General features: G+C 56.2%; 48 protein-coding genes and 1 tRNA gene (1 of these 49 running past the window's edge). 21 read left to right on the top strand and 28 right to left on the bottom strand.

From position 1 onward, the window contains the following. A protein-coding gene (ilvD, locus tag ACR0DX_RS17015; RefSeq protein WP_170353840.1) for a dihydroxy-acid dehydratase crosses the window boundary here: on the top strand, nucleotides 1-1011 show its 3' portion. 822 nt of this gene lie to the left of the window's left edge; the window shows 1011 of its 1833 coding nt (coding positions 823-1833); its start codon lies off the left edge, out of view; its stop codon occupies nucleotides 1009-1011. A 120-nt stretch (nucleotides 1012-1131) separates the two neighbouring features. Here ilvD and ACR0DX_RS17010 read toward each other — a convergent pair whose 3' ends face one another. From ACR0DX_RS17010 to ACR0DX_RS17000, 3 genes are read right to left on the bottom strand one after another with little or no spacing between them, the layout of a single operon-like run. Next, on the bottom strand, nucleotides 1132-1404 hold the full coding sequence (locus ACR0DX_RS17010) for a DUF6525 family protein (RefSeq protein WP_170353842.1): 273 nt from the start codon (nucleotides 1402-1404) through the stop codon (nucleotides 1132-1134). Then, entirely contained in the window at nucleotides 1401-2036 is a 636-nt protein-coding gene (locus tag ACR0DX_RS17005) for a DUF1826 domain-containing protein (RefSeq protein WP_170353843.1), read from the bottom strand. The genes ACR0DX_RS17010 and ACR0DX_RS17005 overlap by 4 nt, the downstream gene beginning before the upstream one ends. Next, a complete protein-coding gene (locus ACR0DX_RS17000; RefSeq protein ID WP_170353845.1) occupies nucleotides 2033-3247 on the bottom strand; it encodes a CobW family GTP-binding protein in 1215 nt (404 codons plus the stop codon). Before ACR0DX_RS17000 ends, ACR0DX_RS17005 begins: the two co-directional genes overlap by 4 nt. Before the next feature lie 104 nt (nucleotides 3248-3351). Here ACR0DX_RS17000 and ACR0DX_RS16995 point away from each other — a divergent pair, with 104 nt between their 5' ends. The 4 genes from ACR0DX_RS16995 (at nucleotide 3352) to ACR0DX_RS16980 (ending at nucleotide 8706) form a co-directional block, all read left to right on the top strand. Then, the gene (locus tag ACR0DX_RS16995; protein ID WP_170353847.1) at nucleotides 3352-3756 is read left to right on the top strand and encodes an RrF2 family transcriptional regulator; all 405 of its coding nucleotides are present in this window, start codon (nucleotides 3352-3354) and stop codon (nucleotides 3754-3756) included. A gap of 507 nt (nucleotides 3757-4263) precedes the next feature. Next, nucleotides 4264-5361 carry an efflux RND transporter periplasmic adaptor subunit gene (locus tag ACR0DX_RS16990; protein WP_170353849.1) on the top strand — a complete coding sequence of 366 codons (1098 nt, stop codon included), beginning with the start codon at nucleotides 4264-4266 and terminating at the stop codon, nucleotides 5359-5361. After that, complete coding sequence (locus ACR0DX_RS16985) at nucleotides 5361-8453, top strand: efflux RND transporter permease subunit (RefSeq protein ID WP_170353850.1); 3093 nt, start codon at nucleotides 5361-5363, stop codon at nucleotides 8451-8453. The genes ACR0DX_RS16990 and ACR0DX_RS16985 overlap by 1 nt, the downstream gene beginning before the upstream one ends. An 82-nt stretch (nucleotides 8454-8535) precedes the next feature. Next, nucleotides 8536-8706, top strand: a complete 171-nt coding sequence (locus ACR0DX_RS16980; RefSeq protein WP_170353852.1) for a hypothetical protein — start codon at nucleotides 8536-8538, stop codon at nucleotides 8704-8706. Nucleotides 8707-9227: 521 nt separating this feature from the next. Here the strand turns inward: ACR0DX_RS16980 and ACR0DX_RS16975 are convergent. Then, complete coding sequence (locus ACR0DX_RS16975; protein WP_170353854.1) at nucleotides 9228-10046, bottom strand: sulfotransferase family protein; 819 nt, start codon at nucleotides 10044-10046, stop codon at nucleotides 9228-9230. A gap of 130 nt (nucleotides 10047-10176) precedes the next feature. On the opposite strand from ACR0DX_RS16975, the gene ACR0DX_RS16970 reads away from it, so the two are divergent. Further along, the gene (locus tag ACR0DX_RS16970; RefSeq protein WP_170353855.1) at nucleotides 10177-11754 is read left to right on the top strand and encodes a DUF5928 domain-containing protein; all 1578 of its coding nucleotides are present in this window, start codon (nucleotides 10177-10179) and stop codon (nucleotides 11752-11754) included. Nucleotides 11755-11790: 36 nt separating this feature from the next. Here ACR0DX_RS16970 and amaB read toward each other — a convergent pair whose 3' ends face one another. From amaB to ACR0DX_RS16920, 10 genes are all read right to left on the bottom strand, one after another. After that, nucleotides 11791-13287 carry an L-piperidine-6-carboxylate dehydrogenase gene (gene amaB / locus ACR0DX_RS16965; RefSeq protein WP_480846880.1) on the bottom strand — a complete coding sequence of 499 codons (1497 nt, stop codon included), beginning with the start codon at nucleotides 13285-13287 and terminating at the stop codon, nucleotides 11791-11793. Between the two features lie 18 nt (nucleotides 13288-13305). Next, a complete protein-coding gene (locus ACR0DX_RS16960) occupies nucleotides 13306-14412 on the bottom strand; it encodes a saccharopine dehydrogenase family protein (protein WP_170353859.1) in 1107 nt (368 codons plus the stop codon). A gap of 89 nt (nucleotides 14413-14501) precedes the next feature. Then, nucleotides 14502-15701: a 2-aminoethylphosphonate--pyruvate transaminase gene (locus ACR0DX_RS16955; protein ID WP_170353860.1), complete on the bottom strand. Its 1200-nt coding sequence runs from the start codon at nucleotides 15699-15701 to the stop codon at nucleotides 14502-14504. 196 nt (nucleotides 15702-15897) lie between these two features. Further along, nucleotides 15898-17607: an ABC transporter ATP-binding protein gene (locus tag ACR0DX_RS16950; RefSeq protein ID WP_170353862.1), complete on the bottom strand. Its 1710-nt coding sequence runs from the start codon at nucleotides 17605-17607 to the stop codon at nucleotides 15898-15900. 4 nt (nucleotides 17608-17611) lie between these two features. Next, entirely contained in the window at nucleotides 17612-18562 is a 951-nt protein-coding gene (locus ACR0DX_RS16945) for an ABC transporter permease (protein ID WP_170353864.1), read from the bottom strand. After that, entirely contained in the window at nucleotides 18559-19536 is a 978-nt protein-coding gene (locus ACR0DX_RS16940; RefSeq protein WP_170353866.1) for an ABC transporter permease, read from the bottom strand. The genes ACR0DX_RS16945 and ACR0DX_RS16940 overlap by 4 nt, the downstream gene beginning before the upstream one ends. Before the next feature lie 48 nt (nucleotides 19537-19584). Then, nucleotides 19585-20532: a glutathione S-transferase family protein gene (locus tag ACR0DX_RS16935; protein WP_480846820.1), complete on the bottom strand. Its 948-nt coding sequence runs from the start codon at nucleotides 20530-20532 to the stop codon at nucleotides 19585-19587. A gap of 4 nt (nucleotides 20533-20536) precedes the next feature. Further along, nucleotides 20537-22102, bottom strand: a complete 1566-nt coding sequence (locus ACR0DX_RS16930; RefSeq protein WP_170527313.1) for an ABC transporter substrate-binding protein — start codon at nucleotides 22100-22102, stop codon at nucleotides 20537-20539. Nucleotides 22103-22229: 127 nt separating this feature from the next. Further along, nucleotides 22230-23810 (bottom strand): ABC transporter substrate-binding protein, encoded by a 1581-nt coding sequence (locus ACR0DX_RS16925; protein WP_170353871.1) that lies wholly within the window; start codon nucleotides 23808-23810, stop codon nucleotides 22230-22232. Between the two features lie 179 nt (nucleotides 23811-23989). Further along, nucleotides 23990-24961 carry an alpha/beta hydrolase gene (locus ACR0DX_RS16920; protein ID WP_170353873.1) on the bottom strand — a complete coding sequence of 324 codons (972 nt, stop codon included), beginning with the start codon at nucleotides 24959-24961 and terminating at the stop codon, nucleotides 23990-23992. 139 nt (nucleotides 24962-25100) lie between these two features. On the opposite strand from ACR0DX_RS16920, the gene ACR0DX_RS16915 reads away from it, so the two are divergent. The 5 genes from ACR0DX_RS16915 to ACR0DX_RS16895 are packed head-to-tail and all read left to right on the top strand — an operon-like array spanning nucleotide 25101 to nucleotide 29307. Further along, nucleotides 25101-26093 (top strand): alpha/beta fold hydrolase, encoded by a 993-nt coding sequence (locus ACR0DX_RS16915; RefSeq protein WP_480846817.1) that lies wholly within the window; start codon nucleotides 25101-25103, stop codon nucleotides 26091-26093. Then, nucleotides 26090-27577, top strand: a complete 1488-nt coding sequence (locus ACR0DX_RS16910) for an FAD-binding protein (protein ID WP_480846815.1) — start codon at nucleotides 26090-26092, stop codon at nucleotides 27575-27577. The genes ACR0DX_RS16915 and ACR0DX_RS16910 overlap by 4 nt, the downstream gene beginning before the upstream one ends. Further along, nucleotides 27574-27984, top strand: a complete 411-nt coding sequence (locus tag ACR0DX_RS16905) for a DUF4383 domain-containing protein (RefSeq protein ID WP_170353879.1) — start codon at nucleotides 27574-27576, stop codon at nucleotides 27982-27984. Before ACR0DX_RS16910 ends, ACR0DX_RS16905 begins: the two co-directional genes overlap by 4 nt. After that, complete coding sequence (locus ACR0DX_RS16900; RefSeq protein WP_170353881.1) at nucleotides 27981-29027, top strand: hypothetical protein; 1047 nt, start codon at nucleotides 27981-27983, stop codon at nucleotides 29025-29027. Before ACR0DX_RS16905 ends, ACR0DX_RS16900 begins: the two co-directional genes overlap by 4 nt. Further along, entirely contained in the window at nucleotides 29017-29307 is a 291-nt protein-coding gene (locus ACR0DX_RS16895; protein ID WP_170353882.1) for a hypothetical protein, read from the top strand. The genes ACR0DX_RS16900 and ACR0DX_RS16895 overlap by 11 nt, the downstream gene beginning before the upstream one ends. 3 nt (nucleotides 29308-29310) lie before the next feature. Here the strand turns inward: ACR0DX_RS16895 and ACR0DX_RS16890 are convergent, their stop codons facing one another. Genes ACR0DX_RS16890 through ACR0DX_RS16870 form a run of 5 tightly spaced genes read right to left on the bottom strand, consistent with a single transcriptional unit; the run spans nucleotide 29311 to nucleotide 35158 of the window. Beyond that, on the bottom strand, nucleotides 29311-30597 hold the full coding sequence (locus ACR0DX_RS16890; protein ID WP_170353884.1) for an amidohydrolase family protein: 1287 nt from the start codon (nucleotides 30595-30597) through the stop codon (nucleotides 29311-29313). Nucleotides 30598-30599: 2 nt separating this feature from the next. Continuing rightward, a complete protein-coding gene (locus tag ACR0DX_RS16885; protein WP_170353988.1) occupies nucleotides 30600-31541 on the bottom strand; it encodes an ABC transporter permease in 942 nt (313 codons plus the stop codon). Continuing rightward, nucleotides 31541-32611 (bottom strand): ABC transporter permease, encoded by a 1071-nt coding sequence (locus ACR0DX_RS16880; protein ID WP_480497998.1) that lies wholly within the window; start codon nucleotides 32609-32611, stop codon nucleotides 31541-31543. Before ACR0DX_RS16880 ends, ACR0DX_RS16885 begins: the two co-directional genes overlap by 1 nt. Continuing rightward, complete coding sequence (locus ACR0DX_RS16875; RefSeq protein WP_480846812.1) at nucleotides 32611-34128, bottom strand: ABC transporter ATP-binding protein; 1518 nt, start codon at nucleotides 34126-34128, stop codon at nucleotides 32611-32613. Before ACR0DX_RS16875 ends, ACR0DX_RS16880 begins: the two co-directional genes overlap by 1 nt. 40 nt (nucleotides 34129-34168) lie before the next feature. Continuing rightward, nucleotides 34169-35158: a BMP family protein gene (locus ACR0DX_RS16870; RefSeq protein WP_170353890.1), complete on the bottom strand. Its 990-nt coding sequence runs from the start codon at nucleotides 35156-35158 to the stop codon at nucleotides 34169-34171. Between the two features lie 347 nt (nucleotides 35159-35505). Between ACR0DX_RS16870 and ACR0DX_RS16865 the strand changes: the two genes are divergently transcribed. From ACR0DX_RS16865 to ACR0DX_RS16845, 5 genes are read left to right on the top strand one after another with little or no spacing between them, the layout of a single operon-like run. Beyond that, entirely contained in the window at nucleotides 35506-36939 is a 1434-nt protein-coding gene (locus ACR0DX_RS16865; protein ID WP_170353892.1) for a mannose-1-phosphate guanylyltransferase/mannose-6-phosphate isomerase, read from the top strand. 59 nt (nucleotides 36940-36998) lie between these two features. Continuing rightward, the gene (locus tag ACR0DX_RS16860; protein WP_480846810.1) at nucleotides 36999-38177 is read left to right on the top strand and encodes a glycosyltransferase; all 1179 of its coding nucleotides are present in this window, start codon (nucleotides 36999-37001) and stop codon (nucleotides 38175-38177) included. Continuing rightward, on the top strand, nucleotides 38177-39520 hold the full coding sequence (locus tag ACR0DX_RS16855; RefSeq protein ID WP_170353895.1) for a lipopolysaccharide biosynthesis protein: 1344 nt from the start codon (nucleotides 38177-38179) through the stop codon (nucleotides 39518-39520). The genes ACR0DX_RS16860 and ACR0DX_RS16855 overlap by 1 nt, the downstream gene beginning before the upstream one ends. Further along, complete coding sequence (locus tag ACR0DX_RS16850) at nucleotides 39517-40350, top strand: sulfotransferase (protein ID WP_170353897.1); 834 nt, start codon at nucleotides 39517-39519, stop codon at nucleotides 40348-40350. The genes ACR0DX_RS16855 and ACR0DX_RS16850 overlap by 4 nt, the downstream gene beginning before the upstream one ends. Continuing rightward, the gene (locus tag ACR0DX_RS16845) at nucleotides 40347-41528 is read left to right on the top strand and encodes a polysaccharide pyruvyl transferase family protein (protein ID WP_170353899.1); all 1182 of its coding nucleotides are present in this window, start codon (nucleotides 40347-40349) and stop codon (nucleotides 41526-41528) included. The genes ACR0DX_RS16850 and ACR0DX_RS16845 overlap by 4 nt, the downstream gene beginning before the upstream one ends. A 45-nt stretch (nucleotides 41529-41573) precedes the next feature. Here ACR0DX_RS16845 and ACR0DX_RS16840 read toward each other — a convergent pair whose 3' ends face one another. Next, complete coding sequence (locus ACR0DX_RS16840) at nucleotides 41574-42572, bottom strand: hypothetical protein (RefSeq protein WP_170353901.1); 999 nt, start codon at nucleotides 42570-42572, stop codon at nucleotides 41574-41576. 255 nt (nucleotides 42573-42827) lie between these two features. Further along, complete coding sequence (locus ACR0DX_RS16835) at nucleotides 42828-43571, bottom strand: hypothetical protein (RefSeq protein ID WP_170353903.1); 744 nt, start codon at nucleotides 43569-43571, stop codon at nucleotides 42828-42830. A 455-nt stretch (nucleotides 43572-44026) separates the two neighbouring features. Here ACR0DX_RS16835 and ACR0DX_RS16830 point away from each other — a divergent pair, with 455 nt between their 5' ends. Together ACR0DX_RS16830 and ACR0DX_RS16825 are read left to right on the top strand one after the other, a co-directional pair. After that, on the top strand, nucleotides 44027-44713 hold the full coding sequence (locus ACR0DX_RS16830) for a sugar transferase (RefSeq protein WP_170353905.1): 687 nt from the start codon (nucleotides 44027-44029) through the stop codon (nucleotides 44711-44713). Between the two features lie 81 nt (nucleotides 44714-44794). Then, a complete protein-coding gene (locus ACR0DX_RS16825) occupies nucleotides 44795-46921 on the top strand; it encodes a polysaccharide biosynthesis tyrosine autokinase (RefSeq protein ID WP_480846807.1) in 2127 nt (708 codons plus the stop codon). Nucleotides 46922-46999: 78 nt separating this feature from the next. Here the strand turns inward: ACR0DX_RS16825 and ACR0DX_RS16820 are convergent, their stop codons facing one another. Beyond that, the gene (locus tag ACR0DX_RS16820; RefSeq protein WP_170353907.1) at nucleotides 47000-47266 is read right to left on the bottom strand and encodes a hypothetical protein; all 267 of its coding nucleotides are present in this window, start codon (nucleotides 47264-47266) and stop codon (nucleotides 47000-47002) included. 377 nt (nucleotides 47267-47643) lie between these two features. Here ACR0DX_RS16820 and ACR0DX_RS16815 point away from each other — a divergent pair, with 377 nt between their 5' ends. From ACR0DX_RS16815 to ACR0DX_RS16805, 3 genes are read left to right on the top strand one after another with little or no spacing between them, the layout of a single operon-like run. Further along, nucleotides 47644-49683 (top strand): YjbH domain-containing protein, encoded by a 2040-nt coding sequence (locus tag ACR0DX_RS16815; protein WP_170353908.1) that lies wholly within the window; start codon nucleotides 47644-47646, stop codon nucleotides 49681-49683. Then, nucleotides 49680-50321: a YjbF family lipoprotein gene (locus tag ACR0DX_RS16810; protein ID WP_170353909.1), complete on the top strand. Its 642-nt coding sequence runs from the start codon at nucleotides 49680-49682 to the stop codon at nucleotides 50319-50321. The genes ACR0DX_RS16815 and ACR0DX_RS16810 overlap by 4 nt, the downstream gene beginning before the upstream one ends. A gap of 25 nt (nucleotides 50322-50346) precedes the next feature. After that, entirely contained in the window at nucleotides 50347-51726 is a 1380-nt protein-coding gene (locus ACR0DX_RS16805) for a polysaccharide biosynthesis/export family protein (RefSeq protein ID WP_170353910.1), read from the top strand. 77 nt (nucleotides 51727-51803) lie between these two features. Here ACR0DX_RS16805 and ACR0DX_RS16800 read toward each other — a convergent pair whose 3' ends face one another. From ACR0DX_RS16800 to ACR0DX_RS16775, 6 genes are all read right to left on the bottom strand, one after another. Further along, nucleotides 51804-52073 (bottom strand): spike base protein, RCAP_Rcc01079 family, encoded by a 270-nt coding sequence (locus ACR0DX_RS16800; RefSeq protein WP_170353911.1) that lies wholly within the window; start codon nucleotides 52071-52073, stop codon nucleotides 51804-51806. 97 nt (nucleotides 52074-52170) lie between these two features. Further along, nucleotides 52171-52842 (bottom strand): metallophosphoesterase family protein, encoded by a 672-nt coding sequence (locus ACR0DX_RS16795; protein ID WP_480846804.1) that lies wholly within the window; start codon nucleotides 52840-52842, stop codon nucleotides 52171-52173. 843 nt (nucleotides 52843-53685) lie between these two features. Beyond that, on the bottom strand, nucleotides 53686-54324 hold the full coding sequence (locus ACR0DX_RS16790) for a hypothetical protein (protein WP_170353912.1): 639 nt from the start codon (nucleotides 54322-54324) through the stop codon (nucleotides 53686-53688). 1 nt (nucleotide 54325) lies between these two features. Beyond that, nucleotides 54326-54937 carry a TadE family protein gene (locus ACR0DX_RS16785; protein ID WP_170353914.1) on the bottom strand — a complete coding sequence of 204 codons (612 nt, stop codon included), beginning with the start codon at nucleotides 54935-54937 and terminating at the stop codon, nucleotides 54326-54328. 21 nt (nucleotides 54938-54958) lie between these two features. Then, nucleotides 54959-56524, bottom strand: a complete 1566-nt coding sequence (locus tag ACR0DX_RS16780; protein WP_480846801.1) for a TadE/TadG family type IV pilus assembly protein — start codon at nucleotides 56522-56524, stop codon at nucleotides 54959-54961. 1056 nt (nucleotides 56525-57580) lie between these two features. Further along, nucleotides 57581-57657, bottom strand: a tRNA-Met gene (locus ACR0DX_RS16775). Nucleotides 57658-57671: the final 14 nt, after the last annotated feature.

The raw sequence follows: 57671 nt of genomic DNA, 5'->3' as shown, positions 1-57671 counted from the left end.
GCCATGGGTGGCTCGACCAACACCGTGCTGCACCTGTTGGCCATCGCGCATGAGGGCGGCGTGGATTTCGACATGTCCGACATGGATCGGCTCAGCCGGAAAGTGCCGTGTCTGTGCAAAGTCGCACCCAATACCGAGAATGTGCATATGGAAGACGTTCACCGCGCCGGTGGCATCTTCTCAATCCTCGGCGAACTCAGCCGCGCCGGTTTGCTGCACGAGGGCTGCAGCACTGTACATTCCGGCACCATGGGTGAAGCGATTGCCAATTGGGACATCAAGGTTGCCAATAACCCCAAGGCGCAAGACCTGTTCAAAGCGGCCCCCGGTGGAGTGCGCACAACGCAGGCATTCAGCCAGTCCAACCGGTACAAAGAATTGGACACCGACCGCGAAGGCGGCGTGATCCGGTCCAAGGAACACGCGTTCAGTCAAGATGGCGGTCTGGCCGTTCTGTTCGGCAATATCGCGCGCGACGGCTGTATTGTGAAAACCGCCGGTGTGGACCCGGCCAGCCTGACCTTCACCGGCTCGGCCTATGTCTGCGAAAGCCAAGATCAGGCGGTGAACGACATCCTGACCGGCAAGGTGAAAGAGGGCGACGTGGTCGTCATCCGCTACGAAGGTCCGCGCGGTGGTCCGGGGATGCAGGAAATGCTGTACCCGACCTCATACCTGAAATCCAAAGGTTTGGGCAAAGCCTGCGCGCTGCTGACCGATGGGCGGTTCTCGGGCGGTACTTCGGGTCTGTCGATTGGCCACGTCTCGCCTGAGGCGGCCGAGGGCGGTGTTATCGGTCTGGTGCGCCAGGGTGACAAGATCGAGATCGACATCCCCAAACGCTCGATCCATCTGGCGGTCTCGGACGAAGAACTGGCTACCCGCCGCGCCGAGCAGGATGAAAAAGGCTGGGAACCTGCCGCTCCGCGCAAACGCAAAGTCTCCACGGCGCTGAAAGCCTATGCCAAACTGACCACAAGCGCCGCCAAAGGGGCTGTGCGCCAGGTTTGAGTTAGACACCGCTCAAGAAAAAAGCGGCCCACCTTTAGGGTGGGCCGTTTTTGTTATTTCATGCGGACAAAACCGCGCTTTCGCTGCGGCTTCACCAATGGCAATTCTTCGTAAAACTTTTCAGTTCTGCGTGTTGAAATCAAAGAGTGTCGAATGCCGATCTCGGGCAAGCGTTTTAGCCTCGGCCACGTTCAACGACGCCTGCGTTTCTTCTTCTGTCAGGCCCTTGGCGCACGATTTCGACCACAAACGGCGTGCAGATACGGGAGACCAGGGTAAGGCAGCCTCTGACAACCACAGTCTCAGAGGCGCTGGCAGGCCATCAAAGGCTGACATGGGATCACCAGTCCGACGTTTGCGGCGGAGGCTACTTTGTTCAAGATTGCCGCTCATATTTCATCTTCCTGATCGGTCACGGGGTCGAGAACGAGGACGAGCCGGGTTTCGCCTGTTCCCTCAATGGGCGGCGATCGATGTAGCAAACCCGAAGGTGTCTCGGCAGGCCAAAGCGTTCCACGCAAGAGGATGGGTGAGCCGGTTTGAACCGTGAACACACGTTTCGGTTCGGTACCGTCGGTCGATATTCCGTATTGCGTTCCGGTGCCTCGATAGGTGCACACAAGCCGTGCAGTGATGGCGTCGATGTGAAACCTGCGACAGGCGTTGGTTGTTACGACGTCCAACCGCAGTCGCAGGAAACTGGCGGTCATCAAGTCTGAGAACATGTCGGCCAGCCCAGCGATATCCGCCTGAAGCCAGTCGCGTTCCGCCCCGGCGGGCAAATTAGCCATGTCAAAGAGGTGCTGGACCGTTTCACCGACTGCATGCGCCGGAAGGATAACCCGAGCGCGAGGCAGAGTTTCGACGTCAACGCCATCCAACCAGGATTGCACCTCTGGCGGCGTTTGCCGACGCCAGATCGCAGCGGCACAGCCGGGCTTCAGGAACGTACTCAAGGCCGTTGGATCATCTGCGATACCGACACCAATGGCGGCATCCTTGATGTTCTTCCGGGCAAAATTCATGCTGCATCCTCAACGCGACGCCACCCCGGAAACGGATCGGGCAGGTCAAGCGGCAAGGCGTCTGGTCCGCTTGCCACGACAGTCGGAACAAGGCAGGCATCCAGTTTTGCCTTCAGAGCGGTCCAGTTAATGCCCGCACCGATGAAAACCAGTTCCTGCCGCCGGTCTCCCCAAGGCTCTGCCCAATGTTGTTTCATGTAGCCAGATGCCGCGACATGTTCGGGCCAGCGATCTTTGGGCACGCTCGCCCACCAGGTTCCAATGGGCTTGATGCTCGACAACGATCCAGCCAGCGAAAATTCCGCCACCCATTCTGGTCGGGTTGCGATCCAGAAATGACCTTTAGCCCGGATGACGCCCGGCATGTCATCGTTCAAGGCTGCAAGAATTTTTTCAGGGATAAACGGAGCCTTTGCACGGTAAACGTAGGAGGCCACACCATATTCTTCTGTCTCAGGCACATGGTCAGCAAAACCATACAGCTCCTTTGCCCACATCGGATGTTCATGTGCCTGCTCGAAATCGAAAAGACCCGTATCGAGGATCTTTTCAGCTGCAACCTGCGATTGGTTGGTTTCGATGATTTCCGCATCGGCATTGAGGCTTCGGATTATCTTGCGCGCCGCGTCGACCTTTTCGGGGCCTGCATCATTGACCTTGTTCAAGATGACAACATCGGCAAACTCAATCTGATCTGTCAGCAGATGCACGAGGGTGCGTTCGTCCTCTTCGCCCATGGTTTCGCCGCGATCGCTCAGGAAATCGTGGCTGCCGTAGTCGTTCAGAAGGTTCACGGCATCAACCACCGTGACCATGGTATCGAGCCGAGCCACATCTGACAGGCTCTCCCCGAATTCATCTCTGAAATCGAAAGTGGCGGCGACGGGCAGTGGTTCGGATATCCCGGTGGATTCGATCAGAAGATAGTCAAAGCGCCCCTCTGTGGCCAAGCGGCGCACTTCGTCAAGCAGGTCATCACGCAGGGTGCAGCAAATGCAACCGTTTGACATCTCCACCAGCGTCTCGTCCGTTCGACTAAGCTCGGTATCGGCCCGGACCAGGTCCGCATCAATGTTCACCTCCGACATATCGTTGACGATAACCGCGACTTTTTTTCCGTCCCGATTATTGAGAACCCGGTTGAGAAGAGTTGTTTTTCCCGCACCCAAAAAGCCGGAAAGCACCGTGACCGGAAGACGTTCATCTGACATAAACCGCTCCAAAGCTGATGTAATATTTCTCGCAACTTACGCAGTTACTAGACCAATGCAACTACAAAAGTTACATGTATGATCCGTTTGGAGAAAAACCGCACATGAAACGAAACTCTCGCCTGTCGCTTGCTCTGCATACACTCAGCCATATGGCCGGAGAGCCGGACCGTGTGCGGACGTCGTCCGACATCGCAGATCACGCGGGCACCAATCCTGTTGTGGTCCGCCGTGTGCTAGGAAGGCTGCGAGAGGCGGGTCTGCTGACCTCGGAGAAGGGTCACGCAGGCGGTTGGCGCCTGGCCCGCAAACCGCAAGAAATTTCCCTGGCCGATGTATACCTTGCCCTTGATGAACGTTTGGTCGCTTCTGACGAGATCAGCGAAGCCCCTGCATGTTCCGTCGAGCACGCGTTGCAAAAACGCGTATCCGGTGTCCTTGAGGAAATCGAACAGAGCCTTATCCAGAAGCTTAGCGAAACATCGATTTCCGAAGTGCGGGATGCCTGATCTGGCATAGATGCGCACAGAGCAACCGTTTGGTCAGCGTGCAGCATCGTTTGGTTTAGGCTCGGAGCAGACATTTGCCGCGCCTGGGCTGAATGACGGTTCTGCAGACAAAGCTGCCATTACCTAATAAGTAAGCAATGGCAGCGGTTCGCGAGAAAGCGGACATTTCCGCTCCACACGTTGGTCCGAACGACCGCCTTGGCTTTGCTCATTCACAGTGTAACCTCCGCGCGTTTACCTTTTAACGCAGCTAAACTAACTCGAAAAACGGCCTTCTGAGCTGCCGATAAGACAAACAGCAGCACCGAGACGACGACGTATTGCGAAGTTGTCTATTCAGTTTGACAAGAAGTGCTCGGGTTTCTCTTCGCCTCACTTTAACTAATTCGTATTTTTGACTTTGTTTGGTAAGCGCGTACAATTGTAACAGCTTTAGGCGCAAAATCCGCAAGTTAGGCCACCTTCACAGCGACGAAGTAAGGAACGCGGAAGGCACGGGAGAGGGATATGAAGAGAATTTTTGGTTGGCTATTTGCCTTCGTGTTGCTTACCGGCTGCTGGGAGAAGGAAGAAGATGCGACCCAAACACTTATTCGACCTGTCAGAGCCATCGAGATTTCCGACCTCTCCAGTTTGCATGACCGATATTTTGTCGGAACAGCCAGGGCCGCGCGCGAAGTCTCATTGGCCTTTCGCGTACCGGGCAATGTTGTTGGCGTCGATGTTCAGGTTGGCGACCTTGTAACGAAGGGTGCCATTATGGCAGCCTTGGATCCAGCCCCATACCAGGCCGAAGTAGACCGGCTTACCGCCGAACTAGCAAGCGCACAGGCAACGTTTGAGAACGCCAAGTTGCAAACAGATCGGCAACGATCGCTGGTCGAAAAGGACGTTGCAGCTCAGGCGACACTTGACCGATTTATCGCTGGCGAGACATCCGCTCAGGCGGCCATCAATTCTGTTCAAGGCGCTCTGGACAGAGCCACTCTGGATTTAACCTATACGAGTTTGGCAGCACCGTTCGATGGCCGTGTTGTCGGCAAATACATTGAAGATTTCGAAGAAGTCGCCGCTCAGACTCCGGTGCTGCGCATTTTGGATGCCGAACGCATCGAAGTGGTGATCGATATCCCCGAACGATACATCGCCCTGATCCCCCACATTGAAGACATCACCGTTACTTTTGATGCTCTGGGGGATGTGGTTCTACCGGCGGAAATCAGCGAGATTGGATCAGAGGCTTCGGCGACGACCCGAACCTTCCCTGTCACGTTGATTATGGAGCAACCGGAAGACGCAATTGTTCTTCCGGGTATGGCAGGGCGCGTCCGTGGCCAGCCAAAGGAAGGGCACGAACCATTCGATGCGATCATGGTTCCTGCCAGCGCGGTTTTCGTGCCTGAAGGGGAAACAGATCCGCATGTCTGGGTATTCGATGCCAGCTCAGAAACCGTAACGGCAAGGAAGGTTTCGCTTGGCACGCCCCGGTCGCAAGGGGTGGCCGTTAGTGAAGGTCTGGAATTTGGTGATGTGGTCGTCACTGCCGGAGCGAACTCTTTGCGAGAAGGCCAAAAAGTTTCACGACTTTCCGAGGATACAGAGTAATGGGTCTCGCGGCGTTCTCCATCCGCAACGCCAAATTCGTTTGGTTCACGGTAGTCATGCTTACGTTGGGCGGCATTTCGGCTTTCTTTAGTCTGGGGCAGCTAGAAGACCCCGAGTTCACTATCAAAACTGCGGTTGTGACCACCCTCTATCCCGGCGCCAGCCCTGAAGAAGTTGAGCAAGAGATCACAGAACGGATCGAGCTGAAACTCCAGGAAATTAAGGAGATTGATTACATCTCGAGCGAAAGCAGGGCGGGTGTGTCGACGATTAAAGTCGAAATTCGCCCGAACTATTGGTCGGACCAGCTACCGCAAATCTGGGACACACTACGTCGGAAAGTCAGAGACGTGGAAACAGACCTGCCCCCTGGCGCGGGTCGCCCTGCCATAAACGATGATTTCGGTGATGTCTTCGGTCTACTGCTGGCGATGACGTCCGATGGGTTCTCCGCTCAGGAGCTTGATGGGTATGCCGAAGATTTCAAACGAGAGCTCTCGTTAATCGACGGTGTCGGCCGCGTCGATCTTTGGGGCGAACGCGACAGGGTGATTTATCTGGAAACACGGGAAGAAGCCTTGGCCGCATTGGGAGTCTCGGCTCAGACAATTCTCAACACGTTACAGACCCAGAATGCGATCGTGGATGCAGGGCGGGTAAACGTCGGTGACTACCGCATGCGCATAGCGCCCAGCGGAACCTTCACAAGCCCAACTGACATCGCAGATCTAGTCGTCCGACCGAGTGGTCTGGATCAGGCTCAAAGCGGTCAACGTCGTGGGCCAGAGTTGCTAAGGCTGGGCGACATCGTTGAGGTTAAAGAAGGCTACATTGACCCACCGATAACTATGATGCGCTATAATGGCCTTCCATCTATTGGGTTGGCCATATCCTTCCAGTCTGGGGTCAACGTTGTCAGTGTTGGTGAGGCGGTAGATGCGAGAGTATCAGAACTGATCGCAAGCCTGCCGATGGGCATCGAGGTTGAACGGGTTCATTGGCAATCCGATGACGTAAACCTTGCGGTCAGCAGTTTTCTTGTGAGCCTTGCCCAAGCCGTCGCAATCGTCCTGGTCGTTTTAACTTTGGCGATGGGTGTTCGGATGGGGATCATCATCGGCAGCGGGCTGATTCTAACAATCCTTGCCACCTTCATACCCTTGGCAGCACTTGGCATAGATCTTCAGCGCATGTCCTTGGGTGCATTGATCATTGCGCTCGGCATGATGGTAGACAACTCGATCGTCGTAGCGGACGGCGCGATGGTACGGATGTCGCAAGGAATGGACCGAGCAAAGGCCGCGATTGAAGCCGCAACGCGTCCCGCCATGTCGTTGCTTGGGGCCACGTTTGTCGCGGTCATGGCTTTCTACCCGATCTTTGCATCTGTCGAGAGCGCAGGGGAGTACTGCCGAACACTCTTCTCAGTTGTCGGGATCGCGCTGCTGGTCAGTTGGTTGCTGTCGATGACGGTTACGCCACTGCAATGCGTTGCCATGCTACCGGAGCCAAAAGGTGGAGCAAGCGAGACCTTTGACACCGGTTTCTATGCGATTTACCGCCGCTTTCTGGCTGCGGCGATCCGCGTGCGTTATCTGACGATCGGGGTGGCTTTGGGTGCTTTGGTCATTGCCGGGGTTGGTTTTGGCTCTGTCACGCAGCTGTTCTTCCCGACCTCGTCGATGACCAAATACATGATCGACTATTACGCGCCCGAGGGAACTCGGATTGAAGCCGTGTTAGAAGCGATCTCACGGATCGAAGAAAAGGTTGAAATGGACGATCGTGTGACCGGCATCGCCAGCTTTATCGGAGCTGGCCCGCCGCGTTTCTACCTGCCGGTCGACCCCGAGGGAACCAACCCGTCCTACGCGCAAGTCATTGTGAATGTCGAGGATTACCGCGACATTCCCGAGATGACCAAAGAGATATCGCTTTGGATATCAGCCAACATGCCTGAGGCGACCTCTTTCACACGTCAATTCGGTGTGGGCCCCAGCAACACCTGGGCATTCGAGAACCGCATCATCGGCCCATCGGATGCTGATCCTGAGACTCTGCGCGAAATTGGTGACAGAGCAGTTGCGATACTGGATCAGCATCAATGGACGAAAGTGGCGCGCACCGATTGGCGCAACCGTGTCCTGAAAACTGTCCCAGACTATGACCAGGACCGAGCACGGTGGACCGGTATCACCTATGAAGATCTTGGAAACACAACAAAACGTGCATTTGACGGGCGTTCGGTCGGCCTCTACCGCGAAGGTGACGAGTTGCTGCCAATCATCGTTCGGCCTGGCGCAGAAGATGTGGCAGCCGTCGACAACTTTGAACTGTTGCAACTTCAGTCTCCGTTTTCTGTTGAGCCTGTCCCATTGGCACAGGTTGTACGCGGCGTGAATATTCAGCCCGAAGATCCAGCGATCAATCGTCGCGACCGGCGCCGTGTTCTGACTGTGCAAGCCAATCCAATCGATAGCGTAACTCTGCCAAGTTATCGCGCCGCAGTTCTTGCCGAATTCGAAGCTTTGGAGGCTGACTTGCCACCGGGCTACAGCATGGAATGGGGTGGAGAGTACGAGGACACAGTGTCCGCGCAAGCGTCTTTGATTCCGGGTATGATCCCCGCGTTTTCGATCATGGCACTGATTGTCGTTGGGCTATTTAACTCATACCGCAGACCGTTGGTCATTTTCCTGACTGTACCTTTTGTGCTGATAGGTATTGTTCCGAGCCTACTTCTGACAAATACACCGTTTGGGTTCGTTGCATTGCTCGGGGGCATGAGCCTGGCGGGAATGATGATCAAAAATGCAATCGTTCTGATTGATCAGATCAACGATAACTTGGCCGAAGGTCAGCCGGGCTATGACGCCGTTTTGAATGCCGGGGCCTCAAGACTTCGCCCCGTCGTACTGGCCGCCGCCACTACCGTTTTGGGTGTGATACCGCTACTGCCTGACGTGTTTTGGGTCGGTCTTGCTGTCACGATCATGGGCGGTTTGACGGTGGGTACGATGCTCACAATGATTCTGGTCCCGGTCTTGTTCGCCACGCTGAGCGGCATTCGACAGTCACCGAAAGAGGTTTGACGTCACCTTTTTTAGCGGTCTTTGGATCGTTTTTTGTGGAGCATGTAGTTGTTGAGTTTAGACAACTCATTCGGGGGTAAAGATGGACAATACGGTACTCTACTTTCTGGTCGGCATCTTCGTGGTTGGCTTAGTTTCATTGGGATATTTTGCCAAAGGTAGCGGGGCACTGCTTGTGATCGTGATACTGGTTGGTGTGTTGTTGGCAATGAGCGCATATTTTGGAGGTTTCTTTGGCGAAACACCGAAGTGAGCTTGCAATGGCGTTATTGAAGACGCGTCGCTAATTGCACGAAAACGTTAGTTTATCCGAGAACGAGGCTTACTGGATTCTTTGTCTTTTTGCTGCTCCGAGAAAAAGATGGATTTCCTGTGCTAGTTGCCGGTTTTCACCAGCGTCTCCTGAGAATGTTGCCACTGCGAAAGCGCCTGTCAAACTTGAGTCCAACAAACGAAACCTCACGCATAGCAGCCTAGACGCGACTAGAAGCAGGTGTACTCTCCTCCTTGCGGTCAACAAGTCGCAATTAGCGATACCAGTTAGCAGCTTTCCATAAATGTAAGCGCAATCTGTTTCGCCTGCTGTGGTTGCTTTTCAGACCTTTACCAATGCCCGAATGACTATCCGCACGGGGGTATTCGCCTAACTGCGAGAAGTCCGCTTTCTGCGCATTGACTCCGCTTGTGCAATGCACAGCGTAGATCAAAGTGGGCACTCATGTGCAAATCATGCCCTAGACAGATGCATCTCTGCCCGGGGGCGCCTACGGCCCCTCAATCGCCCAGTTTGGCGTGGACCTCGTCCAGATCAATCTCGCCGATTGGCATTTTGTTCGCAGGGTTCTTGAAATCATATTTGAACAGCTCGAAATCCTGTTTGTAGATTTCATAGACCAGATGCATCGACAGATCGTCAAAGTAATCCTCGACCGGATGGGCGCGCTTGGGGCCGTGGCCTTCGGATTCGTTGAAGCGCGGGATCTGGGACAGGTCCACACCGTGCGGCGTATCCAGATGGTTCAGAACGTCCTGCATTCCGTCATTAAACGCTTCGGTCCAGAAAATTCGGTCGTATCGCCCGCCGTTGACGATAAAGGTCGAGACATGACCTGACATAGCCGACCAGTGAATATCGGGGTCCATCGGCCTGCGCCAACGGATCGTATCACGCGCAAACAGCAGAAACCGGCGGAAACTGGCGATCTGGTCGAACTCACCCTTTCCGTCATCACCGCCAACCTCGATTCCGTAATTGTAGATCAGCGTCGGTACCAGGTTCCCTCGATACCGTTTTCCGTTGCGCTGAATCCCGCAGATCTTGTCAAAAAACGAACTTAGAATCCGGGTGTATGGATTGCGCACGCATGTGAACGCATAAGACGCATGCGACCTGACATTGTCCGAGATCGGCCCCTGACTGCCGTCAAAAGCCCATTTGTGCATCCCATCCTTGGCGTCATGGATGTCACCTTCAAAAAACTGACCGTGATCCGAATAGTACATGATCTGCCCGATGGTCGAGCAGGCGCATTTCGGTACCACACGGTACACCATGCTTTCACTCTCGGTCATCCATGTTCCGGGAAAACCCATCTGCAAGCCTCCTATGCGGTTTGCCGCACTCGCATTTCATTGCAAAAAACCAAAAATATTCTGTTTATTCAATCGTTCATCCTCAGTATCACGGGTGGCACCGGGCGAAAATGGGAAACAATGAACCAACATGGCGCGCATTGCCTATATCCTTCTGTGTCATAAAGATCCGGACGCAATCATAGCGCAGGCCGAACAGCTGACTGCGGCCGGTGACTGTATGTCTATACACTTTGATGCCCGCGCCGATGCGGTGGCGTTTCAACGCATACAGGATGCGCTGAAAGACAATCCGAATGTGACCTTTGCCGGCAAGCGGATCAAGTGCGGTTGGGGGGAATGGTCCCTGGTTCAAGCGACACTGTACGCTTTGCAGGCTGCGGTGCATGCGTTTCCTCGGGCCACGCATTTCTACATGCTGTCCGGCGATTGCATGGCCATCAAGACTGCGGAATACACGCATCGTTTTCTGGCCGAGCAGGACATGGATATCGTGGAATGCCACGATTTCTTCGAAAGCAATTGGATCAAAACCGGGATGAAGGAAGACCGGCTGATCTATCGCCATTTCTTCAACGAACGCACGCAAAGCTGGCCCTTCTATACCTCATACGAATTGCAGAAACGCTTTGGCCTGACCCGCGAGGTTCCGGCGGATATTCAGGTGATGATCGGCAGCCAATGGTGGTGTCTGCGCCGACGCACGATCGAGATGATCCTGGATTTCCTGCGCCAGAGGCCGGACGTGAAACGTTTTTTCTCAACCACCTGGATTCCGGACGAGACGTTTTTTCAAACGCTTGTGCGCCATCTTGTGCCAAAAGAAGAGATCGACAACCGCACCCCCACTTTCCTGATGTTCTCGGACTACGGGATGCCCGTGACGTTTTACAACGATCACTATGACATGTTGTTGGGTCAGGATTACCTGTTCGCCCGCAAAATCAGCCCCGAGGCTCACGAGTTGAAAGAACGTTTGGGCCGACTTTATGCAACCAAGGGCGTTGATTTCCCGATCTCGAACGAAGGGCGCAACCTCTACAGCTTTCTGACAGGACGTGGCCGCGTTGGGCGCCGACATGGGAAACGCTTCTGGGAAGCCAGCAATACTCTGGGGTCCGAGCGCGAGCTGTTCGTGGTCGTGTGCAAAAAATGGCATGTCGCCAAGCGCCTTGTCGACCAAATCGCCACGGAAACGGATGTTCCTTGCGTCGAATACCTGTTCAACGAAGATGATACCCAATTACCCGACTTGGGCGGTATAGAAACAACATTGTTGAAACGGTCGCGCCACCGGCGTGCCGTCGTGCGGACGCTGTTTGAAAGCTTTGAAAGTGATGCTCTGGTCTTGTGCGTCGATCCGGCCAACCTGGACATCATCGAGGATTTCTGCGCCGATCAAGCCAAAACCCATGTGTTAGAGATAGAATGTCAGTATTCTGACGACTACCTGATCGGTCATGCCCGACGTGTCGGATTGGCCGGGGTGGATAGTCCTGCGGACACTGTTGCGCCATTGGTGCCAACGCTGCGCAATGCCTTGGCCTATGAATCTGAATTGATCAGAAACGCCGCACTTGATGAATACACACGCTTGCGCGAGACAAATTCGCGGGCCGAGAACGAGGCTGCGGTTGCCCGGTTTCTGCGTGTATCGAAAGAAAAGGCGCAAGCGATCATGCAGCTGGATTACCTTTTCGCGGATTGATCCGGCGGCGCTGTTTTGCGCCGCCGGGCTGCTTGTTCAGATGTCGAACTTCACGCCCTGTGCCAGAGGCAATTCAGCCGAGTAATTCACCGTATTGGTCTGCCGCCGCATATAGGCCTTCCACGCGTCCGATCCGCTTTCGCGCCCGCCGCCGGTTTCTTTCTCGCCGCCAAAGGCTCCGCCGATCTCGGCCCCAGACGGACCGATATTGACGTTGGCGATACCGCAATCCGATCCGGCTGCGGTCAGGAACTGTTCCGCTTCGCGCATGTTCAGGGTGAATACGCAGGACGACAGACCTTGTGGCACGTCGTTCTGAATCTCGATGGCGTTATCGAAATCATCATAGCCCATCACATAGAGGATCGGCGCAAAGGTCTCGGTCTTTACGGTGGCCGTCTGGCCCGGCATCTCGACAATAGCGGGCTGCATATAGACGCCATCCGGCACGCCCTCGGTGACGCGCTGGCCGCCGAACACTGCGCCGCCTTCGGCCTCGGCGGCCTTCAGCGCGGCCGTCATGGCCGCGCCCGAGGCCTCATCGACCAGCGGGCCAATCAGCGTGCCCTCGGTCAGCGGGTTGCCGATGGGCAGACCGGCATAGGCTTTCTTCAGGCGGCCCACCAGTTCCTCGCGGATTGAGTTATGTACGATCAGGCGGCGCAGCGTGGTGCAGCGTTGACCGGCTGTTCCCACGGCTGAGAAGACAATTGCGCGCACCGCCATTTCCAGATCGGCCGAAGGGCCAACGATCATCGCGTTGTTGCCGCCCAGTTCCAGAATGCACTTGCCGAACCGTTGTGCCACCACAGGGGCAACCGCGCGGCCCATGCGGGTCGAGCCTGTGGCCGAGATCACCGGCACATCTTCGCTGGCCACCAGCGCCTCGCCCAGCGCGGCACCGCCGATCAGCGTTTGCAGCAGATGGTCGGGCGCATCGCCGAAACGGGCTAGCGCGCGTTCAAAGATCTTCTGGCAGGCCATCGCGGTCAGTGGTGTTTTTTCGGACGGTTTCCAGATCACCGTATCGCCGCAAACCAGCGCAATCGCCGCGTTCCAAGACCACACCGCAACCGGGAAGTTGAAGGCCGAAATCACGCCGACTGGCCCCGCCGGGTGCCACGTCTCCATCATCCGGTGGCCAGGGCGCTCGGACGCAATCGTCAGACCATAAAGCTGCCGCGACAGACCCACGGCAAAGTCGCAGATGTCGATCATCTCCTGCACTTCGCCCAAACCTTCGGAGGTGATCTTGCCCGCCTCCCAACTGACCAGCGCGCCCAGGTCGTCCTTGGCGGCGCGCAGTTCCTCGCCCAGCAGGCGGATCAGTTCTCCCCGGCGCGGGGCGGGCACGGTGCGCCAGGCTTTGAATGCAGTTTTGGCATTGGCAAACACCGTCTCCATGTCGCCCGCCGGGGTTTCATGCACCTCGGCCAGCAGGCTGCCGTCGATGGGCGAATGCACGGCCAGCGAGCCGCCGGTTAGTTCTGCGACTGTCAGGTCCAGATTGGCTAGGGTTGTTTGCGCAGTCATCACGATGTCTTTCATATCTCAGGCCGCCTTGTTTTGTTGGGTTGCATCGCCAGCGCGGTACAGCTGGCCAAATTCGGTGTTTAGGAAATCGGACAGGACCACTTGTTCCTGCCGGACAAAGCCCTTGGAAGGCAGCGCACCGGTGCGCATCAGATCGACCACACCCAGAACACCGGCGGCGGTGGTGACTTGAATGGCACTCCAAGTCTGGCCGTTGATGGTGCGGGCATAGCTTTTATTGATAAGGGATTTCTCGCGCAGTACCCCGTCGATCTGGCCTTTGGCAGTGCAATAAACCAGCACCACATCCTGATCCGTACGCGGAAGGGCGGTCTCGAAAATATCCTTGAGCAGATCGCGCCGACGTTCCAGCCCCAGATCATTCAGCAACAGTTTCAGGATATCGCAGTGTCCGGGATACCGGATCGAGCGATAGGACACGGCCCGCGCCTTGCCGTCCAGCGTTTCGGGCAGCGTACCTAAACCACCCGAGGTGTTGAAACACTCATACTCCACCCCGTCATGGCCGATCCGCTCGTAATCCTCCAGCGGGGCGGTCTTGACCCGTGCGCCGTTCACGATCGCGTCGCAAGGGTTGCAGTATTCGTTAATCAGCCCGTCGGTGGACCATGTCAGGTTGTATTTCAGCGCGTTGGTCGGGAACAGAGGCAACGCCCCTACCCGCATATGCAGGCTGTCCAGTGTATCGAACTCGGCCGCCAGCGCCGCCCCAGCGATGCCGACAAAACCCGGCGCCAGACCACATTGCGGCATGAAGGCGGTTTCGCTGCCTTCGGCCAGATCACGCACGGCATCGGTGGCGGCGACATCCTCGGTCAGGTCAAAGTAATGCGCACCGGCATCTTTGGCCGCCTTGGCGATCTGCGGCGTCAGAAAGAAAGGCGCGGCCGAGATCACCGCGTCGAACCCATCCAACCCCTTGGTCAGTTGCACCGCATCGGTGACGTCAATCTGCCGTGTGGAAATACCTTGCCGGTTCAATCCCGACAACGCGGCCAGATCGCGGTCGGCCACTGTGACCGAGTAGTTGGATGATGATTTCAGCAGGGCAGCGATCATCTGACCGATCTTGCCTGCTCCGATGACACAAATATTCCAGCTCAAAACGCGCCTCCTCTTTCGTTTTGGGAAAGTATGAAGGCACGGCTGTTCGGTCCGCAGGGGCAATCTTGACGAACTTATCGATTATTCCGTCATTTCGACGGTTTTTCCGTCATTTGTCCGACTTGCGCCATCCGTGATGCGATTGCCGCTGCAGGCGGTGCGGCGCTACGCACCCCCATTTGTTTCAGCGCATGATCCGCTGCCGCCACAACAGCGCGCATGACCTCGGCATCCATGCGGCCAATGCAGCCGATGCGGAAACTGTCCACCTCGGTCAGTTTGCCGGGATAGATGATAAAGCCTTGTTCCTTCATCAGATCATAGAACCGCGTAAATTCGAAACGCGGATCGGCAGGGCAAAAGAATGTCACGATGATGGGCGACAACCACGCATCCGGCAGCAGGGTTTCAAACCCCAGCGCGCGCATCCCCGCGACCATCACATCGCGGTTCTCCGCATAACGCGCGCCGCGCCCGGCCACGCCACCCTCGGCCGCGTGTTCGTTCAATGCTTGCAGAAAGGCGGCAACCACATGAGTCGGTGGGGTAAAGCGCCACTGGCCGGTTTTCTCCATCGCGTCCCATTGCGCGTACAGGTCCAGACTGAGCGAGGGGCAATTCCCCTTGGCCGAGGCCAGCGCCGTTTTGCGGGCCAACACAAAACCAAAACCCGGTACGCCTTCGATACATTTATTGGCCGAGGAAACCATCGCCTCGAACGTATATTCGCTGGGGGACAGCGGGATCGCACCAAAAGCCGACATACTGTCGATCAACAGCTTGCGGCCCGCCGCTTCGGTGGCCTGTGAAATCTCGTGCAGAGGGTTCAGGATGCCTGAGCTGGTCTCGCAATGGATTGCAACCACATGGGTGATCGCCGGATCATCAGCCAGAAATTGTGCCACTTCGACCCCACGCGGCGGCAGATAGTCGCCCTTGTCCAACACAACACAGGCCCGCCCGGCATAGTCCAGCGTCTGCGCCGCCCGTTTGCCATAAGCCCCGTTGGCCAGCACTATCGCCTTGCCATCTTGCGGGATGAAAGAGGTCAGCATCGCCTCGACCGCGAAACTGCCCGAGCCCTGCATCGGAACGCAATTATATGCCTCGTGCCCGTCGCCCAGCAGGCTCAGCAGCCGCGCGCGCAGTTCGGCTGTCATGGCGCGGAAGTCGCTATCCCAGCTACCCCAGTCGCGCAGCATCGCTTGTTTCACGGTATATGACGTCGTCAGAGGACCCGGTGTCAGCAAGTAAGGCTCACCAAGTTGCGGGCGGGGCAAAGAAGTCATCGGGCACGGCCTTTTTGAAAAGCGGTTTGGCCCGGTCACTGTATTGAGATTTACTTCTTTAGAATATGCATCATAGCTTTTTTGTATGACATGCCCGCTGTCAGAAATCTGACATGTGATTTATCGTAACGGCACCTCCCCGCGGCACGACAAACCCTTCAGGGTCTGATGTACCGGGCGGGTCGGATTGTGGTGTTCATGCCTCGGGGCTCAGCCCTTCGGTGGACAGATCGTCCAGTTTGGGCATCAGCCGAAGTAGTTCGCTTGCATATTCAGTCTGCGGATTGGCAAACAGATCGTTGGTCTCTTGCAGTTCTACCACCTTGCCCTGTTTCATCACGGCAACTCGGTCGCACATCTGGCGCACGACCGGCAGGTCATGACTGATGAACAGCAGGGTCAGACCCAGATGCTCCTGCAAATCCTTCAGAATGTTCAGGATTTGGGCCTGAATAGACACGTCCAGCGCGCTGGTTGGTTCGTCACAGATCAGGAAGCGCGGCTGCGTGGCAAGCGCGCGTGCAATGGAAATCCGCTGACGCTGACCGCCCGAGAATTCATGCGGATACTTCAGCCCAGCCTCATGACCCAGCCCAACCTGATCCAGCAACTCATCCACACGGCGCTTGATGTCAGCACCGTCCATCAGTTTGTGATGACGGATCGGCTCTGCCACAATCTCATCCACCCGCATCCGGGGGTTGAGTGAGGAATACGGGTCCTGAAAGATCATCTGGATGTTCTTGCGATAAGCATCCAGCGCGGCCTTGTTGGTCAGATCGCTGACTGTCTGCCCTTCGAATGTAATCGTACCGCCATCGACAGGGTAAAGCCCCGCAATCATCCGCGCGACGGTGGACTTGCCCGAGCCGGATTCACCCACGACCCCGAACACCTCACCGGCGCGGATATCAAAGCTGACATCGTCGACGGCGGTGAAATAGGTGCGGTCCCACGGCAGAAGTCCGCGCTTTTGCAGGAAATTCTTGGTCAGGTTACGGATTTCAAACACCGGCTTGCTGGTGTCATTGTCCACCTTGGGCCAGTGGCGGGCCATGTCTTCGATCGCAAAGCGGGTTTCGCGCCCGCCATAGCTGATCTGCGGAAACCGGTGCAGTTTGAGTGTTGGGCGCGGTACGGCGGCGATCAGGGACTTGGTGTATTCGTGGCTCGGCTGGCCCATGACCTGAGACGTAGGGCCGCTTTCGACCACTTTACCCGCATACATCACCGTCACCTTGTCGGTGGTGTCGGCAATCACGCCCATGTCGTGGGTGATCAGGATGACCCCTACCTGACGTTCGGTCGCCAGTTCCTTGATCAGGTCCAGAATCTGCGCCTGAACCGATACGTCCAGCGCCGTGGTTGGTTCATCCGCGATGATCACGTCCGGCTCGGTACACAACGCCAAAGCAATCACCACACGCTGCCGCATCCCGCCCGAGAACTGGTGCGGATATTGATCCAGCCGCGTGTCAGGGTCGGGAATACCCACGCGGTCGATCAGATCGCGGGCGCGTTTATTGGCCTCGGCGTCCGAGCCACCCAGATGCGCCTGAATGGTCTCGACCAATTGCTCTCGCACGGTGAACAGCGGGTTCAGCGAGGTCAGCGGATCCTGAAAGATCATCGAGATCTTTTTGCCGCGCAGCCCACGCATCGCGTCGGCGTCCAGACCGCTGATCTGATCACCGCTCAGCCGGATGGTGCCGCTGGCAATACGGCCGGGGCGATCCAGCAGGCCCATGATGGCCGCACCGATGGTGGATTTACCGGCCCCGGATTCGCCCACAAGACCGTGGATTTCGCCGGGCTCCACCGACAGGTCCACATGGTCCACGGCAGTGAACAGTTTGCGGCGGGTCGGGAATTCGACCGTCAGGTCATTGATCGTCAGAAGGCTCATGAAATCACCGCAGCTTGGGGTTTAGCGCGTCGCGCAGCCAGTCGCCCAGCAGGTTCACAGACAAGGCCAACGCCAGAAGGGTGCAGGCCGGGAAAAACAGAATCCACCACTCACCCGAGAACAGGAAGCCCTGCCCGATGCGGATCAGTGTCCCCAGAGAAGGCTGGGTCGGTGGGGCGCCCACGCCGAGGAAGCTGAGCGTCGCCTCGGCAATGATCGCCAAAGCCAGCGAGATCGTGGCGATCACAAGAACCGGGCTGAGGACATTGGGCAGGATGTGACGGAACATGATCGGAAAGGATCCGCGCCCGATCAGACGGGCGGCCTGGACGTATTCCTTGTTTTTCTCGACCAACGCCGCACCACGCACAACACGGGCGAACTGGACCCAGTCAGACAGCGCAATGGCGACGATCAGGACGTAGATCGCCATCTCATCGCGGTATTCCGGCGGGGTGACGCCTTTGGCGATACCAAAGATCAACATGGCGACCAGAATGGCCGGGAAAGTCAGCTGCACATCGGCGACCCGCATGATCAGCGTTTCAATCCAGCCGCCGAAATAAGCCGCGACCAGCCCAAGAACGATGCCGATGATCAAGGCCAACAGCACGGCAGATGCGCCCACGAACAGGGAAACGCGCATCCCGTACAGGATGGTCGAGAATACGTCGCGCCCCTGGTCGTCGGTGCCCAGCAGAAAGGTTTCCTGCGTAAAGGCGTTGGGTGTTCCGGGCGGCGTAAACCCGTTCATCAGGTTCAGTGAGGACGGGTCGAACGGATTATAGGGCGCGATCAGCGGCGCAAAGATCGCCGAAAGCACAAGTATGGCGACAACCAGAGTCGCGACAATAGCCACAGGTGAATGCCGAAAGGACCATGCGAAGTCGCCGTCCCAGAACTTGGCGAACCGCGACTTTTCCGGCGCTTTGGGGGTATCGAGAATATCGGTCATGTGGCCCTCGCGTCGACACGCAGGCGCGGGTCAATAGCATAGTAAAGAAGATCGACAATCAGGTTGATCGTAACGAACATGACCGAAATGAGCATCAGATAGGCGGCCATGACGGGGATATCGACGAACTGGATCGCGTTGATGAACAGCAGACCGACGCCCGGCCATTGGAACACCGTCTCGGTGATGATGGCGAACGCAATGATCGATCCCAATTGCAATCCGGTTATGGTGATCACCGGCACCAGTGTGTTCTTCAGCGCGTGGCGGAAGTTGATCACCCGGTCCGACAATCCGCGGGCACGGGCAAAACGAACGTAGTCGGCGCGCAACACTTCCAGCATCTCGGACCGCACAAGCCGCATGATCAGCGTCATCTGATACAGGCCCAGCGTGATCGCAGGCAGGATCAACGCCTTAAGGCCCGACGACGTCAAAAAGCCCGTAGACCAGTTCCCAATCATAACGGTTTCGCCCCTCCCGAAGCTGGGAAGAAGGTCAAGTTCGACCGAGAAGATATAGATCAGCAAAATCCCGATCAGGAAGGTCGGCAACGAAACCCCGATCAAACTGACGGTCATAATCACATTCGCCGCGATCCCTTGTCGTCGGATCGCTGTGAACACGCCCAGAGCAATGCCCATCGTGATGGCCAGGAAACCTGACACAAAGGCCAGTTCCAGCGTCGCGGGTGCACGTTCTGCGATGATGGTCGAAACCGGACGACCCTGGCGATAAGAGACGCCAAAATTGCCCTGAACGGCCCCTTGCAGGAACTTGAAATACTGGACCGGGAAGGGCTTATCCAACCCAAGCTCGCCCCTAAGCCGGTCGATATCGGCCTGGGTGCGCTCTTGCCCCAGCATGTTGTCGATCGGATCGCCGACAAATCGGAACATGGAAAAAGCGACCAGACCCACGACCAAAAGCACGATCACGGATTGGAACATCCTTCGAACGATATATGCGAACATTTAGTTTCCCCGTTGATCTGCCTCTCTACGCACGCCCTGTCCAAATGGTCAAGATGTCGCAGAGGGCAAGCTGACCCGATCCTGTGGTTCAGCCCAGTTTATCTGTGGCCCCAATGGCACGATCCCCAGCGGGTTTCGCAACTCGGAGGGTGAGAAATATCCGGCCTTATAGATCTCGGGTTTCACTGTTCGGGCTATTTCAGGTCGGGCATACAGATCCCGCGCATAACCCCACAGATGCGGATAGTCCACCAGACGCCGCAAATTGCAGCGGAAGGCATAGTGATAGGCCACATCGAACCGCGCCAGTGTCGGGAACAAGCGCAGGTCGGCCTCGGTCAGATCGTCGCCGCACAGGTATCGATTAGTGGCCAGATGCGCCTCGATCTCGTCCAGCATGGCGAAGACGTCGTGAAACCCGGCCTCGTACGCCTCTTGCGTGCGGGCAAAACCGGCGCGATAGACGCCATTGTTCAGGCGCGGATAGATTTTATCGTTCCAGGCGTTGATCTGATCCAACTTGTCTGGCGGGGCCAGATTGGGGCCATAGCCTTCCAACGTGCCAAGCATGCGCACGAGATCCGCGGATTCATTCGACACCGCGAGGTTTTCGGCGCGATCCCACAACAAAGGCACGGTGATGCGCCCAGTATAAGCAGGATCAACCTTTGCATAGGCTTGATGCAACGCGGTGACACCGAACAGAGGATCGGCATAGTCACCATCGGTGTCGTACACCCAACCGTCCGGCGTGCGGCGCGGGCGGGCATAGGCGACGGTGATCAACTCCTCCAATCCCTTAACGGCGCGCGTCAGCAGGACCCGATGCGCCCAAGGGCAATTCCACGCGGCATACAGGTGGAACCGCCCCGGCCCGTACGGACCGTCGGGCAGAGCGTTGCGGATGGACGACGCCTGACGACGGTATGCACCGTCAAGCGAAGTGTCTGGGGCGGGGTCGTCCACGTGGTAGACCCCGGCAATCATAACGCCCATGCGGTCAGTTCACCGTAACCCAGCGCAGGATGAAGAAGTTATCCGGGCGTTGTGTCAGGTCGATATTGCTGCCGGTCCCCCAAACCAGAGGCTGCACATACATCGGCACATAGACATGATCGTCCTGATAGATGGCCGTCACCTCATCCAGCATGGCCTGACGCTTCGTCGCGTCCAGCTCAGATTGGATCATCGGCAACAGTTCATCCACCCGTTCGTTCGAGTAGCCGCCGAAATTCCAGCTGCCCAGCTTCTTTTCCTCGTTCGGCGTGGCTACCAGAAAGCGAACGGGGTGTTCGGCGTCGAATGTGCCGGGGCTCCAGCCCAGCATATACATGTCGTAGTTATCCTCGCGCAGCTCTGGCCAGTAGTTGCGGACGGGCATGGCATCCAGTTCCGCCGTGATCCCAATCTGCGCCAGCATGGTAACGACGGCCTGACAGACCGGTTCGTCATTCAGATAGCGGTCATTGGGGCACTTCAGCCCGAACGAGAACCCATCGCCATAGCCCGCCTCGGCCAGAAGCGCCTTGGCACCTTCGACATCAAAGGCGGGGCGATCTGCATTGGCGGCGGAATAGCCGCTCATAGCCGGGCTTACCAGTTGCGAGGCGGCTTCGGCATTGCCGCGCATGATCGTGGCCAGAATTGCATCCACATTGATCGCCTGCGCCACCGCCTGACGGACCCGCGCATCACGGAACGGGTTCGGTTTGCCCGCGTCATCGGTGTATTTCAACGTTTCGGCTTCATGATCGAAACCCAGCATGATCACGCGCGCCTCGATCCCCTGAATGACGTCCACATCGGCGTTTTCCTTCAGGCGTGCAACGTCTTGGATCGGGACAGGGTTGATCATGTCGACATCACCCGACAGCAGCGCCGCAACGGCAGTCGCTGGGTTCTGGATTGGGTTGAACTCGGCGCGAGTAATGTTGTGTTCAACCTCGCCCCACCAGTCGCCATGCGGCTCTAACACGGTCTTAAGCCCCGGTTCGCGGGCCGTCACCTTGAACGCGCCAGTGCCGTTGGAATTGATCGTGGCGTAGTTGCCGGTCTCCTTGTCAGGCACCACGGCGTCATTCGCCTCGGTCCAGCCTTGATCCATGATCATCCAGTTGGCGATCGAGGACGGGAACAGCGGGTTCGGAGCCGAGGTCATGATATCGACCGTATAGTCATCGACAACGATCACCTCACTAACCGGCGCAAACCAGCTGCGCGTATCCGCCGCCTCACCCGAGGCCCGCTGATAGCTGAACAGCACGTCTTGCGCATCGAACGTGCTGCCGTCGTGAAAGGTCACACCCTCACGCAGCTTGAATCGCCAGCCTTCACCCTCTCCGATCGGCTCCCAACTTACGGCCAGCGCGGGTTCGACTGTCATGTCCTTGCCGCGGCGCACCAGCCCTTCGTAGACATTGTTGAGAAAACCCAGAACCGGGGCCGAGTTGACGGCGTGTGGGTCCATAGTCTGCGGATCGGTGGTCGAGGCCCATTTGAACTCGGCCGCCTGAACGCTGCTCGCAACCAGCAGGGCCAGGCCAATGGCACTGTTTCTAAGGATCATTTTTGTCTCTCCGTGTTCTCTGCGTTCAAGTTTTCTTGGTTTTTTTCGCCTGCGCAAGGAAATCTCAGGTCGAAACAAAAAACAGGGCGCGAAAACCGCGCCCTGCCTTGTTCGCAATCGAACCGATTTAGTTCATGGTGAAGTATTTGACCTTCGGCTGGTCTTCCGCATCCACTTCGATACCCACGCCATCAGCCATACCCCAGTTCAGAACCTGGTGGTGGATCGGGATGTACAGCGCTTCGTCCTGCACCACGCGCCAGATGTCGGCGATGTCGGCGTTCCGCGCGTCCAGATCGGTGTTCGAGGCCAGCGACTTGATCTTCGCATCCAGCGCATCGTCCTGATAGCCGGTGCCGTTCCACGTGCCGATATCGTCTTCGCGACCATGGACCAGGAAGTTGAAGATGTATTCCGAGTCATATGTCGGCACACCCCAACCCAGCATGTAGAAGTCGGTCTTGCTGTCGGTGATCAGCGGGAAGTGCTGCGCCTTCGGCTTGGCGTCCAGATTCACAGTCACGCCGATCTGACCCAGCATACCGACGGCCGCCTGACAGATCGCCTCATCATTGATGTAGCGGTCGTTCGGGCAGTCCAGCCGCAGCGAGAATCCGTCGCCATAGCCTGCCTCGGCCATCAGGGCCTTGGCCTTTTCCAGATCGGTCGAGGATTCGCCGTCCATATCAGCGGTCCAACCGTTCACGAAGGGCGGTGCGATCATGCCCGCAGGCTGCGACTGGCCGCGCATCACGACCTGTTTGATCGCATCACGGTTGATCGCCATCGACATGGCCTGACGCACACGAACATCGGCCAGAGGGTTCTTGCCGTCCACGTTGTCCGCTTCGATGTCATCCGAGCCCTGGTTCATACCAAAGAAGATCACACGGTTCTGCGGCGCTTGCTTGACCATCAGGCCATCCGCACCGTTGACGCGCTCGATATCCTGCACGGGCATATCCTGAAGGAAGTTCACCTCGCCCGACAGCATCGCTGCCACACGCGTCGCAGCGTTCTGGATCGGAGTATAGATGATCTCGGTCACTTCCATCGGGAACTGGTCGATGCCCCAATAGTCGTCGTTGCGCACCATCACGGTTTTCACGTCAGGCTCGCGGCTTTGCAGTTTATACGGCCCCGTGCCGTTGGCGTTGGTGGTGGCATAGGTGATCTCGCCACCCTCAAAATCCTGCACATTGACGGTGTCATTGGCCTCGGCCCAGCCTTTGTCCAGAATGAACAGGTTGGTCAGGTTCGACGGCAGGATCGGGTTCGGACCATCGGTAACGATCTCGACGGTGTAGTCGTCAACCGCGCGCACTTCGGTGATCGAGCCGATCAGCTCTTTCATGTCCGAGTTCGGCTGCTTGGCGCGCTCAAAGCTGAACACCACGTCTTCGGCGTTGAAATCAGCACCGTCGTGGAACTTTACACCTTCGCGCAGCTTGAAAACCCAGACATTCGGATCATCGGCCTTGGGCCCCCACTCGGTCGCCAGCGCGGGCTCAAACGCGCCGGTTACGTCGCGGATGATCAGCGGCTCGTACATCTGGTGCCGAATGGTGTGCGACGGACCTTCGTTCTGCGAATGCGGGTCCAGCGTCAGCGCGTCACCAGCGCGCGCCCAGCGCAGGGTTTCAGCCGAAGCACCCGTGGCCATCAGCGCGGTGGCGCTGGCAGCCAACATCAAGTTTCTCAGGATCATTTTGATCTCCCCGTTTATTGTTAGCGCCGCCATTCCAGGCGGCAGGCCAATTCCGTGGCCTTGGTGGTCCTGATCATCCAGATCATTTTCACAGTTGCAACACCAGATTGTGATCAAAACGGATAGATAGCCATGAAATTCATCCATAGACCTTATTAGGGTCTACTCATCGTCTAGGGTTAAGGCAGAATAACGGACCTTCGATATTCCTCATGGGGGAAGACACGTCCGGATTGAATACAGTCAAAGATATGCTTGAACACCTGTCCGGGCTCACCGCCCGGCGTGACCGGCCCAAAATAATTGTGACCTGTCGGGCTATCATAGCGCGTGTTGACGTCATCGCAATCGACCTGAAACACGTTGCGTGGCGTTCGATCGATGTTTTCGGGGCCTGTGTGCCCCAACCGCCGCGAGGCCACTTTATTCTTGAGGTTCGCCGCCTTACTGGCCCGCAGCGCCAGATCGTCTGACGCGAAATAAACCACCACATTGCGCGACGCATGGCTGACCAGAACTCCCGGTTCGTCTTCGTGCACCGTTTCATTCACCACATCAGCCGCAACCATAAACGTGTTACGAAACAATAGCGGCACGCCCGAGGCCAGATCATAGCGGTCCCATTCGATCAGCGTTTGCCTCAACACGCGGTTGCCCATTGAATGCGCCAGCAGGTTGATCCGCTTTAGACACGGGGCCACGTCAGGTTCATTCTCGGCGCTGTTGCGCCATTCCAGAAACCGCTCTAACACTCGCGCAAAGGAATACCCGCTTTGGTCTGCGGATTTCTGGTCGTCCCAGTATTTCTGAACGATCCCATGCTCGTTGTCACTGGGCCAGATAAGTGGCAGCACCATCACTTCGCCCGGATCGGCCAAATCACACAGGCGTTGCAGCTCGGCTGTGGTGCGAAAGACATCGTCAGGCAGGTTGTTGAACCCATGCAGGTATAGCAGAATCTGGCGGCAATCGCTGTCACGGACCCGCCGCAACAATTCGGCACTTGTGATTTCGGTATGGTGTTCGTCTTCACCCTTTTCGCAATAGAACACCGAATTGGACGGCGCATTGTTGTTGAGGTCAAAAGTGAACCGGCGCCCGCGTCGGGTACGAATGCTTTGGGTCGGGAATCTGTTGGTTATGAAAAGCATGCAAAAAAACTCCGATTAAAAGTAAAACTACCCTAGCAAGCTGCCGGAGATCTGTCAGCTTTTGCCAAAATCACACGCTTTGGAATGGTAAGGTTTTCCTCGGTTGCATTAAAACTTCAAGCGCCCAACTATAAATTCAATGCGTGTGTTTTTTAGATTTGTTTTTACGGGTTTGGTCCTTGTGGCGATGGTTCTGATCGGGCTGCGCCTTGTTGCAAACAAACGCGAAACCATCGCTTTGGGGCAGGAACTGCCATTGGGCGGCCAGTTGATCGAGACAGCCGAAGGTGCCGTTTTTGAGCTGGAACGTGGCCCTGACACTGGCGTTCCAGTCCTGTTTGCGCACGGTACGGCGGCCTGGTCCGGCCTGTGGCTTCCTACGCTCGATTCCGTCGCGGACGCAGGCTTTCACGCAATCGCGTTTGATATGCCCCCGTTTGGATGGTCACAACACCCTGAGGACAGCGATTACAGCCGCCCCAAACAAGCCGATCGTGTGATCGCCCTGCTTGAGGCGTTGGACAACCAGCCAATAGCCGTCGCGCATTCTATTGGGGCAGGCCCCGTTGTCGAAGCCGTGATGCGCCGCCCTGATCTGGTGTCGGGTCTTGTTGTAGTGAATGGAGCGATAGCCCTTGGCAGGCATGATCCACCAACCGAGACCCCGATTTACCTGCAAAGCGACACTGTGCGCCTGTTTATCGCCTCGGCCACGGTTTCGAACCCGATTTTGACCAAAGCTTTCCTGCGCAGCTTCCTGCACATCAAGTCCGCAGCGACAGATGATGTCACTGCGCTCTTGCAAGAACCCATGGCCCGCATCGGATATACTGACGCGGTGGCAGACTGGTTGCCCCAGTTGCTGGTTCCGCCCCAAAATGCGCTCAGCACCCGAGCTGAGAACTGGCAGGCGCTGCAATTGCCGGTCGGTCTGATCTGGGGCGTCGAAGATACCGTGACGCCGTTGGAACAGGCCGAAGAATTGCTGACCTTGATCCCCGATGCGCAGTACAGGGCGCTTTCGGGCGTGGGACATATCCCTCAGCTTGAAGACCCACAGGCGTTTCAGGCCGCGCTGATCGAGATATTGCAAACCTTTTCAAACGCACGACCTGACGAGGCCGATTCATGAGCACATTCACCAGAAGAGCCGCCTTGTTTGCCGCCGGAGGGGTGGCCGGTTGGGGCCTGTCGCGCTGGCTTGGTGCCGATTTGCCAAGTTATAACGGAACGCACCGCACCTTTGCGCCCCAAGACGCGAAGATCATGAACGATGCCAGCGGCCTGTCACCGACCCCGATCCACAAACATCTGGTCATGACCGAGGATGCCGGCGACGCGCTTGTGACCGCAATTCGAAATGAGTTGACGCGGGCCCAGGCAGATGGGCGACCGGTCAATGTGGGCGCGGCCCGACACTCGATGGGCGGTCAGGCCATTCCACGCAACGGCACGGCGCTGACTTTCGATAATGGCTCTGTTCAGATGGACAGTACCGCGCAGACCTATCTGGCGCATGCGGGCGCGCGGTGGTCTCAGGTGATCTCGGCGCTGGACCCTGCAGGATTTTCGCCAAAGGTCATGCAGTCAAACCATGATTTCGGCGTTGCTGCGACCTATTCGGTCAATGCACACGGATGGCCGGTGCCCTTCGGTCCTATGGGATCTACGGTGCGATCATTGCGCATGGTGTTGCCATCCGGACAGCTTGTCACCTGTTCACCCACCGAAAATGCCGATCTGTTCAACCTCGGCATGGGTGGCTACGGGCTGATCGGCATAATCGTGGACCTTGAGGTCGAGATGGTCCCGAATACCCGACTGACACCGTCTTTTGACGTGATGGAGGCGACCGCTTTTGCCGACAGCTTCAAAGCGGCTGTCGAAGATCCAGCTGTCACGATGGCCTATGGTCGCCTGAATGTTGAACGCGAGACGTTCTTCGAACACGCCCTGCTGATCACCTATCGCGAAACGGATGATCAGTCGGACCTGCCCCCTGCGGCAGGATCGGGCTGGATGTCACATGCAGCCAGCCGTCTTTATCGGGCGCAACTGGGCAGCGAGGCATTCAAGACCTTCCGTTGGTGGAACGAAACCAAGCTGGGCCCGGCCCTGAGCGGCGGCGAGGCGACACGGAACTCGTTGATCAACGAACCCGTCGTCACGCTGGATGACCGTAACCCGGATCGCACGGATATCCTGCACGAATACTTCGTGGGCTTCGACGCCTTTGATGATTTCCTGACTGCTTGCCGCCAAGTGATACCGGCCTCGTATCAGGAATTCCTGAATGTCACACTGCGCTATGTTGCACAGGATGATCAGGCAGTGCTGTCGTTTGCCTCGGAACCCCGGATCGCCGCTGTTATGTCTTTCAGCCAGGAAATGACGCAACGGGGCGAGGCTGACATGGCCCGCATGACTCGCGCTCTGATTGACCGAATTGTCGAGATCGGAGGGGCCTATTACCTGCCCTACCGCCCGCATGCCACGCTGGATCAACTGACAGCCGCTTATCCGCGCGCAGCAGAATTCGCGCGGGTCAAACGTACGCTTGACCCGCAACTGGTGCTGCGAAACAACCTTTGGGACAGCTATCTGGGGCAAGTATGACGAACCTTCAAAAGCTATGTATCGCTTATTTCGTCGCGCTGATGATTGCGGCGTCGTTGAACTATGTGCCCGGCCTGACCGATGAAAACGGGCTGGCCTTCGGTATTTTCGCGCTGGATATCTATGACGACGCGCTACACGTGGCCTCGGCATTGTGGGCGTTGATCGCGGGGCTCATGTCGCACAAAGCGGCGCGCACGTTCCTGATCCTGTTCGGGCTGGCCTATCTGGGCGATGGCGTCTTCGGCTTTTTCACCGGCTACGGCTATCTGGACATGGGCATCTTCACCAATCCGTCGGCCGGGATAGACCTGTCGCTGGGGCGTATCTTTGCCAATCTTCCGCATCTGGCATTGGGCGGCATCGCCGCCTGGGCCGGACTGCGTGACGCAAGGAGATCATCGTGAGGTTTCTTCTGCGCTGGCTTCGGCGCCTGGTTCTGCTCATTGTTGTGGTCGTGATCGCACTGGCCGCACCCATCATCTATGTCGAAACAAGCTGCAAAGGCACCGCACAGCCGCAATCATACGCTTCGCTTCTGCCCCCGGATCATCACCGCCCGGAAACGCGGACGCTAATGACCTATCCCGAATGGCATATCGTTCATGCCTATGATGACTATGCCAAGGTTATCAGCACGGGAGACCCGCATGATTACGGCTTCTGGCAGGGGATCACCGGATTCTGGACATCGCTCTGTGCCCTGACTGAAAACGCCTCGGCCCATGGTGAGATTGATTGGCCCACCAAACAGATGGTCTACGTTATCGGCACCAGCTTTACCGCCGAATTGGCCATGAAAGCTGCCTATGAAGAAACTCTGGGCCGCCTGTTTGCCGCACTGCGCGAACCTGATCGAGCACCACTTGACGATCTTTCTGCGCGACAAGCCTCTGCATATGCAGAATTTCTGCAGCAGGTTCCATGGTACAAATGGCCATTTACCGAAGACGCACAAGCCCTGTTGGAACAATCCACCGGATCTTTGCGTGACAGCGAACGGGCCATTGCGCTGGGGTTGGAGTATACGGCGAAAGACGCCTATGCTGGCGTAATTGAACAAGCCGTGGCGCAGGTGGGCACCGATGAACTGACCCTGCGAATGATCCTGACCGCAGATGAGGACATCACTGGCTATACGGATGTTAAGGTCATCGCCATTCGACCAGAAGGGACTGAAGTTGAAACTCCCCGCTACCGTACCCTGACCAATCTGTTGGCTCAGATGGCCCGCGACGGGCTGGAAGTGGTCGAGATCGCGGGTAATGACGACATAATGTTCACCGCTATTTCGGATCAACCAACCACAGCAGGTTCCGTATTCAGTACCCCTCGTCAGGGATATGGGGATTATCGGCATCTGATCGTGGTAAAGGTTCCGGCTCTTCTCGAAACCCTGCGCCAGCTAGAGAGCTCGGGTCTGACGCTGGAACACGTATATGACTATTAAGTCGATCCTAACCACCTTGCCCATGGTGTTGCTGGGCTGGATAGCGACGCTTGTAATCGTTGCCCTGCTGACGGACGAAGCTCCGGCCTATGTCGTGGTGCTACCGCAGGACGGGTTACTTCGGAACCTTCCTGACGACACAGCGGTGCTGACGGCCTCGCGGTTTAGTGTGACAGTGGCCTCGGACATGTCGGGGTTCGCCAAATCGCTCTACGCCAGCGGAGCAAGGCTGGTTTTGCCGGCGCGCCTGCCGGGATGTTTGCCGCTGCCGAAGGTTTGATAACTATCCTTCAAATGGAACACGAGCCTCGTCCAGCGTTCTTTTTCCGGACGGCAGGCTCAAATCATGCGTCACCGGGACCGACCGAGAGATCACCCGCCCCTTACGCACCACAGCCAGCCGGTGCGCGCGCAGGCGGATCGCCTCAATCGGATCTGCCGCTTGCAACAGCACGAAATTCGCATCACAGCCTTTGGCCACACCGTATCCGTCCAACCCCATGATGCGGGCGGAATTCATAGTTACTGCTTCGAAACACCACGTCATGTCTGCGCGGCTGGATAACTGCCCCACATGCAACCCCATAAAGGCCACGTCCAGCATGTCGGCCTTGCCCAGCGAATACCAGGGATCCATCACACAGTCAGAGCCAAACCCGACCGTGATCCCCGCATCGCGCAACTCTCGTACGCGGGTCTGGCCCCGTCGCTTGGGATAGCTGTCATGGCGGCCTTGCAGCATGATGTTGATCAGAGGATTCGGGATCGCATGCACCCCGGCCTCGACCATCAGCGGGATCAGTTTCGAAACGTAGTAATTGTCCATCGAGTGCATCGACGTCAGATGCGACCCCGCCACCCGGCCATTCAGCCCCAATCGCTGGGTTTCATAAGCAAGCGTCTCGATATGGCGGCTATGGGGATCGTCACTCTCATCACAGTGCATATCGACCATCAAGCCGCGTTCAGCCGCGATTTCACACAGCAGTCGGACGGATTCCGCCCCATCCGACATGGTCCTTTCGAAATGCGGGATACCGCCCACCACATCTACGCCCATATCCAGCGCGCGGAGTGTGTTCTGCATCGCGGTCGGGTCGCGTAACACACCATCCTGCGGGAAGGCCACCAGTTGCAGGTCCAAATAGTCTTTCACCTGCTCGCGTACCTGCAACAGCGCCTGCACGCCCTTCAGTTCATCATCGCAAGTATCCACATGGCTGCGGATCGCGCCGATGCCTTTGGCTACGGCAAGTTCGCAATAGCGCAACGCGCGGGCGACGATGTCATCGACCGATTGCAACGGCTTTAACTCGCCCCACAGCGCGATCCCCTCAAGCAGCGTGCCCGAGACGTTCATGCGTGGATTGCCCAGTGATAGGGTCGCATCCATGTGGAAATGCGGATCGACAAAAGGGGGTGAGACCAGCTGACCCTGGGCGTCGATCACCTCTGCCGCGTCGGCGGTGATTCCGGCCTCGACCGCCGTGATCTTGCCGCCCTGGCAGGCGATATCCATGCCGGTCTGACCGTCCGTTAGGTTGGCGTTTTTGATAAGCAGATCGACCATAGTCAGCGTTGACCTTTAAACCATGGGGTAAGCAATGCTCGTGGATAATCGGCCGAGCGCGCGGCAATCACAAGGGCGATGATCGACAGGACATAGGGTACCATCAGGAAGACCTGACCGGGGACCAACGCACCAACCTCGGTTTGCAAGCGTACCTGTAGCGCGTCGAACGCACCGAATAGCAGCGCGCCCAGCAGCGCCTTGCCCGGCCTCCAGCTGGCGAAAATGACCAGCGCAATACAGACCCAGCCGCGTCCATTGACCATACCGAAAAAGAAAGCGTCAAAGGCGCTCATGGTCAGGAAGGCTCCGCCCAGAGCCATCAGGGCCGAACCCACGACGATGGCACCGATCCGCAGGCCGTAAACCGACAGACCCTGCGCATCGACGCTGTCGGGGTTGTCGCCCACGGCCTTGATCGCCACGCCCAGCGCGGTGCGGTTCAGCACGTACCAGACCACCACAACCAGCAGCAGCGAAAGCCATGTCAGCGCCGTCTGTTGGAACAAAACAGACCCTAAAAAAGGTAAATCTGACAGCACAGGCAGATCCAGCGGCTGAAACGGCTCGATCCTTGGCGGCGAAGAAACGTTCGGCAGCGCCGTGCGATAGGTGTAATAGCTGGCCGAGGTCGCAAATAATGTAATCCCCAGCCCCGAGACGTGTTGCGACAGTCCCAAAGGCACCGTCAGGATCGCGTGAAGCAAGCCGAAGAACCCTCCGGCCAGAGCGGCAACCAAAACACCACCCCACAAGCCAGCACCCAACCAGACGGCCATCCAGCCGCACATGGCGCCGACGACAAAGATGCCCTCGATTCCAAGGTTCAAAACGCCCGCCCGTTCGCAGATCAGCGCGCCCAGCACGCCAAAGATCAGCGGTGTAGCAATACGCAGGGATGCAGCCCAAAAGCTTTCAGAGAGCAGGATGTTAAGGATATCCATCATGACGCAGCCCTCGTGGTGCTGGCCCGGACGATGCGATACCGCGCCACGAACCCGCCGACCAGAACGCAGAGCAACGACATTGAGACGACCAGATCCGCCAGGAACGACGAGACCCCCATGGCCCGGCTCATACTGTCGGCGCCCACGAAGACTGAGGCGATAAACAGCGCAGCAATCACGACCCCCACCGGCGACAGCCCCGCCAGCATGGCGACGACAATGCCCGTGTAGCCAAAGCCCGGCGACAGATCAGCGGTCAGGTATCCTTTCAAACCTGCGACTTCACTGACACCCGCAAGCCCGGCCAGACCACCCGACAGAATGGCCACGCCGAACAGCGATCGGTTCACGTTGATCCCTGCGTGACGCGCGGCGGCGGCGTTCTCTCCGACTGCGCGCAGCCGGAAGCCCCATACAGATCGCGCCAACATGAATTGTGCCAATCCGGCCAGTATTAGAGCCAAAATAAGCCCCGAATGAACGCGCATCCGGTCCAACAACGGAGGCAGCATTCCCTGATCCAAAACCGGAGCAGATTGCGGCCAACCCAACCCCATCGGATCTTTCAATGGCCCTTCCAGCATCATCTGAACGAAGATCAGGATAATGAAGTTCAGCAACAGCGTCGTGACCACCTCATCCGCACCAAAGCGGGTTTTCAAATAAGTGGGGGCGACCATCCCCGCCGCCCCCGCCGCCGCGCCCATAAGAACGATCAGCGGTAACAGAAGGATGCCAGAGATATCCAGCACCCCAGATCCAATAGCCACGGCGGCCATAGCGCCCAGATAAAGCTGTCCCTCGGCCCCGATGTTCCACAGCTTTGCGCGAAAGGCCAACGCGGCGGCGAGGCCGGTAAAGATCAACGGTGTCGCCCGCGTCAGCACTTCAGAGAAGGCAAAGACCGACCCAAAGACGCCACGAAACATCTCGGCATATGCAGTGATCGGATTTGCACCCGCAGCCAACAGGGGAATGGCAGCAAAGCCCAGCGCGATCACGGCGGACAGGATGGGCACACCCAGAGTGAAAGCCCGCGACTGGGTTTGGCGCGGTTCGATGCGGATCATGCCGGTTCTCCTGCCATCATCAGTCCGATCTGCTCGCGGTCGCGACCGGGGGCTTCATGCAATTCGCCGTCACGGATCACAACGATGCGGTCCGCAAGGCTTAGCAATTCATCAAGGTCCTCGGAAATCAGGACCACACCAGCGCCACGCGCCCGTGCGTTCAGCAGACGTTTGCCGACCTCTGCCGCTGCGCCCATGTCCAGACCACGTGTCGGTTGGTTTGCCAGAATAAGGCGTGGGGAGCGATCGAACACACGCGCCAGAATAAGCTTTTGGATATTGCCCCCCGACAACAACCGCGCTGGCGCATCAACACCCGGTCCGCGCACGTCATAGGCTTTGGACAGCCTCTCTGCGTTGTCTTGGATATCTTCCCGCAGCAACAAACCGTAGGACTGAACCTCGGGGTCGTTTAACCGCTCTATCACCATGTTTTCGGCCACGCTCATGGCCCCTACGATCCCCTCGTGATGCCGATCTTCGGGAATCCGACCAACGCCTGCACCCACCATTTTGGCGGGGGTCGGAGAGGTGATTTCGACGCCATCCACCCGAATTAGACCCTGTTCTGGCCGTGTCAGACCCGCAATGACGTTGGCCAGACCGCTTTGCCCGTTGCCCGATACACCGGCAATCCCCAGAATTTCATGAGCACGCACAGTCATGTTCACCCCGGTCAATGTGTCCCGTTTGGACCGCCCTGGAACCGAAACGTCGGACATGGTCAACACGGGATCACCCGGTGTCAGTTCAGACCCGGCCAGCTCGGGCGTGTCGGCACCAACCATCATGCGTGCGATCGATTTCTCGTCGGCATCCGCAGTCAACATCTCGCCGACCTTCTTCCCGTGGCGTAGGACAGCGATACGATCAGAGAAAGACAAAACCTCGCGCAGTTTGTGACTGATGAAAATGACTGACAGCCCCTCGTCCGTCATCTGTCGAATGTTCTGGAACAGCATGTCAGCCTCTTGCGGGGTCAGAACGGCAGTCGGTTCGTCCAGAACCAGAATGCGCGCGTCGCGGTAGAGGGCTTTGAGAATCTCGACACGCTGACGCTCACCCACTGACAAACGCCCGACCGGTGTGTCCAGGTGGGCGGTCAGGCCGCTTTGCGCCATGATCGCCTCGATCTTGCGGCGGGCTTCGCGCCGGTTGCGGCGCAAGGCAAACAAGGGCTCGGACCCAAGTGTAATGTTGTCCAAAGCCGAAATATTCTCGGCCAGCGTGAAATGCTGATGCACCATTCCCACGCCCGAAGCCAGTGCCACCTGCGGATGGCCCAGCGGCAAGGGGTGCAGATGCCCGGCCTCATCCGCCACGTCAATAGAGCCTGAATCGGGCAAATAATGCCCAAACAGCATATTCATCAGCGTGGTCTTGCCCGCGCCGTTTTCGCCCAGCAATGCCAGAACCTCACCCTTGTTCAGGCTCAGGTGGACGTTGTCATTGGCGATGACCGGGCCGAAATGCTTGCTCAACCCGTTGAGTTTCAGAACTGTGGATTTGGTCATTTGGAAAATGGGCCGGTTTCACAGACCGGCCCGAAAGGGATCACTGGTCCGAGACCGGGCGATCGTCATTCACATTCACGCGGAACAGGCCATCAAGGATTTCCGCCTGACGGGCATTGACCGCTTCGACAACATCAGCAGGCACCAGTTCCTCGTCCAGAACCATCGAGCCACCGCCATAGCCCATAAAGCTGTACTGGCCGTAATCCGACGCCTCGAACGTGCCGCTGGAAACGTTGGCGATGGCTTTGTCGATTGTCGGCTCCATATGCCACAAGGCCGATGCCATGATCGTACCCGGATAGTCGCCCGACGTGTCGATGACGTTGCCAACGGCCTTGACGCCGCGCTCAACCGCTGCATCCGATACACCAAAACGTTCGGCATACATGATGTCCGCACCCGCATCCATCATGGCGATCGCGCTTTCCTTGGCTTTAGGCGGGTCGTACCAGCTGTCGATAAAGGTCACGAGGAATTTGACATCCGGGTTCACCTCGCGTGCGCCGTCCATGAAGGCGTTCATCAGGCGGTTCACCTCGGGGATGGCGTAACCGCCGACCATACCGATCACGTTCGATTCAGTCGCGGCACCGGCAACCATGCCTGTCAGATAGGAAGGTTCGTGAATCCAGTTGTCAAAGACCGAGAAATTCGGCCCCACAGGACCGAAGGACGATCCCATCAGGAATGCCGTGTCAGGATAATCCTTGGCCACTTTGCGCGCCGCACGTTCCAGACCAAACACCTCGCCCACGATCAGTTGCGAACCCTGTTCAGCATATTCGCGCATCACCCGCTCGTAATCCGTGTTGGCCACGTTCTCCGAGAATACGTATTCGATATCGCCGCGCTCGGCGGCAGCGTTCAGCGCTTTGTGGATGCGGCTGATCCATTGTTGTTCCACCGGCAGAGTGTAGATTGCGGCCACCTTGACCGTCTCAGCCGCCGCCAGACCGGCAGAGTACAAAGTGGACGCCGCTGCAACGGCAGCAAGCAATAACCTTCGCGATAATTTATGATCAGCCATGACACTCTCCTGTTTTTTGAGATGCGAGCATTTTTTTACTGTTCAGTCAAATTGTTCATCTGGCGTAGCGGGTTGGTTGCACGGTTTTTTGACTCTGGCGATCATTTTTTAATCATCGCCCGCGAACTCTTTTCGGCGTTTAGAAACAAACGCTTAGTGCCGTCCAAACGGCGATAGGGTAGTCTCGGGCACATGAGCTTCACCTTTTAGGTAGGGGGGTGAGTCAAAAATGTACGAACTCAATCAAAAATGTGAATTCTACATCGCAAACATGCCCCTTAGCTTGTCAAAGGAAAGGCCATTCTCTAGGACCAAAGACAACCTAGGTTTGATTGAGTGAAACCATCATGCAGATTACTCCCGTTCTTTTGTGCGGAGGCTCTGGAACCCGCTTGTGGCCGCTTTCCCGCAAAAGCTATCCAAAGCAATTCGTGTCGCTGATCGGGGATAACACCCTGTTTCAAAGCTCGGCGCTGCGATTGTCCGCTGACAACGATCAGCTGCAATGCACCGCACCAATGGTTCTGACCAACTCGGACTTTCGCTTTATCGTGACCGAGCAATTGCAGGCCGTTGGCATCGACCCCGGTGCCATCCTGATCGAGCCCGAGGGCCGCAACACCGCCCCAGCCGTTCTGGCTGCCGCCCTTCATGCATATGCTGAAAACAAAGACGCAGTGCTGTTGGTTGCGCCATCCGACCACGTCGTTCCTGATGTCGCAGCATTTCACGCTGCTGTGGCACAGGGTCTGGATGCGGTGGCGCAGGGGCAACTGGTGACATTTGGTATAACGCCGACACATGCGGAAACGGCTTATGGATACCTGGAACTGGCTGAACAACCCGGCACAGACGGCGCCACTGTTCCCTTGAAGCAATTCGTGGAAAAGCCCGATGCCGAGCGGGCGGCTCAGATGTTGGCGGCTGGGAATTTCAAGTGGAACGCCGGTATCTTTCTGTTCCGCGCGACCGATATCATTGCAGCTTTCGAAAAACATGCGCCAACGCTGCTGGAGCCGGTGCAAAAAGCGCTGGACGTTGCCAAACCTGACCTGGGCTTTCTGCGTCTTGCGGCTGAACCATGGTCGAAGGCCGAGGATATCTCGATCGACTATGCAGTCATGGAAAAGGCGGACAACCTAGCCGTGGTTCCGTTTGATGCAGCCTGGTCGGATCTGGGCGGCTGGGACGCGGTATGGCGCGAAAGCGGGCCAGATGCCGACGGAGTCGTGACCACCGGAGATGCCACCGCCATCGACTGTCACGACACCCTGCTACGGTCGGACAGCGACAGGCTTGAGGTCGTGGGGATCGGGTTGAACAATATCATGGCCGTCGCGATGAATGATGCGGTGCTGGTGGCAGACAAGTCCCGCGCGCAGGATGTCAAGAAAGCCGTTTCCGCGCTTAAGGCCAAGGGGTCGGCGCAAGCCACCCAATTCCCCAAGGACCATCGGCCTTGGGGGTGGTTTGAGAGCCTGGTTGTGGGCGACCGCTTTCAGGTCAAGCGGATACTTGTCCATCCCGGCGCGTCATTGTCGCTGCAAAGCCATGTCCACCGGTCTGAGCATTGGATCGTGGTCGAAGGCACCGCAAAAGTGACAATCGACGACGAAGTAAAACTGGTGACCGAGAACCAGAGCGTTTACGTACCGCTCGGCTCGGTCCACCGGATGGAGAATCCGGGCAAAGTGCCCATGGTACTGATCGAAGTTCAGACCGGGGCCTATGTCGGCGAAGATGACATCATTCGATACGAAGACGTTTATGCGCGGGACTGATCGCATCAACTTGACGGCAGCGCGGTATTGAAGCGCTGTCAGTTTCACAGGTTTTTTGAATGACAGATTTTAAAGCGCTTCCAACCGAGCATTCCGAGAGGAATTCGGCCGATTTGGCGGGGCTTCGGGTGGCAATTGTTCACTATTGGCTTTTGGGCATGCGTGGAGGCGAAAAAGTTGTCGAAAGCCTTCTGGAGCTGTTTCCGAACGCGGTCATAATCACCCATGTCTACGACCCCGCTCAGGTCAGTGACAGGATCAGACAGCACGAAGTTCGGGAAACCTTTATCTCGAAGCTGCCCGGCGCGCGAAAGCACTATCAGAAATACCTGCCCCTGATGCCAATGGCGCTTGAGCTTATGGATATGACCGAGTTCGACGTGATCCTGTCCAGCGAAAGTGGCCCGGCCAAAGGTGTAATCCCCCGACCCGACGCGGTGCATCTGTGCTACTGCCATTCACCCATGCGCTATATCTGGGACCATTATCACATCTATCGCGCCTCTGCCGGTCGCTTCGCCCGTGTGGCAATGCCGTTAGTGGCGCACAAGCTGCGGATATGGGATGTCACCAGCGCCGCCCGGGTGGACCGTTTCATGGCAAATTCGGGCTTCGTCGCCCAGCGCATAAACAAGTATTACAGGCGCGAAGCAGATGTCATTTTCCCGCCCGTCGAAATCGATGACTTCAGCATCTCGGACGACGTCGGCGATCACTATCTTCTGGCGGGGGAAATGGTGTCTTATAAACGGGCCGATCTGGCCATTGATGCCTTTAACGCTTCGGGGCGTAAACTGGTTGTCATCGGCGATGGCGAACTGCGCGAAGAGCTGACGAAAAAAGCCAAAGACAACATCACGTTTCTTGGGCGTGTGCCCTTTAGAGAGCTGAAACGCCAATTTGCAACCTGCAAAGCGCTGGTCTTCCCCGGGGAAGAAGATTTCGGGATCATCCCGGTCGAGGTGATGGCCTCGGGGCGCCCAGTGGTGGCCTATGGGCGCGGCGGAGCATTGGATACAGTGCTGCCGGGTGTTTCAGGAGTGCATTTTCACGACCAGACAGTGACAGCGTTGAATTCCGCGATTGATGCGCTTGAGGGCGACGTGGCGCTAACCAATGCACCTTCGAAAATACGCGCGCATGCGGCCCGGTTCGATCAACGGGTCTTCAAGGCTAAAATCGCGGACCTGGTGAGGCAAGAACTGCACCTGACCGCCCCGGACTTGCGCCGCGCATAATGCTCCAAAGCGACACTAACACGGGCACAAAGACCTCGGGCAGAAGGTTTGCCCTTAGAAGCCTAGCCGCCCTGTGTATAAAATGCGGAGCGGCGGGGCTTTCATTTCTGATGTTCGTCGCCTTGTCACGCAGCCTTGGCGACGTGGGATTTGGACAGTTCAGCTTTGCGTTTTCATTGGCGACTATATTGGCGATTGTCGGGTCGATCGGGCAACGCAGTGTCATTCTGCGCTTTGCTTCGTTCTATTTGCACGAACAAGAGGACGCCAAAGCCCGGGGCGTTTTGCGGTTCAGCTATGCCATTGTCCTAAGCGGTTCGATCATAGCGGCATTGGGCTTGGCTTTGATGGCATACAGCCTGCCGTCCTTTGCAAACCAGCAGGGTTTGTTGTGGTCTGCGGCCCTGTTGACGGTTGCGCTGGCTCTGGCCGAGTTTCAGCCCAATCCACAAAGGGCTGCGGGTTCGGTCTGGATCGCACTTGTTCCAAGGGACATCCTGTTCCGCCTGATCGTGATCTCGGTGGCCGCTCTGGCGGTATCCGGATGGTTGCCTGGTTTGAATGCAGTGACCACAGTGTTGATCATGTCGGGCCTTTTGATCGTGCTGACATTGGCGCAGTCCTTTCTGCTCCCCCTGACGAACCCGTTGCGATTGTTGCGCGGGCCTGCCGATTTCAGTGAGAAACGCAAATGGCTGTCGGCCTCATGGGGGATGTGGGGAAACTCGGTTGTCAACGCGGCTGGGCGCAACGTGGCGATTGTCATCCTTGGCGGGCTGCTTCCTGCCGCTATGGTCGGTGCCGTTTTTGCCGCCCTGCGCACGGCCATGGTGCTTGAACTGTTCCTGATGGCGATCAACATCGTCGCAGCCCCCTTGCTGGCGGCCCAGTTTGGCAGGAACGATCACAATGGCGCGGAAACCACCTGTCGCCGGATTAGCCTGATGCTGGGCCTGCCCACTTTAGCCAGCTTTCTGATATTCGTTCTGTGGGGCGACCACATATTAGAGCTGTTTGGCCCCGGATATGCAGTGGTTCACCCCGAGTTGATCGTGATCAGCTTTGGCTATCTTGTCAGCGCCTTTTCAGGGCCGACGACCCAGATCATGGAGATGTCGGGACATGAGCGGGTGCACTTTGTCATGCTGTCCGTCACAACAGGTCTGTCCTTGGCGGCCTTGCCCTTTTCCGTTTCGGCTTGGGGGACCATGGGCGCTGCGTTTTGCATAAGCCTGAACCTGATTGCTCTGAACTGTGCTGCCTATTTTTATATTTTCCGGAAAACAGGGATCTCTTCCGGACTGGTAAACCTGTCCTTCCTTGCAAAGGAGCCACGGGCATGAGCGATCAAAAAAGCCCCGTGAACTTTTTGTATCTGGGGGGCGACAAATGCGGCTCGACCTGGATTTGGCATATTTTGAACCAGCATCCCGATGTCGCTCTGGCCACCGCGAAAGAGATTTTCTATTTCGACCGCTTTTACGACAAAGGTCCGGACTGGTACCGCCGTCAATTTCCCGACGAAACCAACGCCACACGCATCGGTGAGATCTGCCACGATTATCTTTATTCCGAGGTGGCGTTGCAAAGGGTTGCGCATGATCTGCCGCAAGACAGCCGGTTTCTGGTGACGGTACGCGACCCGGTTTCGCGCTGCGTCTCTCATTGGAAATACCTGCGAAAGATTGGCCGGACGACGGCTAGTTTCGAAGACGCCTTACACCAGCAGCCGCAGATCATCGAACACTCGTTGTTCGGCAAGCACGTTCAGAACGCCATGCGCCACCTTGGAAAAGATCGCGTGCATGTTCTGGATTTTGGGCAACTCAGATCAGATCCACATGGGTTTGGTCGCGCCATGAGCGAGGCACTGGGCATTCGTTTCATGGACACCCTGTCCTATGACGACCGGATCCTCGAAGCACAGGCCGCTCGAAGTCCGATGCTTGTCGGCCTATTGCGCAATAGCGGTTGGGCGGTCCGCCGTCTTGGGTTGCCCGGCGTCGTATCCAGGGTCAAAAGCAATTCGCTGGTTTCGAAAATCCTGTTCACCTCTGATGCCGGATCAAACCCTGCCGCGCCCAAGGCGCAGACTCTGGAAGACCTGCAAAACCGGTTCGGACCGGATCAGGCGCTGTTGGCAAACATTTTGGTATCAAAGGGAACGGGATGAAGATCGTATTGGCCGCAGTCATGCATAGCCCCAATCTCGGGGACGGTTTGATCGCCGATTGTCTGACAACTGAGTTGCGTCGCCAAAACGAAGGTCTTGATATGTGTTGGTTGGACCTGGCGGGGCGTCAGACGTTTGCCAAACCACCAAAGGGTGCCCGGACCTTGCTATTGTCCCTGCTAAACCGGTTGCCCCAAGGCATCTCTCAACACCTTGCGACCCGACTTGTCAGGCGACAAATCCGCAAACGGCTTGAACCCTTGATCCCTGATCGCTTTGGCGACGCCGCGGCCGTCGTGATTGGCGGAGGTCAGTTGCTGAGCGATGCCAACCTGAATTTCCCCCTCAAGATATCCCGTGTCGTGCATGAAGCAGAGCGGCGCGACCTGCCCATCGCCCTACATTCCGTTGGCGTCGCAAAAACCTGGTCACCCCGCGGTCTTGCGGTTTTCGCCGATCTATTGAGCTCGACCAAATTGTGCTTTGTGTCTGTTCGCGATCAGGGGTCGGCGGACAATCTTCGTCAGCACTACGAAACACTAGGGTTGAACACACCAGAGATTCACGTTGTTCCTGATCCGGCCCTCATCGCGGACAATTTGGACTTGCCTCCACCGCCAGCCGATGTTGCGGGAACCATCGGATTGGGTGTCGCACACCCGGCGGCCATCAAAACCCATACCGATCAAGACGCGCTTGGCTTCCGACAGTCCCTATCTCAGTACCAGTCGATTCTGGCCGAGCTCCAAACCCGACAAGAGCCCGTCACGCTGTTCACAAACGGGGCGGGCGAAGATGAAGAGATGCTGGACCAACTGTGGACGTCCCTTTCATCCAAGCAAAATCTGTTCCGGATGCCGCGACCGCAAAAACCGCGAGAGCTTGTCGCCGCCATAAAGGCCATGGATACGGTCGTGTCTCACCGTTTGCACGCATGCATCACCGCACATGCGGTCGCGACTCCCGCTATCGGGTTTCGCTGGGATGCCAAGCTTGACGCGTATTTCGCCCGTGTCGGAGAAAGCGGTAATCTTTTGAACTTTGACGATAAGGCACAGACTATTACTGAGCATGCCGTTGCCTTGAAACGGGCGAAAAAACCAGCCGCCATTGAAACGCAAATTCCGCTGGTCCAATCAGGGGCGCAATTGCTTTTGGAGAGCTTGTCCAAGCCCTGACCGGACCACGAATTCACTCGATTGCTGGACGCATCTGCGCTTGGGTCAGAGAAACTCCATACTTCGGCAAAGGACGTGAAAGAACCCCAACAAAGCCAAACCAGGAAACAGTTTGGTAGGGATCAGTGTTGCCAGAACCGGAATGAAAAAGAAGAAATAGCGTGCATTCTGGAACGCATAGGTCACGTGCGTATAGAAAAAATACACCGAGAAAAAACACAAAACCAACCACAGATGCTGTCTGAGGTTGGTTCGGAACTCGGCCGAGCAATACAAATATATGACGATAATCACAGAAAACAGCGCGTCTATCCAATAGGCTCCGGTGTGCAGGCTGAAAAAATGGAAGCTTGCGAAGAAAACTGACAGGCTTTCAAACGGTGTATAATCGGGATTAGCGACGCTTCTGGTCCAGTCAAATCGCTGAATCAGACCTCCTATCCACGGAAACGCGTAAGCGGCGCCCGTTTTCATTGCGGCGTCCAGAAAAACAGCCAGACCGACAATCCCAAGCGGAACCGATTTCTCAAAACCCGAGCGTTGCAGAAACAAAGCGGCTCGGAACGTCAGAAGAGCGCCCAGATTTGCCTCTCCGGTCGTGTATAACAGTACGGCCAGAAGTCCCATCACAATGCCTTCTTTTCGGGCGGACAAGTCCGGACGTATCAGGCAGAACGGGAAGTAGAAAAACTCCCAGTAAATCTTCGAGAATAGAAAGATCGACAAAGGCCAAATTGCTGCCAGCACAGCTGTCTTTCTGTTCACCAGCCCTGTGTAAACAAGCGTCAAGGTCACCAATATGTTGAATGCAAACAGAACCAGACGCATCCAGATTTCAGCAGCCGGAACCGGACTGGATCCATGTTCGCCAGGCAGGAGGATTTCTATAAAGCGGGCAACTGCTTTGACTTCATCCGGCCGCCGTTCAAAGGTGAATACCACAGCTTGAATTGCAAATTGGAACAGCAGAAACAGAACAACTGCGCCAAGTGCGATATAGGTGCTTTTGTCGCTGTCTCGACGATCAACAAAAACATCGACCATAATGTGCGTCGGTCCTCGTTCTGCGTGCCGCAGTATTTGAAATGTTCAGTGAGTTGAATCTGATTTGACGTATTCTACCCAGGGTTTTTCTAGCCTGATTTGACGAGAATTGCGAGCGGAGTTTTTCCATCGCGGCTTACTTCAAATCGGGGGGCGCTTGTTCAGGCACAATCAGAAACCGAGGTGGCGGTGCTGATGGTCCGCCGCCTCTTGTGCCAAATCGCTAAAGCGTATTCTGTGATAACGCACGAACGATTATGCGACCCCACCAGATTGTGCCGCATAGAACGCCCGAACCAAGGCCAACTCATCTTCACTGGGAACCCGATTCATATGGACGCCGCCATAATCCCGAATATTCGCGGCATTTGGGCCATAGACCTGATATTGGGCCGCGCTTGAATCTGTCAGGGCGGCGCCGCTGCCCGAAACGACGATACCATTCACGTTTGCAACCCGCGTCGCTAGATCATTCCTCCCGGTGACAACGACATCCACACCAATAAGCGATGCCGAGGTGTTAACGTTGATCGGAGAGCTTCCAAAAGCAACTGTCACCCGGTTCGGTTGGGATTGCGGTGTCGAGATAAGTGGCTGCCGCGCGCTGCCCTTGTTGCTGACAATATGCGCGAAAGATCGCTGGATACTGATCGTCCGAAATGCGACGGCTTCGAACACAGAGACCGAAAACGGAACCGTTCCCTGAAACTTCAAAACATCATCCACACCGTCACTTTCCAGCCAATGGTGGGTTCCGTCGGTGGCATATATCGGTGCCGCCGCCGGGCTGGGAGCCAGAAAATAACCCCCCAATGCACCTTTGTTGTTCATCCGAAGCACCGGATCGCCAGAAGACGCAACGGGAACCGTACCCGCCGCGTCCTGAAACAGGGACGATCTGTCAGAAGGGTCGCGCCACAAAAGGGGCTTTAAAGACCCAATTCCAATAGATTTGTTGCGGGTCGCCAGCGAAGGGATCGAAAAACTGATATCCATCATGTTGCGGATCCTGTGTAAGGCATGGCATTGAATTTCGACATCCGTTTCGGACAAAGCGAACACGCCCCGTCATAGTCAAGCGCCTGAGGCATTTTCCTGGTCTCCGTTTCAGATTTCATAGTGGCAGACGTCACAACCGGAACAGTCAATTTGTTCCCGTGACCTCAACGCGTCATCGCCAAGATGGTTTATGAACTTTGTTGACTTTGGCTTATGTCACCGCACGGCACTTAAACAACTTGAGGCCACGCCACTATAAGTTGCAAATTTGTACCTGCCTGATTTCCTAGTTTTGACCCATGCCTGTGTGCTGAGCGACGAACGCCAGATTTGGCAAAAACTACTTAAAGTTTATTTATGCTGTTAACCATCTATTAATAGGTGTTTGCGCAAATCCTGACTTATCGCACCCTTTTTATCGAGGGGTATTCGTCCAAGGATCAGGACAGAAAAAAATGTTGGATTTTTCGTCCCTAGCGCCAATACAAAGCGATCCCATTGATCAGCATGACTCGCACGTGGTCGCGCAGGGTCTGTACACCGTCTTTGGGAAACGCGCGTTCGACATCGCATTAGCCCTGGTACTTCTGCCTTTCGTTGCGCCTGTTATTGCTGTCCTTTGGTGCCTTGTCCGCATTGACGGTGGACCCGGCTTCTTTGGCCATACACGCGTCGGACATAACTCTAAGCTCTTCACATGTTGGAAGATTCGGACGATGGTCGTCAACGCGGAAGGCCACCTTCGCGCCTTACTCAAGGCGAACCCAGAAGCCGCTGACGAATGGGAGCGCGACCGGAAACTGACCAATGACCCAAGGATAAACCGGCTTGGTCACATCCTGCGGAAGACCAGCTTGGACGAGCTTCCACAAGTCCTGAACGTCTTGAAGGGCGAGATGAGTTTCGTCGGTCCCCGCCCTGTGGTGGCTGCCGAGTTGATAAAATACGGCAGTGCGGTATCGTCTTATCTGGCTCAGAAACCGGGTATCACTGGCCTGTGGCAAGTCTCTGGCCGGAATGATCTTAGTTATGACGAACGGGTCAAGATGGACGTGGCTTACCTTGCGCACCGCAGCTTTGCGACCGACTTGAAAATACTTTCTCTCACCGCTTCGGCGGTGGTTTTCGGGACAGGGCGCTAGTAGCTTTCATCTTTCCCTGAAAGGCCATAGGACGAATATTCACACACCTTATACGTGCATCAACAGAGCAAAACGCCCGAAATGAAGCAAACTCCGATCCACAAAATACCGTTCCCCGCTAGCGGCACCGTGGAAGAACGCCTCGATAGCGGCGTGACCGACCTCAACGCACTGGCTCAAACCCTGTGGCGTGGCAAGTGGTCAATTTTTCTCGTCACAATTGCGGCAATTTTGGTGGGTGCGTTCTACGCTTATGTTGTGGCCGTCCCTGTATACAGGTCCACAGCGGTTGTGATGTTAGAGACGGATCAAACCAGCGTTGTTGATCTGCAAAGCGTCGTTGGGGGGCTTGGCGGCGAAACTGTCGAGGTCAATTCCGAGCTTGAAGTCCTTAAGTCTCGTGGGCTGATGGGAACAGTGGTCGACCATCTGAACCTTGTCGCCGACCCAGAGTTCAACACTCAGCTTCAGCCAAAAACCGTGTTTGATCGGTTGAAGTTGCTATTGATGCCGTCGACAAACGATGGCCCAGCATTGCCACCATTTTCGGACGAACTGGCAAAACATGTCATGCGGGACGACGTGATCTCGGCCCTGCTTCGGGCAACTGCCATCCGAAATGTTCCGCAAACCCTGGTCTTCGAGGTCACTGTCGAAACAAAAACAGCGCAAAAGTCAGCGCTGATCGCGGATACGATCGTCGAACTTTACGTCCTGAACCAAATCGACGTGAAGTTTCAAGCGACCGAACAAGCCACTGGATGGTTGACCGATCGTTTGGCCGAGCTGCAGGTCGATCTGGAAACGGCCGAAGCGAAAGTAAACGCCTTTAGCTCTGAAACATCTTTGATCTCGCCCGAAGCCCTGCAGCTACAGAAAGTTCAACTGAAAGATCTTCGTGAACGCCGAATAAACGCCGAGATGACGCGCGCTGCGGCGCAGGCTCGGTATGATACCTTGATGGGCGCTCCGGACCGGACCGCCCGCGTCCAGGCTGCTCAGGACCCTCAGCTGGCGCAGCTTTACGCTCAAATTGAAAATTCTGGTACACAGGCGTTTGACGCGGCGTTTCAGCGCTTGATGACCCGAACTGAGCGTGACATTAACCGAGCTGCGCATCAGGTGGAGGCTTTGGCTCGGTCGTCTGAGGACTTGAGCGCGCAGATCGCGCAACGCAGCGCCGACCTGATCTCCCTGCAACAACTGACGCGCGAAGCCGAGGCAGTTCGGTTGTTGTACGAATACTTCCTTGCCCGCTTGAAAGAGACTTCGGCGCAAGAGGGTATTCAGAAGGCCGACAGCCGCCAATTATCTCGCGGCGTGATCCCAAGCGATCCGTCCAAGCCCCAGAAACCTCTAATACTGATCTTGTCTGCGGTTCTGGGCGCAATGCTGGGGATTGCCCTCGTTCTGCTGAACGAAGCCCGGCGCGCGGGTTATCGGTCAGCGCAGGAGGTCGAGCGTCAGACTGGCTATAGTGTTTTGGGTCAAATCCCAGTTTTTCCCGCACGCGGCCGGCGCAAAGTGCTGGAATATCTGGCCGCTAAACCTTCGTCCGCGACCGCCGAGGCGGTTCGAAACCTTCGTACCTCGCTTATGCTGTCAAACGTAGATCGCCCGCCTCAGGTTGTCGTCATGACGTCCTCGTTGCCGAGCGAAGGCAAGACAACCAACGCGTTGGCTTTGGCTCAGAACCTTGTCGGGATCGGTAAGAAAGTGCTTCTGGTCGAGGGAGACATACGGCGGCAGACCATGACCGCACAATTAAAGGGCGCACCCAAAGCCGGCATCGTTTCGGTTCTTTCGGGAATCTTGACCGCGCAAGAAGCGATCTTTCAAGACCCTCTTGTTGGTTGTGACATCCTTGCTGGCGAGAAAACTTCGGAAAATGCTGCAGATCTGTTTGCCTCGGAACGGTTCCGTCAATTTCTGGACAGCATGCGCGCGGTCTACGACATTATACTGATCGATACGCCGCCAACTTTATTGGTATCAGACGCGCGACTGATTGCACGAAATGCAGATGCTGTTCTTTTGACGGTCAAGTGGAACACGACAACCGAACAGGACGTGCAGGAAACATTGCGCCTGTTCCATACGGACAACCAACGTATCACCGGCATTGTTCTGGGCCAGATCAATACCCGTAAAGCAAAACACTATGGCTACTCTTATGGTGGATATGGCAACGCATACTACAGCAACTGAGCTCGGCTTTTCACGTCAAAAAATCGCCGAACCTAAGACAAACACTAATCACTGTACCACCAAATAAAGGCCACGCATTTAATTCGTAGTGCTCACTGTGCTTGTAGTGCTGTTGGTCGACCCTCCGCCACCGCCTGCAGCGGCCAACCCAGCGGCCGCGGCAACCACGCCAAGCGCTGGCGCAACAAGCGGAACAAACCCGGTGACACCTGCTGCTGCCGCAGCCTCTGCTGCGCCGCCCGCGACAGTGCCTCCGTTTTGGGCCGTTGTTGAGGCATCAGACGCCTCTTGTGCGAAAACCCCTGTGGTTGAAATCGCGAAAACAAAAAAGGACGCTCTGATCATCGTCAATCTCCTAAGGATAGTGCTGCTCCGGTTTCATGACGTGACGGGAACGGCAAGAATAGTTTAGACGAAACTACACTCACATCTCTTCCATAAAAATATTAATTTTCAAATAATTATTTCAATTTCGTTAAGACTCCAAAGTCATGAACATCTTTCGCTTTGAAACACTTTTGGCTACGCAACATCTGAGCGATCGCTTGTTTCTTTTGCAAAAAAACAACACGCTATACGTGCATAACGTTTGGCTGCGTTTACACAAGACGTGGCATTTAAAATCCTTTAACCAAAGGCCAATCTACAAGCAAAAAGCAAACGTGATACATCGAGCGGTCTCTTTCAGGCAACGAATTATCCTGGCGTTAATCTATGTATTCATGATGACGAGCGCGCACGCGCAGAGTGTCTCGACCTATGGCACACCGGGCCTGATCGAGATCCCGACCGCTGAAATGTTTGACGATGGGGCATTGGTTTTTACCGCCGCCGGATTCCGTAAAACCGGGCGCGGTACGATGACATTCCAGCTTTTGCCATGGATCCACGGAAGCTTTCGATATTCCGTTCTGGATGACTTCAACATTGATGGGTCTTCCACATTTTACGACCGCAGCTTTGACATCCATTTCCGGCTTCGAGAAGAAACGAAAAACGGGCCAGCCGTTGTCGTAGGTTTGCGCGATTTCGGCGGTACAGGAATTTACGCGGCCGAGTATTTGGTTGCCACAAAAACAGTGCGGGACCGCTTCAAATTGACCGGCGGCATTGGTTGGGGTCGTTTGGCCGGGCGGGGCGCTTTCTCGAACCCATTGGGGGTGTTTTCTGACAGGCTGGACACACGACCCCCTCGTGAAAACGGCGGCATTGGTAGCACGGGACAGCTGGACACAGGAAACTGGTTTCAAGGCGATGCCGCCCTGTTCGGCGGTGCAAGCTGGGCTTTTAATGAGCGCCTCACCTTGATGGCCGAGTATTCTCCTGACCTTTACACCGAAGAACATGAGCGTACCGGGTTTACCGTCAAAACTCCGATCAATCTTGGTGCGCAATATCGGTTTCGAAATGGAACACAACTGACGGCGTCGGTTTTATATGGCACCACATTTGGGCTGACCTACAGCTATTTTGTTGACCCCCGCAAATCCGTGACTCCGGGGGGCCAAGGCGCGTCCCCACCGCCGCTGTTGCCCCCAAGCCAGGTCGCTGACAAAGCCAAGCAGGGCGACATCCGCACCCGGCTGCAGACTGCGCTCAGTCAGGAAGGCTTGCGCCTTGTATACCTGTTAGAGACCCCTGAAACCGTTCGTGTCGGGGTTGAGAACGCCACTTACGGGCAGGCCGCTCAGGCCTTGGGACGCACGGCCCGTGTTCTGGCAAACGAGCAACCGCCTCAAACCCAGCATTTCGACATTGCGCTTATGTCCAATGGAGTGCCACTTAGCGCGGTTCGCGTAAATCGCAGCGATCTTTATGAGCTTGAGAACGACCCCGACAACGCATGGCGCAGTTTTGCCCGGTCTCAGGTCTCAGATACGATACCGTTAGTACAGGGGGGTGTTCTGACAGATGCGTTTCCCCATTTCTCCTACCGGTTCGGTCCATACCTGAACTTTTCGTTCTTTGATCCCGATGAGCCGCTGCGCTACGAGGTCGGCGCGGCACTTGGATTGGATTATACTCTTTCACCCGGGTTCACGCTGTCGACTGAACTGCGTCAACCGATCATTGGAACACTGGATGACAGCACACGTGTGTCGGATTCGACGCTGCCCAGGGTGCGATCGGATTGGGCAATCTATGCGCGCGAATCCGATACCCGCATCGAACACATGACGGCTGAGTACATGTGGCGTCCAGCCGAGAACCTCTTTGCCAGGGCGACGATGGGGTATCTCGAGACCATGTTCGGCGGCGTGTCGACGGAACTGCTGTGGTACCCGGTGAAAAGCCGCCTCGCCCTAGGGATCGAAGCGAATTACGTGGCCCAACGCGACTTTGATGTGCTGTTCGGCTTTCAGGATTACAGCGTCGCCACCGGGCATATCTCGGCCTATTATGACCTGCCGGGCGAGTACCATGCACAAGTCGATGTAGGGCGATATCTGGCAGGTGACTACGGCGCGACGTTTGCACTGGATCGCGAGTTCACCAATGGCTTCAAGGTTGGGGCCTTTTTCACTTTGACAACTGTAGGGTTCAGTGAGTTCGGCGAAGGGTCATTTGACAAAGGTATCCGTCTGGAAGTTCCCGTCAGTTGGCTGACCGGACGTCCATCGCGAAACAAGATCGCTCAGACAATCCGCCCTGTGCTGCGCGATGGCGGTGCGCGGCTGAATGTTCGTAACCGACTGTACGGTGTCACCCGCGAGGCCCGCGCGCAGCGTTTGTCCCGTGGATGGGGGAGGTTCTGGCGATGAAAATACGGCGCTTCTTCATTCTTGGCCTCTTGCTGGTCTCTTGCGGTGAGGCGCAAGAAGATTTCGATCTGCTCAAAGGCGCGCTGCAACCCAACGCGCCACGGTTTCATCCGCGTGCCAACACCTTGGCGACTCTCCGCCCGATTCCGCCCCGGCTTGAAGTTGGATTTCCCTCCCGAGATCTGGCGGGTGTGATGCTGCTTGAGACCGAGCGGGACGGGGTGCAATCCTGGCTGACGGCGGATGGGGCGGCTATAACCTTGGACCACGGCATGCTGACTTCGGCAAAGGGTTTTGGGAGCGGCATGTCCAGCTCTGACGTGCGCCAAAGCGCGGCGCTGATCCTTGAAGGCCAAGAGGGGCAGGCAAAGCGGTTCCACAGTTTTCTCAACGGAAATGATGAAATCGAACTGCACGCCTATGTTTGCCAGATTGCCAATCTAGGCGCCGAAACTGTCCTGCTGAGCGGCAACCCCGTCGCCACGACGAAGCTGCAGGAAAACTGTTTTGGGATCGAGGATACGTTCACCAACACATACTGGGTTCAAAACAGCGCGCAACGGGTCGTTCAATCCTTGCAATGGACCGGCAATTTTCTGGGCAACATGTTCATCAAACTGGTGCCCGATGACACGTAAGACTTTCAATAACAAAGGACACATCATGCCCAAGATACACATTATTCTAAGCGTGCTGACCGTGATCGGTCTGACGGCAGGATGTTCAACGATCTATCGCAGCCCTTCGGTAACGGCTGGCGTTTCGGACAGTGGCAGCGTGCGCGTTGTACCGTTAACACCGGAAACCGTTCTGGTCGCGAACCGCTCGACCTATGCGCCCAAGACACTACCGTCGGTCTTTCAGGCTTCGGCCGGGTCTGGCGCGGGCACCAGCCAACGCGGGGTCGGGCCTCTGCCGGATGCGCCATCAACTCAGGACGGTTCGCGCGCAGGGTTGCGGCTGGATCCTCCACCGCAGGTCAACCCCGGTGCCTATACGATCGGCATCGGCGACGTACTGGTGCTGTCCACCCCATCGACACAGGGCAGCGCAGGCGAGTTGTCCGGCCTTCTGGCGGCGCAGAACAGCCGCAACGGATACACCGTGCAAGATGACGGCTCGATCAACATCCCAGATGTCGGGCGGGTGCGTCTGCTGGGCCTGACCGTGGACGACGCAGAAGCTGTTGTTTTCCAAAGGCTGGTCGAAAACCAGATCGACCCGACATTCAGTCTGGAAATCGCCGAGTTCACCTCGCGCCGCGTGTCGGTTGGCGGTGCGGTCGGAAAACCCGGTGTCCAGCCGATCACGCTTAATCCATTGACTCTGGGCGAGGCGCTGGCCGCCGCTGGTTCGGTCTCGGTCAGTGATATCGACAACAGCTCGGTACGGGTCTACCGGGATGGGCGGATGTACCAGATCCCGCTAGAGGACCTTTACGCTCGTACCGATCTACAGAACTTGAACTTGATCGCGGATGACTCGGTCTTTGTTGACACGGACTACGATCTTGACCGCGCCGAACGGTATTTCGCACAACAAATTCAACTGCGTGAAACGGTTCTGGAGGGACGACGCACATCGTTGCAAGAACTGTCCACCGCCGTCGACCTACGCCGAGACGAGCTGAACGAAAGGCGCGACAGCTTTATCCAATCCGTCGAGCTGGACGCCGTGGATCGCGACTACGTTTACCTGAGTGGAGAAGTACGTACTCAGGGGCGTTATGCCCTGCCGTTCAATCATCGCGCAACTCTGGCCGATGCACTGTTTGACACTGGCGGCGGGGTCGCCAAGGAAACCGGCGACGCGTCCGAGGTTTACGTGCTGCGCACTTCTCAGGATATGCGCGAATTTGGTGCTGTCACCGCCTGGCATCTCGATACGCGCAACGCGGCGCATCTGACTCTGGCTGCCCAGTTCGAACTTCGAAACAACGACGTTATATTCGTCGCCGAAAACCCGGTTACACGGTGGAGCAGAACAATCAGCCAGATCACCCCGTCGCTGATCACGACCCCGATTGTTGCAGCGTCAAATTAGGGATTTTGCAGCCGGGCCCATCGGCAGGCAGGGCTCGGCTCGTTTATCGACGCCTTTGGGCGCGTTCGAACCGCCGCTTACCCCAGCAACATCGCGTGAATACCCGATGCGGTGGTTCCGGTCGCGTGAACCTTGGATACGCCCACAGGCAGGATCGAATAGTCGGCCATTTTCACAGTACGGTTTTCGCCCTGTACCGTCGTCACAACCACAGTACCGCCGGTTTCGACATACAAGCCAATTGCCACGGCCGCCAGATCGGCGCTGTCGGAGGGTATTACGGGTGCAATATCACGGGCAGGACCGGTCAGGCTGGAGGCACGGTTGTTGAAAGGATTCGTTGTCATGGATCAGATCTCGCTGTGTTTGTCAGTTTGCGAGACCCTAAGAACAGGCCGTTAACGAGCTCAAAGCAGTGCGCCCGTTGCCCACCAGGTCACGCAGTCAGCTTTCCAGGAATCTTGGCTCGGTCCCATCCAGGCACACCGCGCTCAGCCGGCCTGTTGCGAAAGCCCCGGTATCTATCGCGATACGCCCGCGTTCTGCCTTCGCTTTTGGGACGATCGTGTGCCCATGAACCACCCACATCCCGTCACGTCTGTCCTTTTTATTGAAATCAGGATGGCCCCAAATCAATGCTTTGTCAGACTGCTCATCAAGCGCGCGGTTCGGATCGGCACCGGCGTGTGTGAGCAGTACAGTCCCAGTTAAAAACCGTTTGTCCAGGCCCACCAACCAGGAACAAAGCGTCTGTCCCATGGCAAATTGCAACCGGTCGCGGCAGTCCTGCAGGTCTTCTCCGCTCATTTCCGGTCGAACACCTGATACGCCGAACGAGGCCAAAGTCTGCAATCCGCCGTACCTAAGCCAGCGGGGACCATGGCTTTTAGGGTCCTTCAGGAACCTCAACAACATCTCTTCGTGATTGCCAATCAAGCACGTAATGTCGGTACGCGCGCTAAGCATCTTTAGCACCTCGGCGCTATGCTCGCCGCGGTCAATATAGTCACCGACCAAAACCAATCGGTGATCGTCTGGAACTTTCGCTAATAGGTGCTCTAACTGCGATATACATCCGTGGACATCACCGATGACGCAGATCGGTTCGGCCGGCATTGGGGTCGCAAATTCAGCGCGCCTGAAACGTCCAATCAGGGATGTCAGAGTTTGCAATGGGCCGCACAAACCAAAGGGGTGAAGATTGGGCATAGTAGTATCGCGGCGACCCAACCGCTACAAGCCGTCCAGTGTTAGGCCGGTCGGCAGCGCGGCACACCCATGCGTATCAGCTCGGCACCTTTGATCTTGTGCACGCCATGAATTCTGTTGCGTCCAGTCTCCATAAACCATGATCGCAAAGGTTCGGGGTAATATGCCGCCATGACTTGGCTAAAGTAGTCAAAATCCTCTTTCGACAACCGGCGCCCCCCACGTGAAGGACCATGGAACCCGAAAACCGTGCGTGGTTCAACGCACGTACCGGGCAAGCCCAGAAACATTGTACAGGTCGAAAAACAGACACGCCCGCGAATTTCGATCTGAACCCCATGTCTTTGAAGATTCTCCAGCTCGACAATGCGATCGTGTAAATATCCACCCCGATCATTACCAACTATGAAGGAGTTAAACGTTTCCGCCAAACTGACCGTTGGCAGACACAGCAAGCCAACCCAAGCAAGACACATGACCAGACCGGCACGGCACCGGTTGGTTTTGCGACCTTCCACCCGTAGTTTCGCTCGGCAGCTCCACATCCCTTTTCTCCAACCCGATGAAACACGGGTTCAGAGCTAGTCGGCAGCAGGACCGTAGAGGTGCACGGCATGTGTTGAAAATGTGTTTTAAATCAAAGATTTATATTTACTTCACTGAAAATTTTAGCGGCCTTGGAGATTACTACAGGACGTCGTTTACGCCGAACGGCCGAGATACAGTCGTCGGTGGCATCCGGGCTTTGAATTAGTTGTTAAAACAATCCCGGATGATCTGGTTACCGTCCGTATCTATGGCGCCCGTATCGAACTTAATTTGCGGTGCCAAACGCGGGCGAGTGAAGGCAATCGAATCAAAGGTTCGGGCTGAGATAATCAAATCGCCAAACCAAGGGGTATAGTCCAGAAACGCCTCGGTCATGAGTAACGTGTCACCCTCAGCAAAAAGCGGGATCCGGTCCGCGTAGAAGATCATCTGCGCATTAGTAAGATCCGTCAGCCCGTCGGTCGACTCGGACCAACAGAATTCCAGAACACGCTGCGCCTGATCCGCGCAATCAGCCGTACACTCGACCGTCGACATCCTTAGTTCGGTTGGATAGCTGTTGTTTGTCAGAAACCTGTAAATGCTGTCCATACCGTCGAAATAACTTGAATCGATGAAATTGTCTTCCCGGCTGACCATGTCAGATACGGTATAGGCTGCCTTAGACTGCAGATACGTAACCCGTATCGCATCCTGCACAACTATACCTCCGGCCGTCAAAAAGATCAGAAACGGTAACACCATTCCCATCTCGACAAGCGCAGCACCGCTTGTATTTGCTTTAAAGCGGGCAACAGCGCCAGACACGGCGCGGGCGTAACTGTTCAACTGGTTAAACATGTCAGAAAGGCTCGTTCACAAAGGCTGATTTGGACACAAGGGCGAAATTCCCGAACTCGTCATACCGCGGCAGCGATCGCAGCGCGTTGATCGGGGGAAACAATGAACCCTGAATCAGGCAGGCCCGCGCCACCATCAACTGGTTCTCGATTCCAGTACTGAAATCAATTGGCGGCATATAACCGTCTTCCGGTGTCGTATCGAGGCAATTGGTTTGACCCAGATCCAAGTTCCACACCGATCTTTCTACCTCGCGCACCTGCAGCAACAGGTTGTCCGAACAGTTCCAAAGGATGAAACGCGCCAGGGGTTTTGCACACATAGCATCTTTGACCTTGTCGTGATCCGGATCGGGAATTAATCCGAGGCGTAGCTCGCGAAAAGTCTGGTCCGTCACACGATCCAGCGAGATCTGGCGCATCTTCAGAAAGCTGAACTCAAGCGTCATATAACAAATCAACAAAAGCAGCGGTAAGCAGAACGCATATTCGACAAGCACCGCGCCCGCTTCGTTCTTTCGCCAATTTCGAAGTCTGGCCATAAAGCCGCTGTTCGCATTGGATTCTGGGTGTTGCGATACGGCCATATTTTTGTCGTTACGAATGGTAGTCATGATCAAAACCCTCCGCCCTCGTTACTGTGTCAATCGCAAGCGGTTGATCTGCCGCGCGATCGACTCAAAGGCCGAGGCAATATCGAGGCTATTCACGTCATAGAAAAAGGCGGGGGACGAGGCACAGTCCAAAAGAGTGGCATCGCCCTGCGCATAGGTATCCATGCCGATGGTAAAGATAGTGATACCACTGTCCTTGGCCGCCTGACAGATCGCGGAGGTACGAGGGTTCTTCGTCGTGTTTAGGGTTGATGTGACGATCCGATTATAATGGTTGTTGGCCGATCGCCGGGTATCCGCTGGCGCAAGTATGTCGATTACAAATCGGCGTACCGGCATAGCTGCCCAGACCTCTGGCCAAGTCAAACGGACGGCTCCTCCGCCTGGCGACGTGCTCCAGAAGTTACCCGGGACGTGATAGTAATCAAATGGCCCGCGACGGTTCCTGAAATAGGCATACCTGTTCGTTCCTGGCACGTTGAATACCGGCGAATTGCCACTGCGAAAGGGGGGGTTGATGTCGTAGCTCTGCGTATTCTCGCCGTCTGACATCACGATCAGATATTTTACCGTATCGGCGCTGGTGAAGTCATCAGGAACGTTTCGTGCGGCCGGAGCGGCTAAGTATTCAAATCCGGCAGTTCCTGACAAGGATGACAAAACCGGTCTCAACGACGGATCCAACATGGCAGCGCCCCATTTCGTCGCCATTTCAATCGAAGTGAATCCGTAAGGCTGCATTGCTCGGATACGCGCCTTAAGAACTTCGGGATCCTCCGCCCATGGAACAATGTCACGTACAGCAGAGTCAGTTGGGCAAACTGCGCCAAACTGAGTGACATCGCTGCCAAGCCCTCGGGCGTCATGGTGCGCCGTTCTGGACAGGGTCGTATCTGTAGGGATGACTGTCGTTTGGTAGTCGGAAGCGTTGCTGAAGGTCACGCAGTTCGAAGTGGAATGCTCAGAACTGACCGTGAAGTTGCTAAGCAATGCTTCACCAACGGAAACCTGGGTTGCAAATGGAACGAGTGAAATCGTTGTGTTACCTGGCTGACCCGGGCGGGGCTGGACAGCGTCTACGAATGCTTGGGCTGCTGGAATCAACAAATCCATCCGAGACGGTGTGGCAGCTGGCCCGCTGGTAGCCCCTGGCGCCCACGACATCGAACCGGAATTGTCCAGGGCGACTGCAATTTCCAGATCCTGGCGCGACTCTGTTGCAGCACCAACAACGGGTACATCCCATGACTCCCAACCCACAACTTGTGTTAGATAAGCCGGAACTTCTTCGCCCGCAGTAATTCTTACCGTCCGTTCAGTTGGCGTGTTTACTATCGAGACATTCTTCAGGTTGGCAGCAAGCCCTGCTTTTTCAAAAAAATCCTCGACCAGATCTTCAGGATCCAAAACCTGCTCAAGATCCGCTGAGGCAAGGCTGGCCGCGTCCGTCGTATTTTGCAGTTTGACCCGAACATTCTCGGTCAGCGCAAGCTCCAGCGCAAACCCAATAAAGGCAAGCATCGGGATGATCATCATGGCGACCAAAACCAGAACCGCACCCTCGGACTCGCTACGGAAACGGGTCATCAATCCACATGCGTCATCGCTGGTTTGCTGGCTTCGCTTTATCGAGAGGAAGACCGATTTTCCTTCGGTCAAATATTCAAAATCTGTACCCATCTGAACAACTCATAACTGGTGGAACCGTGAACAATTTGAAAAAGCAGTTAATAACTTACACCAAAATGAACTGGAAATGAACTGGAAATGAACGAATTTTGTCAATTTTGGGACACATTCTTTTAATCGGATAGCTTGTACCGTCTTCAAACCCGAGACTCTGCGGCATCGTCATAACCGGTGAGACGAGTACTCGCGAATGCTATCCTAGCGGTATGCGTGCCAAGTTTTCTGTTGTATTTGAAAAGCTTGTAATGCTGCTGTGCTCGCATTATTTTTCCGAACCAAACAACCTACTTGTTTGGTTTAGTCGATTAGGGGCACGGAAACTTGGTGTCACACGCTTTAAGCTACATGTCTTTCATCGCTGACTACGGTCATTTTTGAACATGAATTGGTGAACCACATACCAGTTAGTCACTTATTGTTTCCACCAAGCTTGAAATTCATTTTTTAGCACTCAGTGATTAATCGATTCTGAGCCCTCTAACTCTGAATCGTTACTGCGGGATCCCGGTTGCTGAACCTGACCGACTGCCACATCGATAACCCGACTCGCGCGGTTCGGTCGCGTGGGTTGTTTCGAACAAGCAGAAAATACTTACGCAAACGTCAACGAGCTATGCAGTTACACTTGGCTGACAGTACCGACGGAAACTGCGGGTTGGTTTTTCTTCAGCGTAGAGAATCGGCGACTACAGTGGTTCGTTTTGATTCAGTTAGTGTGCTGTTCTTTGCTCTGTTGCGTAGCACCGCTGTAGCACCACGCTCCAACGCGTCAAATACAAACACCGCCCGAAGGCGGCGTGTAAACTATTGATTTCTGATTTTAGAGATTGGTCTTTGGAGTATGCTTTGGCCCACTTTCTTTGAGTTTATGAGCCTGGCGCGGTTGCGACGTTAAGCGCTTGATCCGGGGGATCAATTTTAGTCTGACCGGGCTGTGTAGGGGATTTCTGACGCTGGTTGCGGGAGCAGGATTTGAACCTGCGACCTTCAGGTTATGAGCCTGACGAGCTACCGGGCTGCTCCATCCCGCGTCAGAGTCAGATTT

Source organism: Ruegeria sp. D3 (assembly GCF_056534465.1).
This window is presented reverse-complemented; position numbering and strand designations above follow the sequence as displayed.

Coding starts and splice junctions, on each gene's coding strand:
- ACR0DX_RS16950 (WP_170353862.1), bottom strand. CDS start 17,607: ATGAGCCTTCTGACGATCAATGACCTGACGGTCGAATTCCCGACCCGC.
- ACR0DX_RS16820 (WP_170353907.1), bottom strand. CDS start 47,266: ATGATCAGAGCGTCCTTTTTTGTTTTCGCGATTTCAACCACAGGGGTT.
- ACR0DX_RS16895 (WP_170353882.1), top strand. CDS start 29,017: ATGACTATTAAGTCGATCCTAACCACCTTGCCCATGGTGTTGCTGGGC.
- ACR0DX_RS16785 (WP_170353914.1), bottom strand. CDS start 54,937: ATGACTACCATTCGTAACGACAAAAATATGGCCGTATCGCAACACCCA.
- ACR0DX_RS16825 (WP_480846807.1), top strand. CDS start 44,795: ATGAAGCAAACTCCGATCCACAAAATACCGTTCCCCGCTAGCGGCACC.
- ACR0DX_RS16850 (WP_170353897.1), top strand. CDS start 39,517: ATGAGCGATCAAAAAAGCCCCGTGAACTTTTTGTATCTGGGGGGCGAC.
- ACR0DX_RS16810 (WP_170353909.1), top strand. CDS start 49,680: ATGAAAATACGGCGCTTCTTCATTCTTGGCCTCTTGCTGGTCTCTTGC.
- ACR0DX_RS16830 (WP_170353905.1), top strand. CDS start 44,027: ATGTTGGATTTTTCGTCCCTAGCGCCAATACAAAGCGATCCCATTGAT.
- ACR0DX_RS16985 (WP_170353850.1), top strand. CDS start 5,361: ATGGGTCTCGCGGCGTTCTCCATCCGCAACGCCAAATTCGTTTGGTTC.
- ACR0DX_RS16845 (WP_170353899.1), top strand. CDS start 40,347: ATGAAGATCGTATTGGCCGCAGTCATGCATAGCCCCAATCTCGGGGAC.
- ACR0DX_RS16995 (WP_170353847.1), top strand. CDS start 3,352: ATGAAACGAAACTCTCGCCTGTCGCTTGCTCTGCATACACTCAGCCAT.
- ACR0DX_RS16975 (WP_170353854.1), bottom strand. CDS start 10,046: ATGGGTTTTCCCGGAACATGGATGACCGAGAGTGAAAGCATGGTGTAC.
- ACR0DX_RS16805 (WP_170353910.1), top strand. CDS start 50,347: ATGCCCAAGATACACATTATTCTAAGCGTGCTGACCGTGATCGGTCTG.
- ACR0DX_RS16945 (WP_170353864.1), bottom strand. CDS start 18,562: ATGACCGATATTCTCGATACCCCCAAAGCGCCGGAAAAGTCGCGGTTC.
- ACR0DX_RS16910 (WP_480846815.1), top strand. CDS start 26,090: ATGAGCACATTCACCAGAAGAGCCGCCTTGTTTGCCGCCGGAGGGGTG.
- ACR0DX_RS16780 (WP_480846801.1), bottom strand. CDS start 56,524: ATGACCCGTTTCCGTAGCGAGTCCGAGGGTGCGGTTCTGGTTTTGGTC.
- ACR0DX_RS16915 (WP_480846817.1), top strand. CDS start 25,101: ATGCGTGTGTTTTTTAGATTTGTTTTTACGGGTTTGGTCCTTGTGGCG.
- ACR0DX_RS16795 (WP_480846804.1), bottom strand. CDS start 52,842: ATGCCGGCCGAACCGATCTGCGTCATCGGTGATGTCCACGGATGTATA.
- ACR0DX_RS16905 (WP_170353879.1), top strand. CDS start 27,574: ATGACGAACCTTCAAAAGCTATGTATCGCTTATTTCGTCGCGCTGATG.
- amaB (WP_480846880.1), bottom strand. CDS start 13,287: ATGACTGCGCAAACAACCCTAGCCAATCTGGACCTGACAGTCGCAGAA.
- ACR0DX_RS17010 (WP_170353842.1), bottom strand. CDS start 1,404: ATGAGCGGCAATCTTGAACAAAGTAGCCTCCGCCGCAAACGTCGGACT.
- ACR0DX_RS16955 (WP_170353860.1), bottom strand. CDS start 15,701: ATGACTTCTTTGCCCCGCCCGCAACTTGGTGAGCCTTACTTGCTGACA.
- ACR0DX_RS16870 (WP_170353890.1), bottom strand. CDS start 35,158: ATGGCTGATCATAAATTATCGCGAAGGTTATTGCTTGCTGCCGTTGCA.
- ACR0DX_RS16790 (WP_170353912.1), bottom strand. CDS start 54,324: ATGTTTAACCAGTTGAACAGTTACGCCCGCGCCGTGTCTGGCGCTGTT.
- ACR0DX_RS16800 (WP_170353911.1), bottom strand. CDS start 52,073: ATGACAACGAATCCTTTCAACAACCGTGCCTCCAGCCTGACCGGTCCT.
- ACR0DX_RS17005 (WP_170353843.1), bottom strand. CDS start 2,036: ATGAATTTTGCCCGGAAGAACATCAAGGATGCCGCCATTGGTGTCGGT.
- ACR0DX_RS16920 (WP_170353873.1), bottom strand. CDS start 24,961: ATGCTTTTCATAACCAACAGATTCCCGACCCAAAGCATTCGTACCCGA.
- ACR0DX_RS16840 (WP_170353901.1), bottom strand. CDS start 42,572: ATGGTCGATGTTTTTGTTGATCGTCGAGACAGCGACAAAAGCACCTAT.
- ACR0DX_RS16855 (WP_170353895.1), top strand. CDS start 38,177: ATGCTCCAAAGCGACACTAACACGGGCACAAAGACCTCGGGCAGAAGG.
- ACR0DX_RS16835 (WP_170353903.1), bottom strand. CDS start 43,571: ATGATGGATATCAGTTTTTCGATCCCTTCGCTGGCGACCCGCAACAAA.
- ACR0DX_RS16890 (WP_170353884.1), bottom strand. CDS start 30,597: ATGGTCGATCTGCTTATCAAAAACGCCAACCTAACGGACGGTCAGACC.
- ACR0DX_RS16935 (WP_480846820.1), bottom strand. CDS start 20,532: ATGGGCGTTATGATTGCCGGGGTCTACCACGTGGACGACCCCGCCCCA.
- ACR0DX_RS16885 (WP_170353988.1), bottom strand. CDS start 31,541: ATGGATATCCTTAACATCCTGCTCTCTGAAAGCTTTTGGGCTGCATCC.
- ACR0DX_RS16860 (WP_480846810.1), top strand. CDS start 36,999: ATGACAGATTTTAAAGCGCTTCCAACCGAGCATTCCGAGAGGAATTCG.
- ACR0DX_RS16970 (WP_170353855.1), top strand. CDS start 10,177: ATGGCGCGCATTGCCTATATCCTTCTGTGTCATAAAGATCCGGACGCA.
- ACR0DX_RS16990 (WP_170353849.1), top strand. CDS start 4,264: ATGAAGAGAATTTTTGGTTGGCTATTTGCCTTCGTGTTGCTTACCGGC.
- ACR0DX_RS17000 (WP_170353845.1), bottom strand. CDS start 3,247: ATGTCAGATGAACGTCTTCCGGTCACGGTGCTTTCCGGCTTTTTGGGT.
- ACR0DX_RS16865 (WP_170353892.1), top strand. CDS start 35,506: ATGCAGATTACTCCCGTTCTTTTGTGCGGAGGCTCTGGAACCCGCTTG.
- ACR0DX_RS16940 (WP_170353866.1), bottom strand. CDS start 19,536: ATGTTCGCATATATCGTTCGAAGGATGTTCCAATCCGTGATCGTGCTT.
- ACR0DX_RS16925 (WP_170353871.1), bottom strand. CDS start 23,810: ATGATCCTGAGAAACTTGATGTTGGCTGCCAGCGCCACCGCGCTGATG.
- ACR0DX_RS16875 (WP_480846812.1), bottom strand. CDS start 34,128: ATGACCAAATCCACAGTTCTGAAACTCAACGGGTTGAGCAAGCATTTC.
- ACR0DX_RS16980 (WP_170353852.1), top strand. CDS start 8,536: ATGGACAATACGGTACTCTACTTTCTGGTCGGCATCTTCGTGGTTGGC.
- ACR0DX_RS16815 (WP_170353908.1), top strand. CDS start 47,644: ATGATGACGAGCGCGCACGCGCAGAGTGTCTCGACCTATGGCACACCG.
- ACR0DX_RS16930 (WP_170527313.1), bottom strand. CDS start 22,102: ATGATCCTTAGAAACAGTGCCATTGGCCTGGCCCTGCTGGTTGCGAGC.